Annotated in this window: 53 protein-coding genes (1 of these 53 running past the window's edge); 29 read left to right on the forward strand and 24 right to left on the reverse strand. The window is 70.4% G+C overall.

Translation table 11 applies throughout. From position 1 onward, the window contains the following. The first annotated feature begins 176 nt into the window (after window positions 1-176). Both ABH926_RS22790 and ABH926_RS22795 read left to right on the forward strand, forming a co-directional pair. Window positions 177-2,312: a WD40 repeat domain-containing serine/threonine protein kinase gene (locus ABH926_RS22790; protein ID WP_370367742.1), complete on the forward strand. Its 2,136-nt coding sequence runs from the start codon at window positions 177-179 to the stop codon at window positions 2,310-2,312. Window positions 2,313-2,402: 90 nt separating this feature from the next. Beyond that, the gene (locus ABH926_RS22795; RefSeq protein WP_370367743.1) at window positions 2,403-3,137 is read left to right on the forward strand and encodes a DUF4232 domain-containing protein; all 735 of its coding nucleotides are present in this window, start codon (window positions 2,403-2,405) and stop codon (window positions 3,135-3,137) included. A 162-nt stretch (window positions 3,138-3,299) separates the two neighbouring features. On the opposite strand, the gene typA is transcribed toward ABH926_RS22795, so the two are convergent. Next, on the reverse strand, window positions 3,300-5,198 hold the full coding sequence (gene typA, locus ABH926_RS22800; protein WP_370367744.1) for a translational GTPase TypA: 1,899 nt from the start codon (window positions 5,196-5,198) through the stop codon (window positions 3,300-3,302). Window positions 5,199-5,363: 165 nt separating this feature from the next. Beyond that, window positions 5,364-7,991: a PQQ-binding-like beta-propeller repeat protein gene (locus ABH926_RS22805; RefSeq protein ID WP_370367745.1), complete on the reverse strand. Its 2,628-nt coding sequence runs from the start codon at window positions 7,989-7,991 to the stop codon at window positions 5,364-5,366. A 319-nt stretch (window positions 7,992-8,310) separates the two neighbouring features. On the opposite strand from ABH926_RS22805, the gene ABH926_RS22810 reads away from it, so the two are divergent. The 4 genes from ABH926_RS22810 to ABH926_RS22825 all read left to right on the forward strand — a co-directional run bounded on the left by ABH926_RS22810 (window position 8,311) and on the right by ABH926_RS22825 (window position 13,060). Next, a complete protein-coding gene (locus tag ABH926_RS22810; protein ID WP_370367746.1) occupies window positions 8,311-9,135 on the forward strand; it encodes a hypothetical protein in 825 nt (274 codons plus the stop codon). 17 nt (window positions 9,136-9,152) lie between these two features. Further along, window positions 9,153-11,372: a fumarate reductase/succinate dehydrogenase flavoprotein subunit gene (locus ABH926_RS22815; protein ID WP_370367747.1), complete on the forward strand. Its 2,220-nt coding sequence runs from the start codon at window positions 9,153-9,155 to the stop codon at window positions 11,370-11,372. A 1-nt stretch (window position 11,373) separates the two neighbouring features. After that, complete coding sequence (locus ABH926_RS22820) at window positions 11,374-12,135, forward strand: succinate dehydrogenase/fumarate reductase iron-sulfur subunit (RefSeq protein WP_370367748.1); 762 nt, start codon at window positions 11,374-11,376, stop codon at window positions 12,133-12,135. 88 nt (window positions 12,136-12,223) lie between these two features. Then, a complete protein-coding gene (locus tag ABH926_RS22825; protein ID WP_370367749.1) occupies window positions 12,224-13,060 on the forward strand; it encodes an arylamine N-acetyltransferase in 837 nt (278 codons plus the stop codon). Between the two features lie 105 nt (window positions 13,061-13,165). Here the strand turns inward: ABH926_RS22825 and ABH926_RS22830 are convergent, their stop codons facing one another. From ABH926_RS22830 to ABH926_RS22840, 3 genes are all read right to left on the reverse strand, one after another. After that, window positions 13,166-13,798: a LysE family translocator gene (locus ABH926_RS22830; protein ID WP_370367750.1), complete on the reverse strand. Its 633-nt coding sequence runs from the start codon at window positions 13,796-13,798 to the stop codon at window positions 13,166-13,168. Between the two features lie 176 nt (window positions 13,799-13,974). Beyond that, window positions 13,975-16,452 carry a SpoIIE family protein phosphatase gene (locus ABH926_RS22835; RefSeq protein WP_370367751.1) on the reverse strand — a complete coding sequence of 826 codons (2,478 nt, stop codon included), beginning with the start codon at window positions 16,450-16,452 and terminating at the stop codon, window positions 13,975-13,977. 217 nt (window positions 16,453-16,669) lie between these two features. Beyond that, window positions 16,670-17,074, reverse strand: a complete 405-nt coding sequence (locus ABH926_RS22840; RefSeq protein ID WP_370367752.1) for a (deoxy)nucleoside triphosphate pyrophosphohydrolase — start codon at window positions 17,072-17,074, stop codon at window positions 16,670-16,672. 83 nt (window positions 17,075-17,157) lie between these two features. Between ABH926_RS22840 and ABH926_RS22845 the strand changes: the two genes are divergently transcribed. After that, window positions 17,158-17,451: a 4a-hydroxytetrahydrobiopterin dehydratase gene (locus ABH926_RS22845; RefSeq protein WP_370367754.1), complete on the forward strand. Its 294-nt coding sequence runs from the start codon at window positions 17,158-17,160 to the stop codon at window positions 17,449-17,451. 51 nt (window positions 17,452-17,502) lie between these two features. On the opposite strand, the gene ABH926_RS22850 is transcribed toward ABH926_RS22845, so the two are convergent. Both ABH926_RS22850 and ABH926_RS22855 read right to left on the reverse strand, forming a co-directional pair. Next, entirely contained in the window at window positions 17,503-18,513 is a 1,011-nt protein-coding gene (locus ABH926_RS22850; protein WP_370367755.1) for an anion permease, read from the reverse strand. 3 nt (window positions 18,514-18,516) lie between these two features. After that, window positions 18,517-19,149 carry a DUF47 domain-containing protein gene (locus ABH926_RS22855; protein ID WP_370367756.1) on the reverse strand — a complete coding sequence of 211 codons (633 nt, stop codon included), beginning with the start codon at window positions 19,147-19,149 and terminating at the stop codon, window positions 18,517-18,519. A 149-nt stretch (window positions 19,150-19,298) separates the two neighbouring features. Here ABH926_RS22855 and ABH926_RS22860 point away from each other — a divergent pair, with 149 nt between their 5' ends. Then, complete coding sequence (locus tag ABH926_RS22860; RefSeq protein WP_370367757.1) at window positions 19,299-19,460, forward strand: hypothetical protein; 162 nt, start codon at window positions 19,299-19,301, stop codon at window positions 19,458-19,460. 223 nt (window positions 19,461-19,683) lie between these two features. Here the strand turns inward: ABH926_RS22860 and ABH926_RS22865 are convergent, their stop codons facing one another. From ABH926_RS22865 to ABH926_RS22880, 4 genes are all read right to left on the reverse strand, one after another. Further along, entirely contained in the window at window positions 19,684-19,899 is a 216-nt protein-coding gene (locus ABH926_RS22865) for a hypothetical protein (RefSeq protein WP_370336942.1), read from the reverse strand. Between the two features lie 89 nt (window positions 19,900-19,988). Continuing rightward, on the reverse strand, window positions 19,989-20,966 hold the full coding sequence (locus ABH926_RS22870) for a hypothetical protein (RefSeq protein ID WP_370367758.1): 978 nt from the start codon (window positions 20,964-20,966) through the stop codon (window positions 19,989-19,991). 126 nt (window positions 20,967-21,092) lie between these two features. After that, window positions 21,093-21,854, reverse strand: a complete 762-nt coding sequence (locus tag ABH926_RS22875; protein WP_370368010.1) for a helix-turn-helix domain-containing protein — start codon at window positions 21,852-21,854, stop codon at window positions 21,093-21,095. 229 nt (window positions 21,855-22,083) lie between these two features. After that, the gene (locus ABH926_RS22880) at window positions 22,084-22,746 is read right to left on the reverse strand and encodes a hemolysin III family protein (protein WP_370367759.1); all 663 of its coding nucleotides are present in this window, start codon (window positions 22,744-22,746) and stop codon (window positions 22,084-22,086) included. Window positions 22,747-22,984: 238 nt separating this feature from the next. Between ABH926_RS22880 and ABH926_RS22885 the strand changes: the two genes are divergently transcribed. The 6 genes from ABH926_RS22885 to ABH926_RS22910 all read left to right on the forward strand — a co-directional run bounded on the left by ABH926_RS22885 (window position 22,985) and on the right by ABH926_RS22910 (window position 31,331). Continuing rightward, on the forward strand, window positions 22,985-24,838 hold the full coding sequence (locus tag ABH926_RS22885; RefSeq protein WP_370367760.1) for a phosphoenolpyruvate carboxykinase (GTP): 1,854 nt from the start codon (window positions 22,985-22,987) through the stop codon (window positions 24,836-24,838). A 256-nt stretch (window positions 24,839-25,094) separates the two neighbouring features. Beyond that, window positions 25,095-25,874, forward strand: a complete 780-nt coding sequence (locus ABH926_RS22890) for an isoprenyl transferase (protein ID WP_370367761.1) — start codon at window positions 25,095-25,097, stop codon at window positions 25,872-25,874. 208 nt (window positions 25,875-26,082) lie between these two features. After that, on the forward strand, window positions 26,083-27,417 hold the full coding sequence (locus ABH926_RS22895) for a PhoH family protein (protein ID WP_370367762.1): 1,335 nt from the start codon (window positions 26,083-26,085) through the stop codon (window positions 27,415-27,417). A gap of 325 nt (window positions 27,418-27,742) precedes the next feature. Then, window positions 27,743-28,639 carry a transglycosylase SLT domain-containing protein gene (locus ABH926_RS22900; protein WP_370367763.1) on the forward strand — a complete coding sequence of 299 codons (897 nt, stop codon included), beginning with the start codon at window positions 27,743-27,745 and terminating at the stop codon, window positions 28,637-28,639. Between the two features lie 350 nt (window positions 28,640-28,989). Further along, window positions 28,990-29,895, forward strand: coding sequence for a lytic transglycosylase domain-containing protein (locus ABH926_RS22905; RefSeq protein WP_370367764.1), 906 nt, complete (start codon window positions 28,990-28,992; stop codon window positions 29,893-29,895). Window positions 29,896-30,113: 218 nt separating this feature from the next. Further along, on the forward strand, window positions 30,114-31,331 hold the full coding sequence (locus ABH926_RS22910; RefSeq protein WP_370367765.1) for a low temperature requirement protein A: 1,218 nt from the start codon (window positions 30,114-30,116) through the stop codon (window positions 31,329-31,331). Here ABH926_RS22910 and ABH926_RS22915 read toward each other — a convergent pair. Next, the gene (locus ABH926_RS22915) at window positions 31,328-31,858 is read right to left on the reverse strand and encodes a carboxymuconolactone decarboxylase family protein (RefSeq protein ID WP_370367766.1); all 531 of its coding nucleotides are present in this window, start codon (window positions 31,856-31,858) and stop codon (window positions 31,328-31,330) included. The two genes, ABH926_RS22910 and ABH926_RS22915, sit on opposite strands and share 4 nt — an antisense overlap. Beyond that, a complete protein-coding gene (locus ABH926_RS22920) occupies window positions 31,858-32,424 on the reverse strand; it encodes a peroxiredoxin (RefSeq protein WP_370367767.1) in 567 nt (188 codons plus the stop codon). The genes ABH926_RS22915 and ABH926_RS22920 overlap by 1 nt, the downstream gene beginning before the upstream one ends. A 478-nt stretch (window positions 32,425-32,902) precedes the next feature. Between ABH926_RS22920 and ABH926_RS22925 the strand changes: the two genes are divergently transcribed. Continuing rightward, entirely contained in the window at window positions 32,903-34,378 is a 1,476-nt protein-coding gene (locus tag ABH926_RS22925; protein ID WP_370367768.1) for a cell wall-binding repeat-containing protein, read from the forward strand. Between the two features lie 84 nt (window positions 34,379-34,462). On the opposite strand, the gene ABH926_RS22930 is transcribed toward ABH926_RS22925, so the two are convergent. Both ABH926_RS22930 and ABH926_RS22935 read right to left on the reverse strand, forming a co-directional pair. After that, on the reverse strand, window positions 34,463-34,804 hold the full coding sequence (locus tag ABH926_RS22930; protein ID WP_370367769.1) for a hypothetical protein: 342 nt from the start codon (window positions 34,802-34,804) through the stop codon (window positions 34,463-34,465). Window positions 34,805-35,023: 219 nt separating this feature from the next. Continuing rightward, window positions 35,024-35,170, reverse strand: a complete 147-nt coding sequence (locus ABH926_RS22935) for a hypothetical protein (protein WP_370367770.1) — start codon at window positions 35,168-35,170, stop codon at window positions 35,024-35,026. Window positions 35,171-35,499: 329 nt separating this feature from the next. On the opposite strand from ABH926_RS22935, the gene ABH926_RS22940 reads away from it, so the two are divergent. Further along, the gene (locus ABH926_RS22940) at window positions 35,500-37,197 is read left to right on the forward strand and encodes a serine/threonine-protein kinase (protein ID WP_370367771.1); all 1,698 of its coding nucleotides are present in this window, start codon (window positions 35,500-35,502) and stop codon (window positions 37,195-37,197) included. A 139-nt stretch (window positions 37,198-37,336) separates the two neighbouring features. Here ABH926_RS22940 and ABH926_RS22945 read toward each other — a convergent pair whose 3' ends face one another. From ABH926_RS22945 to ABH926_RS22965, 5 genes are all read right to left on the reverse strand, one after another. Continuing rightward, entirely contained in the window at window positions 37,337-37,993 is a 657-nt protein-coding gene (locus ABH926_RS22945) for an SDR family oxidoreductase (RefSeq protein WP_370367772.1), read from the reverse strand. A gap of 27 nt (window positions 37,994-38,020) precedes the next feature. Then, the gene (locus ABH926_RS22950) at window positions 38,021-39,223 is read right to left on the reverse strand and encodes an alpha/beta hydrolase family protein (protein ID WP_370367773.1); all 1,203 of its coding nucleotides are present in this window, start codon (window positions 39,221-39,223) and stop codon (window positions 38,021-38,023) included. A gap of 137 nt (window positions 39,224-39,360) precedes the next feature. After that, entirely contained in the window at window positions 39,361-39,771 is a 411-nt protein-coding gene (locus ABH926_RS22955) for a RidA family protein (RefSeq protein ID WP_370367774.1), read from the reverse strand. Between the two features lie 70 nt (window positions 39,772-39,841). Next, complete coding sequence (locus ABH926_RS22960; RefSeq protein ID WP_370367775.1) at window positions 39,842-40,582, reverse strand: IclR family transcriptional regulator; 741 nt, start codon at window positions 40,580-40,582, stop codon at window positions 39,842-39,844. 7 nt (window positions 40,583-40,589) lie between these two features. Next, window positions 40,590-41,714 carry a sugar kinase gene (locus ABH926_RS22965; RefSeq protein WP_370367776.1) on the reverse strand — a complete coding sequence of 375 codons (1,125 nt, stop codon included), beginning with the start codon at window positions 41,712-41,714 and terminating at the stop codon, window positions 40,590-40,592. A gap of 154 nt (window positions 41,715-41,868) precedes the next feature. Here ABH926_RS22965 and ABH926_RS22970 point away from each other — a divergent pair, with 154 nt between their 5' ends. The 7 genes from ABH926_RS22970 (at window position 41,869) to ABH926_RS23000 (ending at window position 48,607) form a co-directional block, all read left to right on the forward strand. Continuing rightward, on the forward strand, window positions 41,869-43,203 hold the full coding sequence (locus tag ABH926_RS22970; RefSeq protein WP_370367777.1) for an alanine racemase: 1,335 nt from the start codon (window positions 41,869-41,871) through the stop codon (window positions 43,201-43,203). Beyond that, window positions 43,203-44,813 (forward strand): amidohydrolase family protein, encoded by a 1,611-nt coding sequence (locus ABH926_RS22975; protein WP_370367778.1) that lies wholly within the window; start codon window positions 43,203-43,205, stop codon window positions 44,811-44,813. The genes ABH926_RS22970 and ABH926_RS22975 overlap by 1 nt, the downstream gene beginning before the upstream one ends. Continuing rightward, entirely contained in the window at window positions 44,810-45,454 is a 645-nt protein-coding gene (locus tag ABH926_RS22980) for a bifunctional 4-hydroxy-2-oxoglutarate aldolase/2-dehydro-3-deoxy-phosphogluconate aldolase (RefSeq protein WP_370367779.1), read from the forward strand. Before ABH926_RS22975 ends, ABH926_RS22980 begins: the two co-directional genes overlap by 4 nt. A gap of 97 nt (window positions 45,455-45,551) precedes the next feature. Beyond that, window positions 45,552-46,130, forward strand: a complete 579-nt coding sequence (locus ABH926_RS22985; protein WP_370367780.1) for a phosphonate degradation HD-domain oxygenase — start codon at window positions 45,552-45,554, stop codon at window positions 46,128-46,130. Between the two features lie 95 nt (window positions 46,131-46,225). Continuing rightward, the gene (locus tag ABH926_RS22990) at window positions 46,226-47,185 is read left to right on the forward strand and encodes a LysR substrate-binding domain-containing protein (RefSeq protein WP_370368011.1); all 960 of its coding nucleotides are present in this window, start codon (window positions 46,226-46,228) and stop codon (window positions 47,183-47,185) included. 200 nt (window positions 47,186-47,385) lie between these two features. After that, window positions 47,386-48,114 (forward strand): hypothetical protein, encoded by a 729-nt coding sequence (locus ABH926_RS22995; RefSeq protein ID WP_370367781.1) that lies wholly within the window; start codon window positions 47,386-47,388, stop codon window positions 48,112-48,114. An 82-nt stretch (window positions 48,115-48,196) separates the two neighbouring features. Next, the gene (locus tag ABH926_RS23000) at window positions 48,197-48,607 is read left to right on the forward strand and encodes a hypothetical protein (RefSeq protein ID WP_370367782.1); all 411 of its coding nucleotides are present in this window, start codon (window positions 48,197-48,199) and stop codon (window positions 48,605-48,607) included. A gap of 75 nt (window positions 48,608-48,682) precedes the next feature. Here the strand turns inward: ABH926_RS23000 and ABH926_RS23005 are convergent, their stop codons facing one another. Beyond that, a complete protein-coding gene (locus ABH926_RS23005) occupies window positions 48,683-48,868 on the reverse strand; it encodes a hypothetical protein (protein ID WP_370367783.1) in 186 nt (61 codons plus the stop codon). A gap of 19 nt (window positions 48,869-48,887) precedes the next feature. Here ABH926_RS23005 and ABH926_RS23010 point away from each other — a divergent pair, with 19 nt between their 5' ends. The 3 genes from ABH926_RS23010 (at window position 48,888) to ABH926_RS23020 (ending at window position 51,012) form a co-directional block, all read left to right on the forward strand. After that, window positions 48,888-50,243: a hypothetical protein gene (locus ABH926_RS23010; protein WP_370367784.1), complete on the forward strand. Its 1,356-nt coding sequence runs from the start codon at window positions 48,888-48,890 to the stop codon at window positions 50,241-50,243. A 91-nt stretch (window positions 50,244-50,334) separates the two neighbouring features. Next, the gene (locus ABH926_RS23015) at window positions 50,335-50,562 is read left to right on the forward strand and encodes a hypothetical protein (protein WP_370367785.1); all 228 of its coding nucleotides are present in this window, start codon (window positions 50,335-50,337) and stop codon (window positions 50,560-50,562) included. Window positions 50,563-50,604: 42 nt separating this feature from the next. After that, window positions 50,605-51,012 carry a hypothetical protein gene (locus tag ABH926_RS23020; RefSeq protein WP_370367786.1) on the forward strand — a complete coding sequence of 136 codons (408 nt, stop codon included), beginning with the start codon at window positions 50,605-50,607 and terminating at the stop codon, window positions 51,010-51,012. Window positions 51,013-51,073: 61 nt separating this feature from the next. Here the strand turns inward: ABH926_RS23020 and ABH926_RS23025 are convergent, their stop codons facing one another. Then, on the reverse strand, window positions 51,074-52,726 hold the full coding sequence (locus ABH926_RS23025) for a fumarate hydratase (protein ID WP_370367787.1): 1,653 nt from the start codon (window positions 52,724-52,726) through the stop codon (window positions 51,074-51,076). Window positions 52,727-52,839: 113 nt separating this feature from the next. Here ABH926_RS23025 and ABH926_RS23030 point away from each other — a divergent pair, with 113 nt between their 5' ends. From ABH926_RS23030 to ABH926_RS23040, 3 genes are read left to right on the forward strand one after another with little or no spacing between them, the layout of a single operon-like run. Continuing rightward, a complete protein-coding gene (locus ABH926_RS23030; RefSeq protein ID WP_370367788.1) occupies window positions 52,840-54,309 on the forward strand; it encodes a CynX/NimT family MFS transporter in 1,470 nt (489 codons plus the stop codon). A 13-nt stretch (window positions 54,310-54,322) separates the two neighbouring features. After that, entirely contained in the window at window positions 54,323-55,027 is a 705-nt protein-coding gene (locus ABH926_RS23035) for a FadR/GntR family transcriptional regulator (protein WP_370367789.1), read from the forward strand. Between the two features lie 46 nt (window positions 55,028-55,073). Then, window positions 55,074-55,742: a DUF1707 domain-containing protein gene (locus ABH926_RS23040; RefSeq protein WP_370367790.1), complete on the forward strand. Its 669-nt coding sequence runs from the start codon at window positions 55,074-55,076 to the stop codon at window positions 55,740-55,742. Window positions 55,743-55,761: 19 nt separating this feature from the next. Here the strand turns inward: ABH926_RS23040 and ABH926_RS23045 are convergent, their stop codons facing one another. Then, complete coding sequence (locus tag ABH926_RS23045; protein ID WP_370367791.1) at window positions 55,762-56,136, reverse strand: YbjQ family protein; 375 nt, start codon at window positions 56,134-56,136, stop codon at window positions 55,762-55,764. A gap of 119 nt (window positions 56,137-56,255) precedes the next feature. Continuing rightward, window positions 56,256-56,726, reverse strand: the 3' portion of a protein-coding gene (locus ABH926_RS23050; RefSeq protein WP_370367792.1) for a hypothetical protein. Its footprint extends 75 nt past the window's final position; 471 of the gene's 546 nt are visible here — the last part of the coding sequence; its start codon lies off the right edge, out of view; the stop codon is at window positions 56,256-56,258.

The following is a 56,726-nucleotide window of genomic DNA, read 5'->3' on the forward strand; positions in this document are numbered from 1 at the left end:
GCGGAGAACCTGTGGTTGCTGCTGTTCGACTTCATCACGGGGTCCCTGGGTTTGTCCGTTGGGGGAAACCCCCCCCGCGCCCCCCCGCACCCACACCGGCGGGGGCGCCGCGCCCACGCCCTCGATACTCTGGCCGCCACACTGTTCGGGCAGGTGAACCAGGGGGCTGGCAGGCGATGGCGGAAGTGTTACTCGACGGCCGGTACCGGCTGGTCCGGCTGCTCGGCCGAGGCGGCATGGGCGAGGTCTGGCAGGCCCACGACGCCCGCATCGGCCGCGAGGTCGCGGTGAAGATCGTGACCGCCGGCGGCCTGAGCGGCGAGGCGCTGGCCCGCTTCGACCGCGAGGCCCGCATCATCGGCGGCCTGTCCGGACCGTCCATCGTGACGGTGCACGACTACGGGCACGACGACTACGCCGGCGAGAACGTGCCCTACCTGGTCATGGAACTCGTCGCCGGCCGCACCATCGCCGACCGGGTCCGCACCGACGGCCCGGTGGCCCCGCGGGCCGCGCTGGAGTGGGCGGTCCAGATCTGCGAGGCGCTGACCGTGGCCCACGCGGCGAACGTGGTGCACCGGGACATCAAGCCGAGCAATGTGATGGTGAGCGACGCCGGCGTGGTGAAGGTCCTGGACTTCGGCATCGCCCGCTTCGTCGAGGGCGAGCAGACGCTGACCGACCTGACCGCGACCGGCATGGTCATCGGCAGCGCCGAGTACATGTCCCCGGAACAGGCGCAGGGCGGTCACCTCGACGCCCGCTCCGACCTGTACTCGCTGGGCTGCCTGCTCTACTTCGCCCTGACCGGCCGCGGCCCGTTCGAGGCCGACACCCCGCTGAGTGTGGCGCTGCTCCATGTGTCGCGGACACCGGAGGCGCCGAGCCGTTATCGGCAGGGCATTCCGGCCGCGGTGGACCAGTTGGTGCTGACGCTGTTGGCGAAGGATCCGCAGGACCGGCCGGGGGGCGCGCTGACGGTCGGACAGTGGATCAGGAACCTGCTTTTGCGGGAGGAGGACCCGGCGACCGTCAAGCTCGCCAACGAGACGCCGGGCACCACAAAGCCGCTGCCGGAGTCGGAGCGGATCACCGCGCCGATCGCGGCCGTCCCGCTGCCCGCGCCCACCCCGCAGATCGCGTTCACGCCGCCGCCCACGTCCCCGAAAGAGAACCACTCCCGCCGCTGGTTCCTCTCGGGCGCAGCCGCCGTCGCCGCGGGCGGTGCGGCCGTCGGCACCTGGCTGGCGATCGGCCACAGCTCGGGTACCTCCTCCGGTCACGGCGCCGCACCGAAGACCGGTACCGGTGCCGGTGCGGGTACAGCCACCACGAGCTCGTCGGCGTTCGGCACCGAGAAATCCGCCGCCGCGCTCACCGATCCGACCCAGGTCGCCAGACTGACCGGCCAGAAGGCTCCGGTGAACCACGTCGCCTTCAGCCCGGACAGCAAGATCCTCGTCGGCGCCGCGCAGGACAACACGGCCCGCCTGTACGACGTGTCCGATCCGACGCGGCCCTCATCGCTCGGCGTCTGCGCCCGCCACACCGCGATGGTCTTCGACACCGCGGTCAGCCCCGACGGCAGGACGCTGGCCACCAGCTCGCACGACCAGTCCCTCGGGCTGTGGGACATCGGGGATCCGAGCTCGCCGCGCCTGCTGAACCAGGTGCGGCTCGGCGAGCAGCTGGCCGGGGTGCGGTTCAGCCCGGACGGCACGGTCGTGGCGGTCGGGACGTGGAGCGGCAAGGTCTTCCTGCTCGACGTGCGGCGGCCGACCGGGACGGTGCAGCAGTGGACGCTCGCCGCGCACAGCGACATCGCTTACGGCGTGGCGTTCAGCCCGGACGGCAAGACCCTGGCGACGGGATCGTTCGACAAGACCGCCAAGCTGTGGGACGTCCGCGACCCCGGCGCGGCGCGGCTGCTCGGCACCGCCGCCGGCCACACCGACCGGGTCTTCGACATCGCCTACCACCCGAACGGCGACCTGCTCGCCACCGGATCGGGGGACCATTCGCTGATCCTGTTCGACGTGTCGAACCCCGCCGCCCCCACGATCCTGACCCGCGTCGCCGAACCCGACGAGGCGACCGGGGTGGCGTTCAGCCCGGACGGCCGGATGGTCGCCAACGGCGGCGGCGCGAGCACGGTGGTCCGGCTGTACGACCTCGCCACCCCGGCCGCGCCGCGAGCCCTGCCCCCGCTCACCGGCCACACCGGCTACGCCCTCGGCGTCGCCTTCAGCCCGGACGGCAGACTCCTGGCATCCGCCGATCAGGACAACAGCATCCTGGTATGGCGCTTCTGAAGCGCCTGTCCCCCATTCACACCGGAACAGGCAACCTGTCCGGGCGACTCGACGTCTAATGGCCGTAGTCACCCGGAAAGGTTGGGTTCCATGAACCGTATTTCCGTTCTGTTCGCAGCGGGGGCGCTCGGAGCCGCCGCCCTGACAGCAGGATGCTCGGGCAGCACCGCCAAGAGCGCGGGCGCCGCCGGCGCATCGACGCCGGGCACCCCGAGCTCGGTGGCGAGCACATCCTCGCCGGCCTCGGGCCAGAACCCCGACGCCGGCACCGGATCGACATCCGCCTCGTCACCGGCCGCCGGCACCAGCTCGTCCCCGAACCCCGGCACCACTTCCTCGGCGCCCCCCTCGGCCCCCACCCACGCCGCCGGCACGGCCTGCACCACGACCGAGATGCCCTCGGGCACCTGGCGCACCGTCCCGGACAGCCAGGGCGCGGGCCACGTCGCCGCCGACATCGCCTTCCAGAACACCTCCAGCCACACCTGCACGGTCGCGGGCTTCCCCGGCATCTCCCTGCTCGCCTCCAACGACCACTCGCTCCCGACGAACGTCCTGAAGGACAACTCGGTCGCCGTCACCACCATCAGCGTGGCCCCCGGAGCCTGGGTCCACGCCGAGATGCGCTACTCGCCGAACATCCCCGGCCCGGGCGAGCCGCAGAACGGGCAGTGCGAGCCGATGACGGTGCACGCGGTGGCGCAGCTGCCGGGGGACTCGGCGTGGTCACGCGTCACGCTGGACAACCCGACGACGGTGTGCGAGAAGGGCGAGTTGCAGGTGAAGCCCTTTGTGAGCGGGCAGTCGAGTCCTGACGGGGGCTGAGGGGCCGACCTGAGGTAGCCACACCGCCGAAAACACTGAGCAGACAACGAAAACGGCCGCTGCCGGGATCACTCCCGCAGCGGCCGTCCGCGTCAGATCAGCCCTGATCAGCCCTGATCAGCCCTGATCAGCCCTGATCAGCTCCGATCAGCCAAGCTCAGCTCAGCCCTGCTTCGCCTTCGCCGCGTTCCCGCGCGAGCGCCCACGCACCTGCGCGTTCAGCTCCACCTTGCGGATCCGCACGGTGTCCGGGGTGACCTCGACGCACTCGTCCTCGCGGATGAACTCCAGCGCCTGCTCCAGCGACAGCTGGCGCGGCGGGATCAGCGTCTCGGTGACGTCGGACGTCGACGAGCGCATGTTCGTGAGCTTCTTCTCCTTGGTGATGTTCACGTCCATGTCGTCGGAGCGCGAGTTCTCACCGATGATCATGCCTTCGTAGACCTCGGTGGTGGGCTGCACGAACATCGTGCCGCGCTCCTGGAGGTTCATCATCGCGAACGGGGTCGCGGCGCCCGCGCGGTCGGCCACCAGGGAGCCGGAGGTGCGGGTGCGCAGCTCGCCGTACCAGGGCTCGTAGCCCTCGAACACCGCGTGCGCGATGCCGGTGCCGCGGGTCAGGGTCAGGAACTCGGTGCGGAAGCCGATCAGGCCGCGGGAGGGGACCACGAACTCCATGCGGACCCAGCCGGTGCCGTGGTTCGTCATGGTCTCCATGCGGCCCTTGCGGTTGCCCTGGATCAGCTGGGTCACCGCGCCCAGGAACTCCTCGGGGCAGTCGATGGTCAGGCGCTCGACCGGCTCGTTCAGCTTGCCGTCGATGTTCTTGGTGACCACCTGCGGCTTGCCGACGGTGAGCTCGAAGCCCTCCCGGCGCATGGTCTCCACCAGGATGGCCAGCGCCAGCTCGCCGCGGCCCTGCACCTCCCAGGCGTCGGGGCGCTCGGTGGGCAGCACGCGCAGCGAGACGTTGCCGACCAGTTCGCGGTCCAGGCGGTCCTTCACCAGGCGCGCGGTGATCTTGGTGCCCTTGGTCGGGCCGCGGCCCACCAGCGGGGAGGTGTTGGTGCCGATGGTCATCGAGATCGCCGGCTCGTCGACGGTGATCAGCGGCAGCGGACGCGGGTCCTCCGGGTCGGCCAGGGTGTCGCCGATCATGATCTCCGGGATGCCGGCGATGGCGATGATGTCGCCGGGGCCGGCGGACTCGGCCGGCTTGCGCTCCAGCGCCTCGGTCATCAGCAGCTCGGTGATCTTGACCCGCTCGATCGTGCCGTCGTGGCGGCACCAGGCCACCTGCTGGCCCTTGCGGATCTCGCCCTGGTGCACCCGGCACAGCGCGATGCGGCCCAGGAAGTTGGAGGCGTCCAGGTTGGTGACGTGCGCCTGCAGCGGCGCGCCCTCGGTGAAGGAGGGGGCCGGGATGGTCTCCAGGATGGTCTTGAACAGCGGCAGCAGGTTCTCCGAGTCCAGCTCCCCGCCCTGGCCGTTGCCGGACGAGCCGGGCACCGGCTTGGTCAGCGTGGCCTTGCCGTCGCGGGCGATGGCGTAGACGATCGGGAACTCGATCTGCTCCTCGGTGGCGTCCAGGTCCATGAACAGCTCGTAGGTCTCGTCGATGACCTCGTCGACCCGGGAGTCCGGGCGGTCCACCTTGTTGATCAGCAGGATCACCGGCATCTTCGCGGCCAGCGCCTTGCGCAGCACGAAGCGGGTCTGCGGCAGCGGGCCCTCGGAGGCGTCGACCAGCAGCACGACGCCGTCCACCATGGACAGGCCGCGCTCCACCTCGCCGCCGAAGTCGGCGTGCCCGGGGGTGTCGATGATGTTGATCACCACGTCCTCGCCATCGGGACCGCGGTAGTGCACCGCGGTGTTCTTGGCGAGGATGGTGATCCCCTTTTCGCGCTCCAGGTCGTTGGAGTCCATGGCGCGCTCGTCGACGTGCTGGTGTTCGCCGAACGCGCCGGACTGCCACAGCATCGCGTCGACCAGCGTCGTCTTTCCGTGGTCGACGTGCGCGACGATCGCCACGTTCCTGATGTTGTCGCGTGTGGGCATGCCTGAGCGCTCCTTGGCAGAAGGGGATACCTACCCATCGTACGGGGTCCGGAATCCCCCCGCTTACCGTCAGTGCCCAGCCGCACGGCGTGAGGGTTAACTCCGGGCTACGCCATGGCGGCGGACACCGGGAGTGATATGGCGACCGTCACATCGTCGGGCCGGTCACCCGTTGGCGGCGATCATGACCAGCGCCCGGCCGTCGGCCACGACCACCCCGCCGGGCACGGCCGTCCACACCGGGTCCACCCCCGGGACGAACCCCGCGACCGTGTACTTCCAGCGGGTCCGCCCGCCGGCCAGGTCCACGGACCACCAGCTGCCCTGGTCGTCGCAGACGTACACGTTGCCGTCCGCGAGCTGCGGCGCACCGGCGTCGGAGGCGATGGTGAAGGAACCGGGACCCTGCGAGTGCCACAGCACGTTGCCGGACTTCGCGTCGACGGCGTAGACACCGTGGCGGGACAAGGCGACGACGGAGTTCGCGTCGGGCGAACGGGCGATCAGCGAGAGCGAACCGGTGTCCCCGGCCGGCTCCGGCAGCACCGTGCTCCACGTGGGCTGACCGCTCGCCACGGACCCGCCGACCAGGGTGTCGCCGTTCGGCGCCCCGGTGAACAGGAGCACGTACTGGTCGCCGACGTACGCGGCCTTGCTGAGCGACACCTGGCTGTAGTCCGCCGCGGTCTTCAGCGGATGGGTCCACACCTGTTGACCGGCGCTGTTCCAGGCCATGTAGGTCCCGGAGGTGTTCGGGGCCGAGGCACCGGCGGTCAGGACCTGGGTGCCGTCGGCCGGCACCGCGAGCGTGGCGAACTCCACACCGCTCTTCTGCCAGACGGGCCTACCGGAGGCGGCGTCCAGGGCCCAGAGGAAGGGGTCGGGCCCGGCCAGCCCGACCACGAACACCATGCCGTTCAGCGCGCCGCCGATCCGCACGCCTGCCGAACCCTGAGGTATCGGCGTCCGCCACCGCTGCGCACCGGTCTCGACGTCCAGCGCGAGCACGTCGCCGCCGGCCGCGCCGGCGTCGGACGCGACGATCAGACAGACGACACCGCCGACGACCACGCCGTTGCCAGACCCCGGGACGCCGGCGGCCCGCACCGGTCCCCACTTCGCATTGGAGCCGAGGTCGTAGCCGGAGACCCCGTTCGCGGCAGCCACGACGAGCACGCCGCCGCCGGCGGCCAGCGACGTGACCGTGCCGACATCGGGCAGCTGCCAGAAGGGCGCCGCGTCGGGTCCCTGCAGGGTGCCGGCCGCGCCTACCGGCGGCGAGAGCGGGCCGCCCGGCGGAAGCGGACGCCGCCCGGCGGACGACGCGGTGTCGGAGGCGCTGGGGGGCGCCATGCCCGGCTCGGGGGCGGAGGACTTGGTGACGGACGGCACGGCGCCTACGGAACCCGCAGAAGGCTGCGCGTCGGCGGCGGTCGTGGTGCCGGAGCTGCCGCCGAGCCCGAGGGCCACAGCGGTGCCGCCGCCCACGACGACGGCCGCGCCGCCGAGGGCGAGCAGAAGGTTGCGGCGGCTGGGGGCGGGATTGCCGGCCGGCTGCTGCGGGCCGGTAGGGGCCGCGCCGTAACCGGAGGGCGCTGGGCCGAAGTCGGGTATCTGGCCGCCGGGTGCGGACGCTGGTGCGGGTGCGAAGGCCGCGCCTCCATCAGCCTGCTGCGGTATCGCGGGCATCGGGCCAGTCGCCGGACCACCGGGTGCGGGCCCGAACGCCGCGCTCCCATCAGCCTGCTGCGGCACCGCCGCCATCGAACCGGTCGCGGCCGCCGCGAAACCCGGCGCCTGGCCACCGGCCACCGGCGCGACCGGCACAACCGGCACAACCGGAGCCACCACGATCGTCGCGTTGGCGTCCTCCCCCGCCGCCGCCCCGCCCCCGCCGCCGCCGAACCCCTCCGCGACCGCCGCCCGCACATCCGCGGCCACCGCCGCCGGCAGCCATCCGCTCCCCAGCGGAATCGGCGCCCGCCGCCGCACGTACTCCAGCACCTGCTGCGGCTGCGCGCGGCTGTTCGCGTCCTTCTGGAAGCACCCGCGGATCAGCTCCGACAGCGCCGCCGGCAGCTTGCCCAGCACCGGCGAGGACTTCGCGACCCGCTTCTTCACCTCCTCGGCCCGCCCCTCGCCGAACGGCGCGCGGCCGGTCGTGGCGAAGAACAGCGTCGAGCCCAGCGCGAACATGTCCGCCGACGGGGTCACCGTCCGGCCCAGTGCCTGCTCCGGCGCCAGGAAGCCGGCCATGCCGATCTCGGCCGCGCCGTCGAACGCGCGCGCCAGCGCGAAGTCCACGACGCGCGGCCCCTCGGGCGTCAGCAGCACCGTGCCGGGGCGCAGGTCGCCGTGCATCACGCCGGCGGCGTGCAGGGCCGCGAGCGCCTCGGCCAGGCCCGCGGCCAGGGTCAGCAGCGCCGGCTCGGGCAGCGGCCCGTGGTCGGCCACCGCCTTGGCCAGCGCGACCCCCGCGACGTACTCCGACGCCAGCCACGGCGCCGGCGACTCCAGGTCCGCCGCCAGCACCGGCGCGACGTACGGCCCCGCGACCGTGCGCGCCGCCGCGATGTCGGCCGCGAGCCGGGCCTTGACGGTCTGGTCGGCCAGCAGATCAGGACGCAGCGTCCGGACCGCGACGGCCCGGCCGTCGTCCGAGCGCGCCCCGTACAGCGGACCGAGCTCACCGACGCCGAGCCGGCCGATCGTCGTGTAGGGGCCGACCCTGCGCGGGTCCCCCTCGATCAACGGCCCCATCACCGATCCGGGCGCCCCGGGCGCTCCGACCATCGCGACCACTCCTTGATCACGGCCGCTTCGCGCGCGCCGTTTCCCGTTTCCCCGTCGCGCCGTCGGCGCGTTGAGCGTCGTGCCGAGGAGCATGATGCCAAACCCTTGTCGGTCCCCCCGCCGTCCGGGCCCTGATCAGCGGTCGGTAGGATGTGACGTAGATCACGTTTCCACTACTCCGGGTGACGCGTTCTATGGAATCTGACGCGATGTCCATTAGAGTTCGCGCAGCTCCTCAGAGCCCTGCCTAATCCGAAGCGACACGCCCAAGTGCAAGACATCAGTGTAAGAACATTGCCCGTCTGGGAGACACAAGTCGATGGCGACTGACACCATCGCGCCCGGCCCCGAGGCACCCGCCCCGCTGAGCCCGGCGCGCGCACAGATCGAACAGAAGACGCTGCGCACAGACAGGTGGTGGCTCAGTCCGCTCCTGACGATGCTCGTGCTAGTCGCCTTCATCTTCTACGCGACGTTCCGCGCGTTCCAGAACGCCGACTACTACGCGGACGGCCTGATCTCGCCGTTCTACAGCCCGTGCATCTCCACCAACTGTGTGCCGGACTCGCCCCTGGGCGGCTTCACGTTCATCGGCTCGTGGTGGAAGCTCTCGCCGGCGCTGCTCATCCTGATCTTCCCGCTGGGATTCCGGATGACCTGCTACTACTACCGCAAGGCCTACTACCGGGCCTTCTGGCAGTCGCCGCCGGCCTGCGCCGTCGCCGAGCCGCACGGCAAGTACACCGGCGAGGGCCGCTTCCCGCTGATCCTGAACAACGCGCACCGGTACTTCTTCTACGCGGGTCTGATCTTCAACGTCATCCTCACCTGGGACGCGATCCTGGCCTTCCGCAACGCCGACGGCGCCTGGGGCCACATGAGCCTGGGCACGCTGGTGCTGCTGGCCAACGCCAGCCTGCTGTGGCTGTACTCGGCGTCGTGCCACTCCTGCCGCCACATCATGGGCGGCAAGCTCAAGCACTTCTCCAAGCACCCCCTGCGCTACAAGGGGTGGACGCTGGTGTCGAAGCTGAACCACAGGCACATGCTCTTCGCGTGGATTTCGCTGTTCGGCGTGGCGCTGACGGACGCTTATGTCGCCCTGGTGGCCAACGGCACGTTCAGCAACCCGACGTTCTTCTAAAGGATCAGTGCGCAATCATGACTGACAACACCGAGAACGCAGAGAACATCGAGCGCCACTCCTACGACGTGGTGGTGATCGGGGCCGGCGGCGCCGGACTGCGGGCCGCGATCGAGGCCCGGCACGCGGGCAAGCGCGTGGCGATCATCAGCAAGTCGCTGTTCGGCAAGGCGCACACCGTGATGGCCGAGGGCGGCGCGGCCGCGGCCATGGGCAACGTGAACCCGAAGGACAACTGGCAGGTCCACTTCCGCGACACGATGCGCGGCGGCAAGTTCCTGAACCACTTCCGGATGGCCGAGCTGCACGCCAAGGAGGCCCCGGAGCGCATCTGGGAGCTGGAGGCCTGGGGCGCGCTGTTCGACCGCACCAAGGACGGCAAGATCAGCCAGCGCAACTTCGGCGGGCACGAGTACCCGCGGCTGGCGCACGTCGGCGACCGCACCGGACTGGAGCTGATCCGGACCCTGCAGCAGCGCGTGGTCGCGTTGCAGCAGGAGGACAAGGCTTCCACCGGCGAGTACGAGGGCAGCCTGCGCGTCTTCGCCGAGACCACGATCGTCCGGCTGCTCAAGGACGAGCAGGGCCGGATCGCCGGCGCCATCGGGTACTACCGCGAGACCGGCCAGTTCGTGCTCTTCGAGGCCCCGGCGGTGATCATGGCCACCGGCGGCATCGGCCGCAGCTACACCGTCACCAGCAACAGCTGGGAGTACACCGGCGACGGCCACGCGCTGGCCCTGCTCGCCGGCGCGGCGCTGGTGAACATGGAGTTCATCCAGTTCCACCCGACCGGCATGGTCTGGCCGCCCTCGGTGAAGGGCATCCTGGTCACCGAGTCGGTCCGCGGCGACGGCGGCGTGCTCCGCAACAGCGAGGGCAAGCGCTTCATGTTCGACTACGTGCCGGACGTCTTCCGCAAGCAGTACGCGGAGACCGAGGAGGAAGCCGACCGCTGGTACACCGACCAGGAGAACAACCGGCGTCCCCCGGAGCTGCTGCCCCGCGACGAGGTGGCGCGCTCGATCAACTCCGAGGTGAAGGCCGGCCGCGGCACCCCGAACGGCGGCGTGTACCTGGACGTGTCCACGCGGCTGCCGGCCGAGGAGATCCGCCGCCGGCTGCCGTCGATGTACCACCAGTTCAAGGAGCTGGCCGACGTCGACATCACGGCGCAGCCGATGGAGGTCGGCCCGACGTGCCACTACGTCATGGGCGGCATCGAGGTCGACCCGGACACCCAGGGCACGAACGTCCCGGGCCTGTACGCGGCCGGCGAGTGCTCCGGCGGCATGCACGGCTCCAACCGCCTGGGCGGCAACTCGCTGTCCGACCTGCTGGTCTTCGGCCGCCGCGCGGGCCTGCACGCCGCGGAGTACGTGGACGGACTCGGCACGGCCGCCAAGCCCGCGGTGGTCGAGGCCGACGTGGACGCCGCGGTCGAGGAGGCGCTGGCCCCGCTGGGCAACCCGGACGGCGAGAACCCGTACACGCTGCACCACGACCTGCAGGTCTCGATGAACACGCTGGTCGGCATCATCCGCAAGCCCGAAGAGGTGAGCGAGGCGCTGGTCAAGCTGGAGGACTTCAAGCCCCGGCACAAGAAGGTCGGCTCGGTCGGCGGGCGCCGCTTCAACCCCGGCTGGCACGTCGCGCTGGACCTGCGCAACATGCTGATCGTCAGCGAGTGCGTGGCCAAAGCGGCGCTGGAGCGCGAGGAGTCCCGCGGCGGGCACACCCGCGACGACTTCCCGGCGATGTCCTCGAAGTGGCGGCAGGTCAACCTGATCTGCACGCTGAAGGAGGACGGCTCCGGCGTGGACCTCAAGCACCAGCCGATCCCGACGATCCGTCCGGACCTGTTGGGTCTGTTCGAGATCTCGGAGCTGACGAAGTACTTCACGGACGAGGAGCTGGCGGTTCTCGGGAATCAGGCCGAGCCGGGGGCCGAGGCTGACGCGGCGCCGGAAGCGAAGGCTGACGCGCTGCCGGAAGCCGCTGCCAAGCCCGATGAGGCCGAGACCGAGGCTGAGGCCGCGACCGACCCCAAGGCTGAGACCGAGGCTGAGGCTGAGACCGAGGCTGAGGCCGCGGCCGAGCCCAAGGCCGAGACCGAACCCGCCGCGATCCCCGGTCAGAACAACGGCGACGCCGAGGCCGAGAAGCAGACCGCCGCCGCCGAGGCCGAGGCCCAGACGGACGACGCCAAGTCCGAGACCGCCGCCGAGGAGAAGTGACATGGGCTACAAAGGCAAGTTCAAGGTCTGGCGCGGCGACGCGTCCGGCGGCGACCTGAAAGACTTCGAGGTCGAGATCAACGAGGGCGAGGTCGTCCTCGACATCATCCACCGGCTGCAGGCGACGCAGGCCCCGGACATGGCGTGCCGCTGGAACTGCAAGGCCGGCAAGTGCGGCTCCTGCTCGGCGGAGATCAACGGCAAGCCCCGTCTGATGTGCATGACCCGCATGTCGACGTTCGAGCAGGACGAGACCGTCACCGTCACCCCGCTGCGCACCTTCCCGGTGATCAAGGACCTGGTGACGGACGTCGGCTTCAACTACACCAAGGCCCGCGAGGTGAAGTCCTTCACCCCGCCCAAGGACCTGAAGCCCGGCGAGTACCGCATGCAGCAGATCGACGTGGAGCGCTCGCAGGAGTTCCGCAAGTGCATCGAGTGCTACCTGTGCCAGAACACCTGCCACGCGGTGCGCGATCACGAGGAGAACAAGGAGAACTTCGCGGGCCCGCGCTACCTGATGCGCGTCGCGGAGCTCGACATGCACCCCCTGGACACCGCCGACCGCAAGAAGGCGGCCCAGGAGGAGCACGGCCTCGGCTTCTGCAACATCACGAAGTGCTGCACCGAGGTCTGCCCGGAGCACATCCACATCACGGACAACGCGCTGATCCCGCTGAAGGAGCGCGTGGTCGACAAGAAGTACGACCCGCTGGTGTGGCTGGGTAACAAGATCCGGCGGCGGACGTCGTCCGACGCCTGAGGGAGCGAGCGGTGAGCAAGGGCCTGGGGCCGCGGTCTTAGGACCGCGGCCCCAGGCGCATCCGCGCAGGATCTGCGATAAAGGATCCATGGCTCCCACGCACGCCCTGAACCACGAGCAGGTCGCCGCTTACCTCGGCCGCATCGGTATCGGCACCGGCACCGGCATCGACACCGGCACCGGCACGGCCGGGCAGCCGGTCGCGCCCGACGCCGACACCCTCCGCCGCCTGCACAGCGCACACCTGCACACCGTCCCGTTCGAGAACCTGAGCATCCACCTCGACGAACCGGTCCCGCTGGACGGCACCGCGCTGTTCGAGAAGATCGTCGGGCACCGCCGGGGCGGCTTCTGCTACGAGCTGAACGGACTGTTCGCCCTGCTCCTGGAGGCACTCGGGTACCGCGTGCACCGCCTGTCGGCCCGCACCTTCAGCACCGCGCACGGCTACAGCCCGCCGCTGGACCACCTGGCGCTGCAGGTCGTCGACGGCTCCGGCGGCACCTGGCTGGCGGACGTCGGCTTCGGCCGCCACACCGAGTTCCCGCTCCGCTTCGAGGACCGCGCCGACCAGAAGGACCCCGGCGGCCTCTTCCGCATCGTGGAGAACGACGACGCGGAGTTCACCGTCCTGCGCGACGGCGAGGTCCAGTACCGCGTCGACCCGAAGCCGCTGGCGCTGGCGGACTTCACGCAGGCGTGCTGGTGGCAGTGCACGTCGCCGGAGTCGCACTTCACGCAGAACGTGATCTGCTCGCGGCTCACCGAGGACGGCCGGGTGACGCTGACCGGCGACCAGCTGATCACGACGGACGGCACCGGGCGGCGGGTCCAGGAGGTCGCCTCGGACGAGGAGCTGCTGGACCTGCTGCGGGAGCGGTTCGGGATCGAGCTGGCGCGGGCGCCGCGGCGGAAGCAGGCTTAGCGGCGCGGGGCGCCGCGGCATTCGCAGCCGGCTCAGCGGCGCGTCCAGGGCGGGGTCGGCATCGGCATCCCGCCCGAGCGGCCCTGACGGCCGATCCGAGCAGCCTCACCCCCGCAGCGCCAACTCCACACCGAACCCGACCAGCACCGCCCCGGTCACCGCGTCCATAGCCCGCTTGACCCGCCGCTTCGCGAACCACCCGCGCGCCCGGTGCGCACCCAGGATCAGCACGGTGAACCACACCATCGCCTCGAGATCGTGCGCACCGGCCAGCATCAGCCCCATGGCCAGATGCGACACGTGCGCCGGCATGAACTGCGGGAAGATCGCGATGTAGAACGCCCCGACCTTGGGATTCAGCAGATTGGTCCACGCACCCCGCAAGAACGCGCGCCCCAGCCCGGCATCGGGCACCCGCACCACCGCGTCATGAAGCTCCCCGCGCCGCGCGGCCCGCAGCATCCCGAAGCCCATCCACAGCAGGTACACCGCCCCGACGACCCGCAGCGCGGTGTACGCATCGTGCGACGCGGTCAGCAGCATCGACACCCCGGTCGCCGCCGCGGCCCCCCACACCAGCGCACCGACGTTGATCCCGAACGCGGTCGCGAACGCCTGCCGCCGCCCCAGGACCAGCGCCGACCGCAGCACCACGGCGGTGTCCAGGCCGGGGATGATCGTGATGAGGCCGGCGACGAGGGCGAAGGAGAGCAGCGCGTGGAAGACCGAACCAGTCATGGAACGGGAGTATCCCAGGGGCGCCGCGCCGCCGTTTTCCGCTGGTTGACAGCGCTAGTCGACAGGCAGATCAGCGCTGCCCGGCCGCCGCTCGATGCCACCACCCAGCTGCCCGCACCGCCGGTCAGCCTCGTCCCACGCCCGGCCACTCCCACCGCCGACCGGGCGCTCCCCCGCTACCGTGGTCCCAACCCGGTGTCCCCCAAGGCCAGCTCGAACCACACGATCTTCCCGTTCCCGGTGGTCCGCGTCCCCCACCGGGTCGCCAGCTGGTTCACCAACTGCAGCCCGCGGCCGCCCTCGTCCGTCTCCTGCGCCCGCCGCACCTGCGGCACCACGTCCAGCGCGTCCCCCACCTCCACCAGCAGCCGGTCCGTCTTCAGCATTTCCAGCGACACCGGCGAGCGCCCGTAGCGCTGCGCGTTCGTCACCAGCTCGCTCACCAGCAGCTCCGCCGTGTCCGACAGGCTGGTCATGTTCCAGTCCCGGAGCTTCGCGCGGACCTTGCGGCGGGCCTCGGACACCGCCGAGGGGTGCGCGTCCAGCTGCCAGTGCGCCTTGCGGTCCGGCGGGATGGACTGGACCTGGGCCAGCAGCAGGGTCGCGTCGTCCGAGGTGTCGCCGGTGATGCCGAGGACGTCCGTCACCGCGTCGCAGCACTCTTCCAACGAGTCGGGAGGGCAGTTCGCCAACAACGCCGCCATCACCCCGATCCCCTCATCGATGTCGCGCCCTTTGTCCTCGACCATCCCGTCCGTGTAGAACGCCAGGCGGGAGCGGTCGGGGATGTCGAACTCCTTCGTCTCGAACACCCAGCTGCGGTACGCCCCTCCGCCGACGCCCAGCGGCGGCGAGGGCGGCACGTCCAGGCCGCCGACCGTGCCGTCCGGCGCCAGCAGCAGCGGCGGCGGATGCCCGGCCCGGGACACCGCGAGCTTGCCGGTCGCCGGGTCGTAGACCGCGTAGATGCAGGTCGCCAAATGGTTCTCCGACAGCGACGCACCGAGTTCGTCCAGCTGGTGCAGCACCTGCGCCGGCGACAGGTCCAGCCCGGCGAGGGTCCGGGCCGCGGTCCGGAACTGGCCCATGATCCCGGCCGCCCGCACGCCGACGCCCATGACGTCCCCGACCACCAGCGCCACCCGCGCCCCCGACAGCTGGATCACGTCGAACCAGTCGCCGCCGACCTCCGCGCCGACCGAGCCGGGCAGGTACCGGTACGCCACCTGCACCCCCGGCAGGCTCGGTATCCGCTGCGGCAGCAGCGCGCGCTGCAACATCAGCGCCGTGGTGCGCTCGCGGAAGTACAGCCGGCCGTTGTCCATCGACACCGCGGCCCGGGTGGTGATCTCCTCGGCGACCTCGATGTCCTCCGACTCGAACGGCGGGCTCTCCGGGTGCCGGTGGAAGTGCACCACGCCCAGCAGCGCCTCGCGGGCCCACAGCGGCACCAGGATCGAGTCGCCGCCGGTGGGCTGCCACAGCAGCGTGCCGTCGACCGCGCGGATCGGCTCCTTGGCGACCGCGCTGATCCCGGCCGAGGAGTGCCAGGCCGCGCCGTCGAGCATGCGGTCGCTGATGTCGGAGTCGGTGGACCAGGCGCTGAAGCCCTCGGCCCGCACCGGGTCCGGCACAGCGCCGAAGCCCTGGTGCACCAGCACCCGGCGGCGGCGCACCGGGGCCAGCCACACCGGCCCGACCGGGCCGATCCGCTCGTCGAAGACCTCTTCCTTGATCTCGATGACGATCGCGTCGGCGAAGTCCGGCACCGCCACGTCGGCCAGTTCCCGGGCCGTGCGCTCGACGTCCAGCGCGGTGCCCATCCGCGAGCCGGCCTTGTTCACCAGCGCCAGACGCCGGCGGGCCCCGGCCGCGGCGGCCGCGGCGCGATGCCGGTCGGTGACGTCCAGGATCAGCCCGGACAGCCCGATGACCTCGCCGTCCGGACCGTGGAGCCGGTTGTAGCTGACCGACCAGACCCGCTCCTCGTCGGAGGCCGGGGTGAAACCGCCGTACTGCTCGTCGACCACCGGGATGCCGGTGCGCAGCACCTCGTCGGGGATCTCCTCCAGCCGCGGGTCCACGCCCGGCAGCACCTCGCGGACCCGCTTGCCGATGTGCTCGGAGACCGGCAGGCCGTTGATACGCTCCAGCGCGCGGTTCAGCCGGACGTAGCGTCCCTGCTCGTCGTAGACCACGATGCCGACCGGGAACTGCTCGAACAGCGAGTCCAGGACGGCGCGGTCCCGCGTGAACCGGATCAGGTCGTCGGCGGAGTTGGCGTAGCCGAACACCACCACGTGCCCCTCGCCGTCGCGCAGGCCCATGAGATGCGCGTCGACCGGCACGCTCGCCCCGGACGGGGTGACCGCGTCCAGCGCCCCGCGCGCGTCGTCACCGGAGCGCACCGCCGCGACCATCCGGTCGGCCGCCTCGCGGTCCGCGGGCCGGAACATCTCGTGGAACGGCTTGCCGATCATCTCCGTGCGCTGCCATCCCAGCAGTTCCTCGGCGTTGAGCCGGAACTCGCGGATGATCCCCTCGCCGTCGAGCATGAAGGTCGCCGAGCGTACCCGCTCGATCACTCCGGCCATCCGCCCCAGCTGACGCTGCGCGTCGCCCTCGGAGCCCTGACCGAAGACGGAGGTCGTCATGGCCCATCCCCGGCCGCGCCAGCCGGGGTTGTCCTGCCGCTCCCTGTGGGGCTGCTGCTCTTGCGGCGAGTCGGGCATGGAGAGGGCTTCGATTCTGTGCGGTCGGGAACCCCGTGTTGCGGATCCGGGTCTCCTGTGATCCTTCCCGGAATGCCGCGCCCTCAAGCAATTGATCTGACTTTCACACTATGAGAGCAGTCAAGGCGTTCCCCAGGTTTCACCAGACCGAACGCGCCAACTCCTCGACGATCGGCACGTCGGGCGTCAGCCAGTCCAGATCCAGCAATTCCCCGCGCGGGACCCACGCCAAACAGTCGTGGTCTTCCAGCGGCCGCGGCTCCGGCTGCCCGGGCTCCAGGCGCGCCAGGAAGACCCGCAACGTGAAGCGCTCGTCGATCCGGGCGTCCGCACCGATCTTCGCCCCGACGGTCACCGCCACGCCGAGTTCCTCGCGGCACTCGCGCACGACCGCCTCGGCGTCGTCCTCTCCGGGTTCGACCTTGCCGCCGGGGAACTCCCACTTCCCGGCCAGACGCGCCGGCGCCGACCGGCGCGCGCACAGCACGCTCTGGTCCCGAACGATGGCCGCGCCGACGACGATGACGGGGGTCTGGGTGGTCATTCCAGGCAGTCTAGGGCGCGCCGCCGACTACGTTCCGTAACTGACTGTTGGCCCCCTCTTGGCATCGGGTCGACAATGGGTACATGCGCCTTCTCCAGCAAGAGGAGATCTCCCCGTTGTTGGCCGACCATCCCGAGTGGACGGGCGGCGCGGAGCATCTCTCGCGCGTGTTCACCGCCGCGGACTTCCCCGCGGCCATCACCGTGGTCGACAAGGTGGCGGTCATCGCCGAGGAGATGAACCACCATCCCGACATCGACATCCGGTGGAAGACCCTGCGGTTCCGGCTCTCGACGCACTCCGCGGGCGGCGTCACCGAGCTGGACCTGGAATTGGCCCGGCGGATCGAGACCCTGCTCGCCTCGGAGTCCGGTTAGCGACCGGAGCCGGCCTGAGCCGGGCCGAGCCGGACCGAGCCGCCGTCCCCGCTACCCGAACAGCGCGTTCGTGATCCACCAGACGAAGGCCGCGCACAGCCCGGCGCACGGCAGCGTGAAGACCCACGCCCCGACGATGTTCCGCGCCACGCCCCAGCGCACCGCGCTCTTCCGCTTCGTCGCGCCGACGCCCATGATCGAGCCGGTGATGATGTGCGTGGTGGACACCGGCGCCTTCCACACGAACGCGGTGAAGTACAGCACCGCCGAGGCCACGGTCTCGGCGGCGAACCCGCGCGGCGGGTCCAGCTCGATGACCTTGCGGCCCAGCGTGCGCATGATGCGCCAGCCGCCGGCGTAGGTGCCCAGCGAGATCGCCAGCGCCGAGGACAGCAGCACCCAGTTCGGCACCGCCGACTTGGACGTCGCGTGCCCGCCGGCGATCAGCGCCAGCATGATCACGCCGATGGTCTTCTGCGCGTCCTGGATCCCGTGCCCCAGCGCCATCGCGGCGGCCGAGATGGTCTGCGAGAAGCGGAAACCGCGGGAGACCCGGCCCGGGTGCGCTTTGCGGAAGGCCCAGAGGATGCCGACCATCAGGAAGAACGCCAGGATGAACCCGACGACCGGGGAGGACACCATCGGCAGGATGACCTTCTCCCACACGCCCTTCCACTCGACCGTGGCGCCGGCGGCCAGCCCGGCGCCGATCATGCCGCCGATCAGCGCGTGGGAGGACGAGGACGGCAGACCGAAGTACCAGGTCAGCACGTTCCACACGATCGCGCCGACCAGAAGTGAGAACACGATCCACAAGCCGGCGTCGCCCGCGGGGACCTTGATGATGCCGCTGGTGATCGTCGAGGCGACTCCGCCGCCGAGCCGCAGGCCGATGTAGGAGCCGAGCAGGTTCATCACCGCGGCCATCAGCAGCGCGGCACGCGGTGTGAGCGCGCGGGTGGACACCGAGGTGGCGATGGCGTTCGCCGAGTCGTGGAAGCCGTTGGTGTAACTGAACCCCAGGGCGACGGCCACCACCGTGATCAGGCCGAGCCAGTGCACGCCTCAGGACTCCTTGACCACGATGGACTCGACCGTGTTGGCCACGTGCTCGAAGGCGTCGGCGGCCGCCTCCAGCGCGTCCACGACCTCCTTGAGCTTCATCACCGTCAGCGCGTCGTACTCCCCGGAGAACAGGTGCGCCAGCAGCTTGCGGTAGGACTGGTCGCCGGCGTTCTCCAGCCGGTTGACCTCGATCCAGTAGTCCGACAGGTCCTTCATCCCGCGCAGCTTGCGCATCGCCTCGGCGGTCAGCTCCGCGGCCCGCACCAGCGTGTCCACCTGATCGGCGACCCCGGACGGCAGCGTCTGGATGCCGTAGAGGTTGACCAGGTCGACGGCCTCTTCCATCTCGTCCATGACGTCGTCGAGCTTGGAGGCCAGCGCGTAGATGTCCTCGCGGTCGAACGGGGTGATGAAGGAGGAGTTCAGGGTGTTGTAGATCTTGTGCGTGGTCTCGTCCGCGGCGTGCTCGGCGGCCCGCATCCGCTCGGCGATCTTGGCGCGCTCGGCCCCGGCGCCGGGCCCGGTGGCGCCGAGCAGTTCGGTGAGGATGCCGGCACCGATGACGAGATGGTCAGCCTGCTCGGCGAACAGGTCGTAGAAGCTGGTCTCCCTGGGGGTCAGACGCAGTTTCACTGGAAGTCTCCGGGTCTTCAGTTGCCGTTAATCCGGGCAGAGGCTGATTGTTCTGGCTTGTTCGCCGTAAGGATGCTAGGTGCTCAACCTACCCAGCGCACAACCGAGCCACTACCGTGGCCGCTGCGGCCGAGCCTGTGTCCCGTTCTATGACGATCTTCGCGCCCGCCGATGTGATTTTCGCCATCCTCGCCGGCCCCCGGCAGCACGTCCTGATAGACGGCTCGGGAACGGTGAAGGGAACGCTGTCGGCCCCGGACCGCCTGAGTCCGGGCGCGAAGTTCGGGATGCGCATGCAGATAAGGGCCTAGCCGGTCCGGGCACCGGACGACGCCGACCCGCGCCCCCGGACCCTGGTCACCGAGACCTTCGACCCGCGAACCGCCTTCGCCCCCTGGGATTCCCCCGCCGCGACGCCCGGTCGATCGAGCAGACCCTGGAGCGGTTGCGGGCCGAGTCGCGGGTCGGAGACTGACCGGCGCGGGGCTCCGCCCGCGAGAAGCCAGTTCCGGAAGAAGCCAGTTCCGGAAGAAGCTAGTTCCGGTCCCGCTTCGGATCGGCCGGCATCAGCCCGAGCGCCCGGTCGATGACCGCCCAGTCCAGGCGCTTCTCGCTGGCCGGGTGCTCGGCCACGACCTGGAGCAGGTCGCCGTACAGCCGGATCTCGTCGAGCGCCGAGTTGTCGTACACCGAGGGCAGCGCACCGTAGCGGCCGTACGCCGAACCAGAATCCTGCTGGTAGAGCGTCATGGCTGAATCACCGCCCGTCCTCACGACCCCTTGGTCCCCGACGGTCGAGCCTATTGGGTACCGGGGCCTGCGGGTATGGCCCAACAGGACTATTTGTGGGCGCGGGTGGGGCTAGTCGGATGAGCCGAGGGGGTGGTGGCGCGGCGGCCGCGCGTGCTCGGCGCCCCGGACGGCGCGGCGGCCGGTGCGGCGGCGGGCACCACGACCGTGACCGGGGTGCCGAAGCCGAACAGCTCGGTGGCCGAGGTGGCCTGGGTGAGGACCTTGGCACCGGGGACCGCCGCGTAGGAGAAGCTCGCGACGAAGCGGCGCAGCCGACCCTCGGCGTCCAGGTACGCGTCGAACGGGATCTTGCCCTTGAAGACCTGGGCGGCGTTCTCGAGCGCCTCCTTCTCGGCTGCGGCGTTCGCCGCGGGGCCGCCGCCGTTCGCGACCGTGGCCGCCGCGGTCAGCGCGGTAGCGGCCTGGGCCAGGTCCAGCGTCCCCTGGTAGTGCGCCACCGGGACACCGCGGACGACCTCGTGGCCGACGTATTTCGCGCCCGGCTGGACACCGCCGAGCATGGCCAGGACCAACGCCGGGTCAGTGGCGCCGCCGGAGATCATCTCGCCGTCGGAGGCCTTGGCGGTGGCGCCGCGCGACCAGGCCGAAGCCGGGACCGCGGCGGCCGTCGCGGTCGCCGCCACCGCGCTTCGGCGCGCGTACAGCGCGGAGGGCGTGACCACCTCGTTCAAGGCCGCCGTGGGAGCCGTCAGGTCGATGGCGCCGACCTGCTTGCCGAAGTCGAACAGGCCCGAGCCGTGCAGGGTCAGCGTCTGCGCGGGACTCGCGGGGGTCTTGCCCTGCGCGGGGACCGCCGGAGTGTCGACGGTGACCATGGTGTCGACCTGCGCCGTCCCGGCCAGCGCGGTAGCCCCGGCCGCCCCGGTGATCGCCGCGACCGGGGCCGCGTGCAGATCCACGGCGCTGGCGGAGGTGCCGGAGCCGACCATGCTCATCGCGCCGGCGGCGACGACGGCCAGGCCGCTGACCGAGGAGACCCCGATGGCGATACGGCGACGGTTCACGGCGACCCCCTGTGGGTTCGGACGGCGGGTTGTCCCGCTGCCAACGAGCCACACCGAGCGTGGTTACGTGATGACGCGTCGATACCACCGGATCGGACGATGGCGTGCTAATGCACGCCCCGGCGATCAGACGCGCGCCGCATACTCCCGCAGCGCCTCGCCGGTCGCCTCGTCCGCCGGGAAGAACGTCTCCAGCTGCATGTCCGCGAGCGTCAGGTCGGCCGCGGAGCCGAACACCGCGGTGCAGCTGAAGAAGGTCAGCACCTGTCCGTCCCGCCGGAAGCGGAACGGCAGCACCACGCCGGCGTACAGATCCGGCTCGGGCTCGGGATCCGGATGCGGGTAGGCCACGCATTCCTTGAGCAGCGCGGTCAGCTCCGGATCGCCGGAGGCCGCCGCGCGCCGGCTCAGCGCGCGCAGCAGCCGGTCGCGGGCCTCGCCGTGGTTGACCAGGTGCGGTGCGAGCCCTTCGGGATGCAGCGTGATCCGCACCGTGTTGCCGCCGTCGGCCAGCAGGTGCGGCGCGACCAGATCGGTGAAGATCCCGACGGTCTTGTTCGCCTCGATGATGTTGGAGTGCTGGTCGTGCATCAGCGCCGGGTACGGCAGGTGCCCGGTGAGGACCACGTCGATGGCCCGGCGCACCGCGGCCATCTCCGGGCTGGCCAGCGGCCGGGCCTTGAACTCCGGCGCGTAGCCGGCCGCGACGAGCAGCTTGTTCCGCTCCCGCAGCGGCACCTCGAGCTCGTCGGCCAGCCGCAGCACCATGTCCCGGCTGGGCTTGGCGCGGCCGGTCTCCATGAAGCTCAGGTGCCGGGTGGACACCCCGCTGGCCGAGGACAGGTCGAGCTGGCTGATGTTGCGGGTGCGGCGCCAGGCCCGCAGCATGGCGCCGAAGTCGGCGGTGGTGGCCGGAGGCTGCTTCTTGAGCTGGGCCGCGGTCGGGTCGGTCGTGACGGTGGTCCGGGGCGCGGCGATCGTCGCGGTGCTCATGGCCTCACGATACGAAAGGCGGCCCGACTGTTCGACCGGAAAAGACCGGGCGGCCCGTCCGCCGCCGGCCGGCCGACTGAAAGCGTGTCCTTATATAAGGACACGACGGCAGTTCCGCGCCGGGCTACATCGCCGCCATCGACACCCCGATGAAGTGCAGCGAGAACGCCGCGATGGTCAGCGTGTGGAACACCTCGTGGAAGCCGAACCAGCGCGGCGAGAGGTCCGGGCGCTTCGTGCCGTAGACCAGCGCGCCCACCGAGTAGAGCACCCCGCCGACCACCATCATGAGCAGGATCGCCACGCCGCCGGAGTGCAGGAACTGGGGCAGGAAGAACACCGCGGCCCAGCCCAGCGCCACGTAGCACGGGGTGTAGATCCAGCGCGGCGCCCCGAGCCAGAAGATCCGGAAGGCGATGCCCACCAGGGCGCCGATCCAGACGGTGTACAGCAGCGCGCGCTCGGCGCTCCCGTGCAGCAGGAGCACCGTGAACGGGGTGTAGGTGCCGGCGATGATCAGGAAGATGTTGGCGTGGTCCAGGCGGCGCAGGATCGCCTCGCCGCGCGGGCCCCAGGTGCGCCGGTGGTACAGCGCCGAGGTGCCGAACAGCATGACGGCGGAGAAGGCGAACACGGTGGAGGCGACCCGCGCCCGACCGTTGTCCGCCAGTGCGATCAGCACGATCCCGCCCGCCAGGGCCAGGGGCGCGGCGCACAGGTGCAGCCAGCCGCGCAGCTTGGGCTTCATCGGGGTGACGGCGGTCGATACGGCATCCACAAGCGGCATAACCGGAGGGTAACTTACGGAAGCGTAACTTCGATAGGGCCGGTAGCCCTACAGCGCCGAAACAGTCGGGAAACCGTCAAAAGCGGGACACCATGTCGAACCGACTGTGACGAACTAGCCATCGCCGACTATCCACCATGTGGACTGCGCTGGGTACACTCCGAAATACCCTCATACATCGACCGGGGCCGCCCACCAGTGCGGATGGGAAGCGACCTCGGTGCCTTAGGAGCGCGCCATGACTGACGTGTCCACAAAAACCGTGCCCGCGAACAGCCCCGCGGCCATACCGGGGCTGGACGACGCCCCGACGGGCCACGCGGCCCTGAAGGCCTGGGTCGCCGAGATCGCGCAGCTCACCCAGCCCGACCGGGTCGTGTGGTGCGACGGCTCGGACGCCGAGTGGGACCGCCTGACCTCCCTGCTGGTCGAGCAGGGCACCTTCACCCGGCTGAACGAGGCCAAGCGCCCGAACAGCTTCTACGCCAAGTCCGACCCGAGCGACGTCGCCCGCGTGGAGGGCCGGACCTTCATCTGCTCCGAGAACGAGTCGGACGCCGGCCCCACCAACAACTGGATGGCCCCGGCCGAGATGAAGGGCATCCTCGGCGGGCTGTTCGCCGGCAGCATGCGCGGCCGCACGATGTACGTCGTGCCGTTCTCGATGGGCCCGATCGGCTCGCCGCTGTCGGCGATCGGCGTGGAGCTGACCGACTCCCCGTACGTGGTGGTCTCGATGCGCGTGATGACCCGGATGGGTCAGAAGGTGCTGGAGGAACTCGGCACGGACGGCGAGTTCGTCAGGGCCGCGCACACCGTCGGCGCCCCGCTGGAGGCCGGCCAGGCCGACGTGCCGTGGCCGTGCAACGCCACGAAGTACATCACCCACTTCCCGGAGACCCGCGAGATCTGGTCCTACGGGTCGGGCTACGGCGGCAACGCGCTGCTGGGCAAGAAGTGCTACGCGCTGCGCATCGCCTCGGTGATGGCCCGCGACGAGGGCTGGCTGGCCGAGCACATGCTGATCCTGAAGCTGACCCCGCCCAGCGGCGAGGCGAAGTACGTGGCCGCGGCGTTCCCGAGCGCCTGCGGCAAGACCAACCTGGCGATGCTCACGCCGACCATCCCGGGCTGGAAGGTCGAGACCGTCGGCGACGACATCGCCTGGATGCGCTTCGGCCAGGACGGCCGGCTGTACGCCATCAACCCGGAGGCCGGCTTCTTCGGCGTCGCCCCGGGCACCGGCCGCGAGACCAACGCCAACGCCATCGACACCCTCTACGCGAACTCGGTGTTCACCAACGTCGCGCTCACCGACGACGGCGACGTGTGGTGGGAGGGCATGACCGAGGAGAAGCCGGCGCACCTGACCGACTGGAAGGGCCGCGACTGGACCCCGGACAGCGACGAGCCGGCCGCGCACCCGAACGCCCGGTTCTGCGTCCCGGCCGCGCAGTGCCCGACCATCGCCGAGGAGTGGGAGGACACCAAGGGCGTCCCGATCTCGGCGATCCTGTTCGGCGGCCGCCGCGCGACCGCGGTCCCGCTGGTCACCGAGTCGTTCTCCTGGCAGCACGGCGTCTTCCTGGGCGCGAACGTGGCCAGCGAGAAGACCGCGGCGGCCGAGGGCACGGCCGGCGAGCTGCGCCACGACCCGTTCGCCATGCTGCCGTTCTGCGGCTACAACATGGGCGACTACTTCGGCCACTGGCTGCGCATCGGCGAGAAGACCGAGGCCGACAAGCTGCCGAAGATCTACTACGTCAACTGGTTCCGCAAGGGCGAGGGCGGCAAGTTCCTGTGGCCGGGCTTCGGCGAGAACTCGCGCGTCCTGAAGTGGATCGTGGACCGTCTGGACGGCGCGGCCGAGGGCGTCCAGACGCCGATCGGCGTGCTGCCGACCAAGGACGCGCTGGACCTGGACGGCCTGGAGCTGTCCGAGGCGGACCTGGACGTGCTGCTGAGCGTCGACAAGGACGTCTGGAAGCGCGAGGCGGCGCAGATCCCGGCGCACTTCGACCGGTTCGGCGACCACCTGCCGGCCGAGCTGACCGCCGAGTACGAGGCCCTGCTCTCCCGGCTCGACAGCTAGGCGCGCCCGGCGCCGTCCGCGCGCCGTGTGACCTCGATCACCACCGTCAGGCCCGTTCCCGCACTGGGGACGGGCCTGACGGCCGTCAAGGCGCCCCCGGCGTTCTTCACGAAACCCGCACCCCAAGGTTTGCTGAAGGCCGTGTCGAGACCCCGTGGGACTCCGATAGCCTCGATGGGTCCTCCCTTGACGCCCCTGTCCCCCGGTCGCTTCACCGAACCGAGGATTTCCAGAAGCACCAGAAAGGCGCCGTGCTGTGAGCCTGCGTGACCTCGCCTACAGCCTGTACGAACGGCGCTTGGCGGCTCGCCTGCACAGCGACGTCCAGCGCGGCAAGAAGACCTTCCCGCGCCACATCGGCGTCATCATGGACGGCAACCGCCGCTGGGCCAAGCAGATGGGCGAGCAGATCGCCACCGGCCACCAGCGCGGGGCGGACAAGATCCACGAGGTCCTGGCCTGGGCCGAGGAGGCCGGCGTCGAGACCGTCACGCTGTGGCTGTTCTCCACCGACAACTTCAACCGGCCGCCCGAGGAGCTCACCGACCTGCTGCGGATCATCGAGGGCTCGGTGCGCTCGCTGGCTGACACCGGCCGCTGGCGGGTCCACCCGCTGGGCGCGCTGGACCTGCTGCCGGCCGACTTCGCCCGGCACCTGAAGGAGATCGAGGAGCAGACCCGGGACAACCCGGGGATCCAGGTGAACGTCGCCATCGGCTACGGCGGCCGCCGCGAGATCGCCGACGCGGTGCGCTCGCTGCTGGCCGACGCTGCGGCCCGCGGCACCTCCATCGAGGACCTGGTGCAGATGCTCGATGTGGAGCACATCACGGAGCACCTGTACACACAGGGGCAGCAGGACCCGGACCTGATCATAAGGACGTCCGGGGAGCAGCGGCTCAGCGGTTTCATGTTGTGGCAGAGCGCGCACAGCGAGTTCTACTTCTGCGAGGCCTACTGGCCGGCGTTCCGCAAGGTCGACTTCCTGCGGGCATTGCGCGACTACGCCAACCGCCACCGCCGTTACGGCACATAGTCTTCCGCCCTCTGGCGCAGGCCCGCGCGCATTCTGTTACGTTCTGTTATCACTACAGGTCAGAACCGTGACAAGACCCGGGTCCGCGTTTAGCCCCAACAGGTGACGGGAACTTTCCAGACGTGCCGGTGGAGCAAGGTCGACTCACACAGATGGCTGTGACGGGTCTGCTCCCCGGCATTTGTCGCTTCTGGGGAGACAGACAACAGTGGCAGCTACCCCTCGCCGCCGCGCCTCCAGCAAGGCCCGGCGCCGCACCTACGTCCTCGACACCAGCGTCCTGCTCGCCGACCCGTCGGCGCTGACCAGGTTCGCCGAACACGAGGTCGTCGTCCCGATCGTGGTCGTGACTGAGCTGGAGGGCAAACGGCACCACCCCGAGCTCGGCTACTTCGCCCGCAACGCGTTGCGGATCCTGGACGAGATGCGGGTCGTCCACGGGCGTCTCGACGCCCCGATCCCCGTCGGCGAGACCGGCGGAACCCTGCGTGTGGAGCTCAACCACACCGATCCCGAAGGTCTGCCGCCGGGCTTCCGCCTCGGCGACAACGACTCGCGCATCCTGGCCGTGGCCTGCAACCTGCGGGCCGAGGGCCAGGACGTGACGCTGGTCAGCAAGGACCTGCCGATGCGGGTCAAGGCCAGCGCCGTGGGGCTGCCCGCGGAGGAGTACCGCGCGGAGATCGCCCTGGAGGCCGCGTCCGGCTGGACCGGCATGACCGAGGTCGAGATCGCCGCGGACTCCGTGGACGAGCTGTTCTCCTCGGGCTCGGTCGACGTCCCCGAGGCCGCGGGACTGCCCTGCCACACCGGGCTGGTGCTGCTCTCCGAGCGCGGCAAGGCCCTCGGGCGCGTCACCGCGGACAAGAAGGTCCGCCTGGTGCGCGGCGACCGTGACGTCTTCGGACTGCACGGCCGCTCGGCCGAACAGCGCGTGGCGCTGGATCTGCTGCTGGATCCGGACATCGGCATCGTCTCCTTGGGCGGGCGGGCCGGCACCGGCAAGTCCGCGCTGGCGCTGTGCGCCGGCCTGGAATCGGTGATGGAGCGCCGTCTGCACCGCAAGGTCGTGGTGTTCCGGCCGTTATACGCGGTCGGCGGCCAGGAACTCGGCTATCTGCCCGGTACCGAGAACGAGAAGATGTCGCCCTGGGGCCAGGCGGTGTTCGACACCCTGTCGGCCCTGACCTCACAGGCCGTCATCGACGAGGTGGTGGACCGGGGAATGCTGGAAGTGCTCCCGCTCACCCACATCCGCGGCCGTTCCCTGCACGACTCATTCGTCATCGTCGACGAAGCGCAATCGCTCGAGCGCAATGTGCTACTGACCGTTCTGTCCCGAATCGGGACCGGTTCGCGCGTTGTTCTCACCCACGACGTCGCGCAGCGTGACAATCTGCGTGTGGGGCGTTACGACGGCATCGTCTCCGTGGTGGAAAAGCTGAAGGGACACCCCCTTTTCGCCCATGTAACTCTCAGCAGGAGCGAAAGATCCCCTATCGCCGCTTTGGTGACAGAGTTGCTGGAGGAACTGGCGGTTTAACTGCGGACCCCCCTCGTGCAGGGGATATCACGCTGCGTTCACTGTGACGCAGGACACGCACTATTGAGTTGAAAAGGGACCAAAGGCCCTGCATCGTCGAATGCGTAAGACCCCGCGTCTGGCAATCGCATTCGACGATCCAGGGCCTAACGGCCGCCGGCGCCGAAAGTGAGAACAGGGAGTTTTCCCGGCTCGACTTTCGCTCTCGACTGCAATGAGTTATTGCATCGTCGCTGCCTGTGAACAGGCAGTGAGTCGAGCCGCAGCGGGGTGAACCCACTTCGGAAGGCTCCCTTTGTTCTCCGTGCGGAATTCTGTGTCCGGTATGCGTATTTCCCGGACGAAGGCCCTGGCCATCACCGGCGCCCTGGCCGTCACCGGCGCGTTCGTCGCCACCGGTGTGGCCGCCCACGCCTCGTCCGTCAAGTCCGACAAGGCCGCCGTGGCCGACGCCGCCGCGGTCTCCACGATGAAGTCCAACCAGGCCAAGAGCGCCGCAGACATCGTCGCGCAGCGCGCCGCCGCGGCCGACGCCGCCAACCGCAGCGCCCAGCGCGCAGCCCTGCCGGCCACCTCCCCGGCCGCCGACACCGCGGCCGCCCAGGCCGCCGCCCAGAAGGCGGCCACCGACAAGGCCGCCGCCGACGCCGCGGCGAAGGCCGCCGCCGACAAGGCCGCCGCTGACGCCGCCGCCAAGGCTTCGGCTGAGAAGGCCGCCGCTGACAAGGCCGCTGCCGACAAGGCTGCCGCGGACAAGGCCGCCGCGGACCGTGCCGCCGCCGCGCAGGCCGCTCAGGCCGCTCAGGCGCAGGCCCAGGCCGCCGCCGCGGCGAAGGCCAAGGCTGCTGCCGCCGCCGCTGCCGCGACCCCGACCTACACGAACAACCTGGACGGCTGGATCAAGCAGGCCGTCTCGATCCTGAACTCCACCGGCACCCCGACCTCCTACAACGCCGTCTACCAGGCCGCGATGCACGAGTCCGCGGGCAACCCGAGCGCCGTCAACGGCTGGGACTCCAACGCCGCCAAGGGCACCCCGTCCATCGGTCTGCTCCAGGTGATCCAGCCCACGTTCAACGCGTACCACCTGGCCGGCCACAACAACATCTACAACCCGGTCGACAACATCATCGCCGGCGCCCGCTACGCCGCGGCGACCTACGGTTCGCTGGACAACGTCGTCGCCGCGCGGTGCGGTGGCTCCTGCTGGTTCGGCTACTAAGCCGCCAGTAACAACTGAAAAAAACCTCCGAACGGCCACTGTCTCCGACAGTGGCCGTTCGCTTACTCAGTGCACTGTGATTTTTCCGACCCCGTTCCGGCTTGAGTTCGATCTCTGTTCCGGGAGAGGCTCGATTTTCGGAAGACCCCGCGCTCGGGCCCGCGGGACCAAGGTCCTTAGAGGACGTTGATCCACCAGGGGGTGGATGGGGCGGCGAAGATGCCGCCTATCCGTTCGCCCATGCGCCGCTCCATGAGGGAGCCGGTCATCACTTCCCACACGCCGCGGATCAATCCGGGCTGTGCGAAGACGGCCGTCGAAAAGGGGTGAGGCACTGCGGAAGGCAACTCTTGTCCAGCCATAGGCGCACTGAGCACGACGAGCACAACCAGCAGCAAGACCCCACCTCGCAGGACCCGAAGTCCGGGATCGCGGGCGCCGCGTCCAACGCGGCGGGCAAGACCCTCTCGTTCATGACCGCCAAGCTCCCCACCAAGACCTCCCGAATAGCCGCGGTGGCAGCGGCCGGAACCCTGGTCCTGGCAGGCACGGGCAGCGCGTACGCGGTCCACGCGAACGACGTTTCCAACCACGACAAGCAGGTGGCCGCCGCACAGTTCGCGGCGGAGCAGAAGGCTGCCTCCGACAAGGCGCAGGCCGATGCCGCCGCCACGGCTGCCGCCGAGAAGGCCGCGGAGCAGAAGGCTGAAGCGGACGCGGCTGCCAAGGCCGCAGCCGACAAGGCGGCTGCGGACAAGGCCGCAGCTGACAAGGCCGCTGCGGACAAGGCGGCGGCCGACAAGGCGGCCGCGGACAAGGCCGCGGCCGACCAGCGTGCCGCGGCGGCCGCCGCCGCGAACCGCGACCAGCAGCGCCAGCCGCTGCCGAGCGCGTCGTCGTCCCCCACGTCCACGCCGACGCCGACTGCCACTCCGACGCAGAAGCCGACGACACCCAGCGGCGGTTCCTACGGCTCGGCGTACGCGATCGCCCAGTCGATCGTGCCGTCCGGCCAGTTCGCGTGCTTCGCGAACATCATCGAGCGCGAGTCCGGCTGGAACGTGCACGCGACCAACCCCTCGTCCGGCGCCTACGGGCTCGGACAGGCGCTGCCGGGCAGCAAGATGGCCTCGGCCGGGTCGGACTGGGAGAACAACCCGACCACCCAGATCAAGTGGACGCTGTCGTACATGGACTCGCGGTACGGCTCGCCGTGCGGCGCCTGGTCCTTCTGGCAGTCCCACAACTGGTACTGATACCAGCGATCCCCGATGGAACCAGCGCTGTCGAAGCGCTGGTCCGGCATGCCCTGATTGGCTTTCGAAGCTGAGTTCCGGCGACGGAAGGTGAGTTCCGGCGGCGGTTTCCCCTGAGCGCCGCCTGACAACGGGCCCCGCCGTCATCGGCGCCGACGCCCCGTCCGTTCGCGACTGCCTTGCGACCGGACGGGGCGCCGGTGTTCTTTAATGCGGTTATGCCGTCCACTCCCACGGTCCTGATCCGGCCGATCCTGCTGCGCGACCCCCACGAGGAGGGCCGCACCTCCACCACGCTGGAGCTGTTCTTCGACCTGGTCTTCGTGGTCACGATCAGCGCGATCGCCCAGGAGTGGCACCACGCGGTGATCACCGGGCACCTGCTGCACGGCGTCATCTCCCTGGTCGAGATGGTGTTCGGGGTCTGGTGGGCGTGGATGGGTTTCACCTGGTTCGCGAATTTCTTCGACCCCGACGACGTGCCCTACCGCCTGATGGTGCTGGTGCAGCTGCTGGCCTCGCTCGGAATCGCCTCCGGCATCCCGTACGTGTTCCAGGACGACGACTTCCGCATCGTCGTGGGCTGCTACGTCGTGATCCGCCTGGTGATGGCCGCGCAGTGGCTGCGCGCCGGCCACGCCAACCCGGCCCTGCGCTCGTTCTGCAACCGCTGGGCCTACGGCATCCTGGCGGTCCAGGTCGGCTGGGTGCTGTTCGGCTTCGGCCTGCGCCACCTGACCCCGCTGCAGACCCTCCCGTTCTTCGCCGTCGGCGTGATCGTCGAACTGTCGGTCCCGGCCTGGGCCCAGCACGCCGAGGCGGCGCCCCTGCCGCACTCCGAACACGTCGAGGAACGCTACGGCCTGTTCACGATCATCATCCTCGGCGAGATTGTCCTGGTCGCCTCGACCGCCTTCAACACGGCCCTGACGGACCACAAGCACCTGGCGACCCTGATGATCGGCGCGATCAGCGCGGGAATCCTCGCGTTCTCCCTGTGGTGGCTGTATTTCGGCTTCCTGGGCGAGTACGACCTGACCCGCATCCGCACGGCCTTCATCTGGGGATACGGCCACTACTTCGTCTACGGCACCCTGACCGCGATCGGCGGAACCCTCGCCGCGCTCCTGGAGCAGGTCGCCCAGGACGACGGAGTACTGGGCCGCACGGCCATGGCCCTGACGCTGACCGTCCCGGTGGCCGGATTCCTGGCCGCCATCGCCCTGCTCCGCAAGGTCAGCGAATGGGCCACCTACTCGCGCTGGCTGATGGCGGCGGCAGCGGTGTTCGTCATCGGCACCGCCGCGGGCGCCGCGGGGGGCGCCATGTGGACGTTGTTGTCCGTATGCGTCGCGACCGCCGCCTTCCTGGCTTCGGAGATCGTCACGAAGTGGAAAGCGGCGGTCAGACGCCGGCAAAACCAGGGTGCTGCTTAAGCCAGCGAGTCTTCCGCCTCCAGCGTCACGGAGACACTGTTGACGATGGCAGCAATCTTAACCGCTTCCTGCACCGTCTCGCGGGAGGCACCGGCCTTCACAAGAACTTGCTCATGCGACTCCAAGCACCGCTGGCACCCGTTGATCGCCGAAACCGCCAGCGACCACAGCTCGAAGTCGAGCTTGTCCACCCCGTGGTTGGCCATGAAGTTCATCCGCAGGCCGGCCCGCAGATTCTGGTACTCGGGGTCGCCCAGCAGGTGCATACCCCGGTAGTACACGTTGTTCATGGCCATGACCGCCGCGGCACCCTTTGCCGCGACATACGCCACATCCGACAGATGCGTCTTGGCCTCGGCCGACAACTCCGCGATGACCTTCGCATTCCGCGAGGCGATGGCAGTCCCGAGAATCGCACCCCACAACTGCTGCTCAGTGAGCTTCGAGGTGTTGACCATCGAGCTGAGATTCAGCTTGATGTCCTTGGCGTACTCGGGCAGCGCCTCCTTGAGGACCTCGTACCCCATCAGGCGTTCAACAGCTCACGCACGACCAGCGTCTCATCGCCGGACTTCCAGTTGCACGGGCACAGCTCATCGGTCTGCAGCGCGTCCAGCACCCGCAGCACCTCGTCGACGTTCCGCCCGACCGACCCGGCGGTCACCATGACGAACTGGATCTCGTTGTTCGGGTCCACGATGAAGGTGGCCCGGTCGGCGACGCCGTCCTTGTTCAGCACACCACAGGCGGCGGTCAGCTCCCGCTTGACGTCCGCCATCATCGGGAACGGCAGTTCCCGCAGGTCCTTGTGGTCCAGCCGCCAAGCCCGGTGCACGAACTCGTTGTCGACGGAGACCCCGAGCACCTGCGTGTCCCGGTCCTGGAACTCCTCGTTGAGCTTGCCGAACGCCGCGATCTCCGTCGGACACACGAAGGTGAAGTCCTTGGGCCAGAAAAACACAATCTTCCACTTGCCCGCATAGGACTCATCCGTGATCTGCACGAACGCGTCCTCCGGGTTCGCCTGGTCGATGTCGACGACCGAGGTCAGGTTGAACTTGGGGAACTGGTCGCCGATGGTCAGCGTGGCCACGGTTGATCTCCTAGCGATGAGGGTTGCCTTGAACCGCGCTCAAGCGGGCCTCAGGGCCGGCGAACGCGACATGACCAGGCTGTCAGACCAGGATTGATCAGTGAAATAGGCGCGAGGGGCGAGTTGCGATAGGGAGATCCGATCAATCGCTCGGGCCGGCTCATGGCCTGACCCTCAGCGCTCGCGGCTTCCTTAGCAGTGTCGCTCGGAGTCCGGCACGTGACGAATCGGTTCACTGGCTGAGACGGAGTTCGCTCTGCCACGCATGTGACTCTCAGCTGGCAGGCGCGCGGCGCAAGCGCATCACTTCTGACGATCCGTGCCATTTCAGGCCAGCCTTATACGCTCCTCGAAATGATGAGACCGCCTCCGCCCGTTGACGGATCCGCCGACCTCCCCCCGAGCGCATGCTGATCGAGCATCAGCGCACTCAATCACGGAGGACACAGTGAGTCGGATCAGGCTTTCAGTACTAGCGGTGGCATCCGCCTCCGCCGTAGTGGGCACCGGTATCGCGGCGGGTTCGGCCTCGGCCGCCACGCCGCCGGCGCCGGTGGCGCCCACGGCCACCGACTCCTTGTCCGCGCCCGGGGCGACGGTCGATGCCCAGGGCAACCTCAGTGCCGCCCCCGATGTGCGGGCGACCGTCGCCTACAACGTCGCGCCGGGGATCACGACCGCCGGCGCCCCCGGCAGCCAGTTGAGCGCCGCGACGATCGACTGCGGGAACAAGCTCCAGGGCACGCTCAGTCTTCTTCCCTCGTCGCCTTCGGGGGCGGTCAGCGGGAGCGTCGTCTGCACCTACCCCAGCGTCGGCACCTACACCGTCAAGCTCACCGCGACGGACAATCAGACCCCCGGTGCGACGACGGTGGTCACGCACACCGTCACCGTCGCGTACCCGGCCAAGGTCGCCGTGGACCGCTATGACGGCGCCACCCGCTACGGGACCGGCGTCGCGCTGTCGCAGGCGGAGTTCCCGACGGCCGGGTCGGCCGGGGCCGTGGTCCTCGCCCGCGGCGACGTGTTCGCCGACGCGCTCGCGGGCATCCCGCTGGCCAAGTACAAGAACGCGCCCCTGCTCCTGACCCCTGGCGGCCCGACGGCCACCACGCTCGACAAGAACGTCGAGTCCGAGATCCTGCGGGTCCTACCCAAGGACAAGAGCCACACCGTGTTCATCCTGGGCGGCACCAGCGCCATCCCCCAGGCGGTCGCCGACCACATCAGCAGCCTGGGATACAACGTGGTCCGCCTGTCCGGGGACAGCCGCTACGGCACCGCCCTGGCCATCGCCCAGGACCCGCGCGCCCTCAACAACCCGGCCACCATCGTCGTGGCGCGCGGCGACGACTTCGCCGACGCGCTCGCGGCCGGCCCCTACGCCTCGAACATCGCCGCCGACCACGGCGTCCCGGCCGCCATCGTGCTGTCGGACGGGCCCTCCACCACGGCGACGCTGGACCCGGCGACCAAGGCCTACGTCATCGACAAGCTGGCCTCCTACCAGCCGGCGAACCTCATACCCACCGTGACGGCCATCGGCGGCGGCGCCGACACAGCCGTGGACAATCTGCAAGGCGTCAACAAGGCCGGACTCAACGCGATCGAGGGCAACGACCGCTACGAGACCGCCGCCGACGTCGCCGCGCGCGGCTGGGGCAACGGCTCCATCATCTGGTCCACCACCGACGGCCTGGCCTCCGGCTCGTCCTTCCCCGACGCCCTGACCGGCGGCGCCTTCATGGCGATGAAGAACGGACCGCTGCTACTCACCAACCCGGCCACCACACTGTCCGGCTTCAGCGCGAGCGTCCTCCACAACCGCCCCCTGCTCGCCGAAATCTCGATCTTCGGCGGGACCTCGGTGCTCCAGCCCTCGCTCGTCACCGCGGTCGGCCAGGCGGTGCAGCCGAAGCCGGTCGTCTACACCGACCACCACCTGATGTACTGACCCACCCCGCGCTCGACCCGCCTGTGCCCTGCGACCCCGTGAGGGAATCGCAGGGTACAGACATATATGCGCGCGACGCGGCGATCAGCCCAACTGCGGCCCGTCGGAAAGCGCGCCGACTTCCTGCTCGGACAGCGGACGCGGCGTGGTCACTTTCAGGTTGAGGCGCTCGGCGGTGACGTTGCCGTTGATGCGGTACTTGACGTTGTCGGCGACGAGGTAGCTCTCGCCGTTCGCGTTGCCGATGTAGCCGTCCTGGATGGCGCCGCCGTCCTGCAGGTCGTCGATGTTGACCTCGGAGATGCCTTCCCAGTCGTTGAAGATGTTCAGGTACGACGACTCGTTCAGGGCCCGCCGCTTCCCCTCGAGGATGACGTAGACCATGGGGTTGTCGGCCGCCTTGACGCGGGTGCCGTTGTCAGCCATGTGCCGGTTCCTTCCGCATGGACGTGCTAACTCTGACTCCCCCCTTTTCGGATGCTATGCACGCATACCTCAACACTCGCGCAGGCGTAGGCCGATGGGATGATCCGACGACGAGCGGGCGCACCAGCCAGATATCGCTCACCCATTCGGCGCACTTCAGGCTGCGGGGCGCCGCGGAGTCGCCGACCATGGGGCCGTCAGCGGTTGGCCGCCGTGTATTCAAGCCGGCAGGCACAGCTGCTGGTGGAAGAGCTCCTGGCCGATGCCAGCAAGCCACTCATCGATCGCCCCCGGAGCGGCACGACACAGCGCGTCCATCGGCACGTAGAAGTCCAGCCAGTCAGAACCCTGACCATTGCCTCGCATGACCACCACCCCGCGCGCCACACGACTGTCAGCGCACGTTCGAGCTGATCGTCGCCACCGTCAGCCAATTCGATGGCCAGCTCACAGAACCCGCCGACCCGATTCCCCGAGTCAGTCAGGTCCGCCGCCCCGGCAAAGCCCGTCCACGCCGGAGGCCGCATGCGCCGGATGAAGCGCGCCTCGCTCGCCCCGAACCGCTGATAGTCACGCTGACACTCGATCAACGACCCCTTATTCGCCCACCACCACACCCCACCACATGATCCACCACTCCCCTGTCAAGGGACCCCTCCTGAGTAACGAAGCCCCCAAGCGGGGAAGGGCCCGTCGTGGCGGAGACTACGGGACCGGGGGCACCAGGGCTGGGGCGGTCTGTCGGCGGGCGGTATCGCCTGCTCGCGAAGTTGGGTGAGGGCGGATTCGGGGAGGTGTGGCGGGCGCGGGACCAGTCGCTGGACATCGATGTCGCGGTCAAGCAAGTGCGGCTGCCGCTGAACGCGCCGCAGTCGCAGCAGGCGGCGCAGACCGAGCGCGCGCTGCGTGAGGCGCGGCATGCCGCCAAGCTGCGGGACCACCCGAATGTGGTGGCGGTGCATGATGTCGTGGACGACGGCGGCCCGTGGATCGTCATGCAGCTCGTCGAGGGCCAGACCCTGGCGACCCGGATCAAGGACGGCGGCCCGCTCTCCGAGCCCGATGCCGTGTACCTCGCCGCGTCGTTGCTCCAGGCGCTGCGCGCGGCGCAGGCCGTGAAGGTCGTGCACCGGGACATCAAGCCGGCCAACGTCATGCTCACCGAGGACGGCGACGTGCTGCTCACCGACTTCGGCATCGCGGTGAACGACGCCGACCCCTCCATCACCACCGCCGGCGTCATCCTCGGCTCGGCCGAATACATGGCGCCCGAGCGGGCTCGCGGGCACGAGGCGACGTACGCCAGCGACCTGTTCTCGCTCGGCGTGACCCTCTATCACGCGGTCGAAGGCATCTCGCCGTTCCACCGCGACACCCCCACCGGATCGCTCACGGCGGTCCTCCTCGAAGATCCGCCGGAACCGCAACGTGCCGGCGCCCTCAAGCCACTCCTCGGCGCGCTCCTTCATAAGGACGCTGTGAACCGTCCCGAACTCGCCGACGCGCTGAATATGGTGCAGCAGTCGGCGGAACAGCTCGGCGACGGCGCCGCCTCGACCTTCGGATCGACCCGCGCCTACACGCGCCCCTTCAAGCCGTTCGACGCCACCGCCAAGAACAGCGGCGGCGCGAAGGAGGTCGCCGGGCTGCTGGCCAAGGCGCTCCGCAAGAACGCCGCCGCCGCGGTCCTGCACGCCGAGGACCGGATCCAGGCGGCGCAGCAGAACCGCCGCAACCGATCAGCCCAGTCGGCGCAGGCGGCGCAGTCAGGCCAGTCAGGCCAGTCAGGCCAGTCAGGCCAATCAGGCCAAGGTCAGACACCGCAGTCGGGCGCGTCGACCTTCACCACAACCACCAACAAGACCAAGACCAAGCAGAAGACCAAGAACCCTGCGAAGCCCCGCTCGCCCTGGCAGGCCAAGGCGATCCTCCTCCTCATGCTCGCCCTCCTCGGCCTGGCCGCCTACGCCCTCAAGCACGCCGAGATCACCGCCGCTTGGCACCCGGTCACCAGCGACCAGGACGCCCGCGTCATCGCCCAGGACCGGATCGACCCGACGAAGAACGCCTACTCCCCCGGCTGGTGGCTCATCGCGCCGACCGGATACATCATCCTGACCGCCGCGACGCTCTGGACCATCGCAGCCGTGAAAGCGATCCCGAACGCCGCAGGCGCCACCGTCCAGGTGGTCGCCGGCGTCTTCGTGTTCGCCGCGGGCGCCGGCGCCGCGTTCTGTGCGGAGGCCGCGGGTGCCGGGATCTACAAGACCTGGCTGCCGCCGATCGGCGCACTGTGGGCGTCGGCCGGAACCCTGGCGGGCATCCTGACGATCGCGATCGGCTGGGCCGTCGAGGCCGACACGAAACGGAAGGCCGCACAGAAGACGCCCTGAACAGCGCCCACCGCCGCCGCGCCGACCACCAGCCCGCGCCACCTCAACCGCCAAGCCACCTAAGCCGCCTCAAACATCTCAACCACCTCAACCACCTGAGCCACCTGAGCCACCCTCAGCCACCCTCAGCCACCACACATCAGCTGTCGGGCGTCAGCGCCGCGAACTCCACAGACCAGTCCGGCGCGGCATCGCCCTCGTCATAGATCTCAAAGGTCTTCCTCACAGCGCCGGCCGAAGTCAGCGCCGCCACCGAAGCCGCGGCCACCGAGGCCCGGCTGATCCGGCCGTCCCCCTTGTCCCCCTGCTCCAACCGGATCCCGGCCGCGGGCCCCGCCGTGAGCCACCCCGGCCGCACGATCGTGTACGCGGCGCCGCTCGCCCGCAGCGCCTCCTCGCCCCGTGCGCGGGCCGTGATGATCCCGGCCATGTCCGGGTGCTCGTGGGCTCGCGTGATGTAGATCTGCGACACCAGCACCACGTGCGCCCCGCTCCGGGCGGCGGCCTCGCCGACCGCCGCCACGCCCCGGTGCATCACCGCCTCCGCGCCGCGGTCGTCGGTCGGCGGCTCGACCGACACGACCACGCCGTCGTACCCGTCGAGCAGCGCGGCGTCGAAGCCGGCCGCAAGGTCCACCACGGCGGTGTCGGCGCCGGCCACGCCGCGCGGTCGCCGGCCGGCGACCGTCACCCGCGCACCGCGCTCCAGCAGCAGCGACGTCACGAGCGAGCCGGTCCGGCCGGAGCCGCCGAGCACCAGGTACCTGCCATCGACCACGGAATCACGTACTGTCATGGCGCCATTCTCCGGTCATCGGCCCGTCTACGGCTGCGCCGCCACTTCGGGGTAGGCCGGCGAGTCGCCGTCCATCAGCGGCGAGGGGATCCCCTTCAGGGTCTTGTCGAAGAACGCTGCGACGTAGTCCCGGGTGATCTGGACGCTGCGGAACCCGTCCACACTCTGCCCCGGCACCGGCATCGAAGCCTCCTCGGCCAGCACCGCGATGTCGGTGAAGGACGCGTGCGCCTCCCCGTCCACCGCGAACCAGCGCTTGTAGCCGGTCAGGTCGGCCCAGGTCTGGTCCCAGTCGGGCGCGTCGCCGGCGGCGTGGTCGCTCTGCTTGCCGAACATCATGAACGCCCGGCCGCCGAGACCGCCGGCCGGCACGGCGGGGAAGAAGGTGCCGTCCAGGTTCACGCCGGCCCGGATCCGCGGATCGGCCTCCATCGCCGCGGCCGCCGCGGCGCCGCCGACCGAGTGGCCGGCCATGCCGATGCTGCACTTGTCGATCAGGTGGCCCAGGTTCCAGGCGTGGCCCGCGGTGAGCTGGTCCACGACGAACTTCACGTCCACCGCGCGGCTGCTCACCAGCTGCTCGTTGCTCGCCGGGTCGGGCCCGCTCTGGCTGCACCACAGGCACGGCGCGATGCTGCCGTCCGCCAACTGCTCACCGCTGTCCTCGTACGGGTGGCCGACGAGCGCCACGACATACCCGCGGCTCGCCAGGTCGGTCGCCAGCGAGGTCAGAGTCGCCCGCGGGTTCTCCAGTCCGGGAGAGAGCACGATCAGCGGGAACTTGCCGGGAGCGGCCTTGGCGCCGGTGAACGCGTGGGTCTGCATAGCGGCGACGGGGTCGGCGGTGATCCCGAAGCCCGGCGGCACCCGCAGCGACACGAAGCCCTGGGCCTCGCCGGCGCTCATGTAGGGCGCGGGCTGACCGGTGCCCTGGCGAGCGGGGTAGAACATCGAGACGGTCAGTTGGCGATAGCCCGCCGAGGGATTCCAGGGGTCCAGGCGGCCGGTGTCGGTCAGGTGCAAGACGTCCTCGCCGGCCTCGTAGTGGCCGGTCGGCGCGGGCAGCGAGAACTTCGCGGAGGCCGGAGCGGTCGCCGACACGGCCGAGGAATACCCGGAAGCCGCGTGGGGAGCTGCGGCGGAAGCGGCGCCTGACCCGACAAGGGTGAGCGCGGAAACGGACAGAGCGACGATCGCGGAGGCCGCCAGGCGGCGTCGGTTGGTAACCATGGGTTGAAGGTACGAGCGGCGCGTCTCATCGCGGATCACCCCACGGATGGCACCTTCAGAGCCGGTAATCCCCCGGGTCCAGGGGCCTCATCCCGCAGGATGAGACCCCTGTTATGAGGTCGCTAACGCCGGCCGGTTCAGGCGACGACCGCCAGCGCGTCGATCTCCACCAGCATCGACTCCTTCGGCAGCTCCACGAAGACCGTCGTCCGGCTGGGCTTCACACCGTCCGCGCCGAGGTTCGCCGCGATGAACTCCGCGTACGCCTCGTTCATCGCCGCGAAGTGGTCGCGGGTGGTGAGGTAGACGCGGAACATCACGATGTCGTCGACGGTGCCGCCGCCGGCCTCGACGATCGCCTTCACGTTCTCCAGCGTGCGCGCGGTCTGCGCCTTCACGTCGCCGGGAGCCACGTACTGGCCGGTCGCCGGATCCTCGCCGCCCTGCCCGGACACCTGCAGGATCGGGCCCTTGCGGACACCCTGGGAGAACACCGGCATCGGGGCCGGTGCGCCGTCGGTGCGGATCTCGGTCTTCGCGGAAGTCATCGGGAGGGCTCGCTTTCTTTCGGGATGGTTCTTGTTCTTTCGGGATGCTTCTTGGACAGCGGAGGCAAAGTCAGGGGGCGCCGGCGTCCGCGGAGATGGCGCGGACCGTCTCGAGCAGCTGCGGCAGCAGTTCCAGCACCTGTTCGTAGGGGAGCACGACGTCCGGCACCGAGATCGACACCGCCGCGACGGCCCGCCCGGACGCGTCCCGGACCGGCGCGCCGATGCAGTTGATGAACGTCTCGTGCTCGGCATGGTCCTGGGCCCAACCCTGCGCGGCCACCGTCTCCAGCTCCGCGAGCAGCTGCGGCGCCGACGCGATGGTGTTCGGCGTGTGCGGCACGAACTCGATCCCCGCCACCACCCGGCGCCGCTCGGCCGCCGGCAGATCCGCCAGCAGGACCTTCGCCACCGCGGTGTTGTGCAGCCCGGCCCGCAGCCCGACGCGGGAGTACATACGGACCCTGTGACGCGAGTCGTACTTGTCGATGTAGACGACCTCGCCGCCCTCGTACGCGGCCAGGTGCACGGTCTGCCCGGTCGCCGCGTTCAGCGCCGCCAGATGCGGAGCCGCGATCGGCCGGATGCCGCGCTGCTCCATCGCCAAGCCGGCCAGCGCGAACAGCCCGGCGCCTAGGTGGTAGCGGTACTCGGCGTCGCGGTAGACGAACCGGTCGGCCTCCAGCGACTGGAGCAGCCGCAGCACCGTGGTCTTGTGGACGCCGATCACCTCGGCCAGCTGGTCCAGCGAGCGCTCGCCCTCGCCGAGCTCGGTGAGCAGGCGCAGGGCGCGGGTGACGGTCTGGCTCATGGGACCATCACCTTCTCGCGGAACGGCCGGCCGCGCGACTCGGGCGGACATCGCCGCCCATCGCGCTGCCGCCGAAAGCGATGCCCTCAGCCGAGATCCGGGTCGCGCGCCACTGCTCCTCCGAGGCGTCCAGCAGCGCGGCGACCGTGGCTGCCGACCACTGTCCATCGTGCTCGGCGGGGTCGACATCCACGAGGCGGCTCAAATCACCCAACTCGCCCACATCGCCCTGCGCCACCAACGCCGAAGCCGCAGCCAGATGCCCCAGCCGCAATCGCCGCCGCTCATCGAACCCGTGCAGCGTCCCGGCCAGATACCCGGCGGCGAACGCGTCCCCGGCCCCGGTCGGCTCGACCACGTCCACCGCCAGCGCCGGCTCCGACACGGCGCCGTCGGCTGTCAGCGCGGTCACCACGCGCTCGGCGTCCTTCACCACGATCGTCGCGGGCCCGGGAAACAGAGCCCTGAGTTCGGCCGGATCCCCGGTGCCGAAAGCGACTTCCGCCTCGTCCGCGCCGAGCAGCGCGACATCGGCCGCGTCCACGAACTCCCGCAGCACACCCGGGTCGCGGTCCCGCCACAGCACCGGGCGCCAGTTCAGGTCGAAGCTGACGAGCCGCCGCCCGCGCGGTGCGTCCAGCAAAGCGCGCACCATCTCCAGGCAGGTCCGCGACAACGCCGGTGTGATCCCCGTCAGGTGCAGCAGCCGCGCGCCATCCATCAGGCGCGACACCTCGGGCTCGCGCAGAGTCGCCGCCGACATCGCCGACGCCGCGGACCCCGCGCGGTAGTAATGCAGCTTGCTGCGACCCGCGCCGAGGTCCCCTTCACACTCCGATCCGCCGGTCTCCTTCAGGTACAGCCCGGTCGGGCGCAGTGGGTCGACCGCCACTGCCGAGGTGTCCACGCCCCGCCGTGCCACCTCGCCGACCAGCCGCCGGCCGAACCCGTCGTCGCCGACCCGGCTGACCCAAGCGCTGGGCACCCCCAGCGCGCGCAGCGCGCACGCCACGTTCGACTCCGCGCCGCCGGCCGACACCGCGAACGACTCGACCGCGTCCAGCGGACCCGGCACGTCCGGCAGCAAGGCCGCCATCGACTCGCCGACGCACACCGCCCAAGCCGTCACCACTCGGCCTCCCCAGTCGTCGCGTCCCCAGGCATCGCATCCCCAGTCATTGCACCCACAGCGTTGACCGCCCTTCGCCTGGAATGCTAGAACCGGAGGACATCATATGCAACGAGCGTTGCATATATTGCAATCCCACAGGCAGCGGAGGCGACGCATGGTCCACCAGACGTTCGGCAGCCGTACCGCGACCGCCGGCATCGACCGGACCGCCGTCGCCGCCCTCGGCGACGAGCACCTGGACTGGCGGTTCAAAGCCCTGCCGCCGCAGGCCTGGGGACGCACGGCGCACGCCTACGTCGCCACCGGCCCCCGCCTGTCCGACCTCGGCACCCCGCTCCTCACCCTCGACGCCGACGCGCTGGACCACAACCTGCGCACCATGGCCGCGTGGTGCCGCCAGGCCGGCGTCTCCCTGGCCCCGCACGGCAAGACGACGATGGCCCCCGCGCTCTGGCAGGCCCAGCTCGACGCCGGGGCGGTCGGCATCACGCTGGCCAACCTCCCGCAGCTCCGCGTGGCCCGCGCCTTCGGTGTCCAGCGGCTCATGCTCGCCAACGCCCTGGTCGATCCGGCGGGCCTGGCCTGGATCGCGACCGAGCTGGCCGCCGATCCGGACTTCGCCTTCGCCTGCTGGGCCGACTCGGTGGAGACCGTGGCCCAGATGGACGCCGCCCTGCGCGCCGCCGGCGTCGGCAGCGGCCCCGATCCCGAGACGGACCGCCCGATCGAAGTCCTCGTCGAGCTCGGCGGCGCCGGCGGACGAACCGGAGCGCGCGGTATCGCTGAGGCCGAAGACGTCGCCCGCGCCATCGAGGCGGCGCCGACACTGCGACTCGCCGGTGTCGCCGGATACGAGGGCGCGCTGGCGCACGACGCCTCACCTCAAGGGCTCGGCACCGTCCGGTCCTACCTCCGCGACCTCGCCGAACTGCACCGCCGGCTCGCCGCCGCCTACCAGACCGGCCATCCCGTCATCACGGCAGGCGGCAGTGCGTACTTCGACACCGTCGCCGAGATCCTGGTGCCGGCGGCGGCTGAATCAGGGGCCGAAGTCGTTGTGCGCTCCGGCGCGTACGTCATTCACGACGACGGCTTCTACCGCGGCATCTCCCCACTCTCGCGGGAGGCCGAGGCCACGGCCTCGTCGTCGTTCCGGGCGGCGATGCACGGCTGGGCCCGCGTCGTCTCGCACCCCGAGCCGCAGCTCTCCCTGCTCGACGCGGGCAAGCGCGACCTCCCCTTCGACGAGGGCCTGCCGATCCCGCAGCTCGTCCGAGGTGTCGGACCGGCCTCCGGTGTCATCACCGCGCTCAACGACCAGCACGCCTTCCTCCGCGACGCCGGCGACACCGCCCCGGTCGGCGCCGTCATCCGCCTCGGCCTCTCCCATCCGTGCACCGCGCTCGACAAGTGGACGCTGATCCCCGTCCTCGACGACGCCGACAGCCCCGACCCACAAGTCGTCGACCTGGTGAGGACGTTCTTCTGATGGCCGAGCTGGTCTTCCGCGGCGCCACCGTCATCGACGGCACGGGAGCCGACCGCTGCCGCGCCGACGTCGCCGTCACGAACGGCGTCATCGCCGCCGTCGACACCAGCTTGAAGTCCGCGGACGCCGCGCGCGTGGTCGACGCCGACGGCCTGGTCCTGGCTCCCGGCTTCATCGACATGCACGCGCACTCCGACCTGCGCACCCTCGTCGAACGCGACCACCCCTCGCGGGTCACGCAGGGCGTCACCTGTGAAGTCCTCGGCCAGGACGGCCTGTCCTACGCCCCGGTCGACGACACGACGCTGCCCGCCCTGCGCCGCCAGATCGCCGGCTGGAACGGCGATCCCGAGGACTTCGACTGGAGTTGGCGGACCGTCGGCGAATACCTGGACCGGCTGGATCAGGGTATTGCCGTCAACGCCTGCTACCTCGTCCCCCACGGTTCCGTCCGCATGCTCGCGATGGGCTGGGAGAACCGCGAACCGACCCGCGCCGAGCTGAAACGCATGCGCGAACTGGTCGCGCAGGGCATGCGCGAGGGCGCGGTCGGCCTGTCCAGCGGCCTGTCCTACACCCCGGGCATGTACGCGGGCACCGACGAGCTGATCGAACTCTGCGAAGTCGTCGCCGCCCACGGCGGATACCACTCGCCGCATCAGCGTTCCTACGGCGCCGGGGCGCTCGGCGGCTACGCCGAGATGATCGAGATCTCGCGCCGCTCCGGCTGTCCGCTGCATCTGGCCCACGCCACCATGAACTTCGGGGTCAACGCCGGCCGGGCCGCCGAGTTCCTGGAGCTGATCGACGCGGCCCTGACAGAGGGCTGCGACATCAGCCTCGACACGTATCCCTACCTGCCGGGCTCCACGACGCTCGCCGCGCTCCTGCCGAGCTGGTCGGCCGAGGGCGGTCCGGACGCCACGCTGGCGCGGCTGGCCGATCCGGTGTCCCGGGAACGGATCCGGCGCGACGTCGAGGAGCGCGGCAGCGACGGCAACCACGGCATGGTCGTGGACTGGCGCACCATCCAGATCTCGGGAGTGCGGGACACCGCGCTGTCCGGCGTCGTCGGGCAGAACGTCGCCGAGCTCGCCGCCGCGCGCGCCGTGACCGGCACCGAGGTGTTCTTCGACCTGCTCGCCGCCGACCGGCTCGGCACGACGATCCTGCACCACGTCGGCAACGAGGAGAACGTGCGCGCCATCATGCGGCACCGCGCGCACACCGCCGGGAGCGACGGCCTGCTGGTCGGGGCCCGTCCGCATCCGCGCGCCTGGGGCACGTTCCCGCGCTACCTCGGCCATTACAGCCGCGACCTCGGCGTCCTGACGCTGGAGGAGACGGTCGCGCGGATGACCGGCCGGCCGGCCCGGCGCCTGCGGCTCGACCGGCGCGGGCTGATCCGCGTCGGCCACCACGCGGATCTGGTGCTGTTCGATCCACGGACCGTGCGCGACACCGCGACCTTCGAACAGCCGCGCCTGGCCGCCGAGGGGATGGTCGAGGTACTGGTCAACGGCGTGTCGGTCCTGACAGACGGCAAGCCCACCGGGGCGCTCCCGGGCCGGGCACTGCGACGCACAGAGCAGGGGGTATCAGCCTTATGATTTCCGACCTTCCACATCCGGACTTCCGGGCCGCGCTGGCCGCCGAACCGGTGATAGCCGTGGTCCGGGCACCGTCGATCCCCGATTCGGCCGCGCTGTGCGCGGCGCTGGCCGGCGGCGGCATCACCTGCACCGAGCTCACCTTCAGCACCCCCGACGTGGTGCCGCACCTGCGGGCGGCCGTCGCCGCCGGACACCGGGTCGGCGCCGGGACCGTCCTGACCGCCGCGCAGGCCGAGGAGGCGATCGACGCCGGGGTCTCGTTCCTGGTGACGCCCGGGCTGCGGCCCGAGGTCGCGAGAGTGGCGCACGAGGCCGGGGTGCCGGTCGTGCTGGGCGCGCTGACGCCGACCGAGGTCGCGCAGGCCCTCGATCTCGGCACGGCGGCCGTGAAGATCTTCCCGGCCAAGGCTTTCGGCCCCGGCTACTTCAAAGACCTGCGCGGGCCGTATCCGGGGCTGCCGCTGGTCGCTTCCGGAGGCGTCAACGCCGGCAACGCCGCGGATTTCCTGGCGGCGGGCGCGCTGGCGGTATGTGCGGGTACTGATGTGGTGCCGCCGGATGTGGTGGCCGCTGGAGACTGGCCCGAGATCGCGCGGCGGGCCCGGGCGTTCATGGCGGCTGTGCGACGGCCGGCTTGACCGCCGGCTTGACCGCCGGTTTGTTCACCAGGCTGATAGCCGCCATAAGCCGATCATTACTTACATCCCGCGCCACCGCCTGGCTACCGTTCGGAGCGTGAGCACCCCCGAAACGGTCGTGGACCAGATCGCCGCCCTGTTCGCCGGGGAGGGCGGCGCCGAATACCTCGGCGAGCCGGTCACCCAGGCCGAGCACATGCTGCAGGCGGCGGCGCTGGCCGAGCGCGACGGCGCGGCGCCGTCGCTCGTCGCGGCCGCGCTGCTGCACGACGTCGGCCACTTCACCGGCGCGGTGCACGGCCGCGATCTGATGGCCGGCCGCGACAACCGGCACAGCCACCAGGGCGCGGACTGGCTGGCGACGTGGTTCGGGCCGAAGGTCACCGAACCGGTGCGGTTGCACGTCGCCGCCAAGCGTTACCTGTGTGCGGTCGAGCCTGACTACTTCGGCAAACTGTCCGAGGCTTCGGTGTACACGCTGTCAGTACAGGGCGGCCCGATGTCAGCGCAGGAGGTCGCGGCGTTCGAGGCCGATCCGCACGCCGGCGACGCGGTGCGGCTGCGGCGCTGGGACGAGGCCGCGAAGGAGCCGGATGCCGGCGACCCCGGATTCGAGCACTACCGCGCGCTGCTCGCGGGACTGGTCCGGGCCGGCGCGGCGGCGCCGAGAGATTGATCACCCCGCTGGATTGATCACCTCGCACCAGGCATTGCGCATACCGCGATAAACTGGATCTATCAATCGCGAGCGCACATGCCGGGAGCACCACCATCGCCACGCCCCTCCGTACCCCGACCATCGCGCAGCTCAAGGCGTTCACGACGGTCGCGGAGCATCTGCACTTCCGGGACTCGGCCGCGGTGCTCGGGATGAGCCAGCCGGCGCTGTCCGGCGCGATCGCCGCGCTCGAGGAGAACCTCGGGACGCGGCTCGTCGAGCGCACCACGCGCAAGGTCCTGCTGACATCGTCCGGCGAGCGGGTCGCCCGGCACGCGCAGCGGGTCCTGGCCGCGATGGACGACCTGGTCGAGGAAGCCGCCGCGGCGCGCCGTCCGTACACCGGGACGGTGAAGGTCGGCGTGATCCCGACCTTGGCTCCGTATCTGCTGCCGGCACTGCTGCGTCCGCTGAAAAAGCGTTTCCCGGACTTGGATCTGTTCGTCCACGAGGAGCAGACGGCTGTGCTCCTGGAGGGCATCTCCTCAGGGCGCCTGGATCTGGGACTGCTCGCGCTGCCGACCGGGGCGACTGGCGTTGAGGAGCTGGCGCTCTACGACGAGGACTTCCTGGTCGTCGCACCCGAGCACACGCTGCCGGCCGGGGACGGCCCGGTGTCGCGGGAAGTGTTGAAGGACCACCAGATCCTGCTGCTGGAAGAAGGCCACTGCCTGCGGGACCAGGCGCTGGACGTGTGCGCCGATGTGGGCGTCGCCGATTCCGGGGCGACACGCGCGGCATCACTGTCGACACTGGTGCAGCTGGTCGCCGGCGGGATAGGCATGACACTGCTGCCGGAGACGGCGGTCGCGGTCGACGCGCGCGCCGGATCGGGCCTGGAGGCGCGCAGATTCACCGCTCCCGCGCCGTCGCGGCGGATCGGGCTGGTGTACCGGTCGTCGTCAGCGCGGGCCGAGGAGTTCGGCGGACTGGCGGCGGCGATGCGGGACGCGGTGACGGCGGCACGGCTGCCGGTGCGGCTGGCGGTCCCGGAGACGGACAGGCGGAGCTGACACTTCATCTGTCCCCGCCGCAGGTGAAGCGCCAGCTCCGGCTCACCAGCAAATAATGCTGAGAACTGAGTGAAATGCCAAGGGTTGTTGCCGATCGGTTATCAACCTTTGCGCGAGCATGACCGTTTCGTGATGCTACCGCCACGTACCGCACAGTTGATCATCCTCCACAGTGCCACCGCCGGTGCTTCAATAGCGCCATGACGCCTCGCGAAGCTCCCGTGCCGCCCGCGATAGCCGCCCTGCCGCACGACCCGCGCGGCTACCCGATCCCGGCGATCACCCCGCGCGGCGTCGACGGGAGCCCGACGTTCGCCATCACCGGCGCGGCCCGGACGCTGATCTGCGCGATCGAGCGCCGCTGCTCGATCTGCGGCACCCCGATGGCCCCGGGGCCGGTGTACCGGGTGATCGCGGCGGCCGAGACCGAGGCGCTGGCGGCGGCGCACGCCGCCGGCCGGACCGACGCCACGAACAAGGCGCCCTCCCCCGAGCCCCCGGGCCACCGCGCCTGCATGCTCTTCGCCGCCTTCACCTGCCCCTTCCTGGCCCGCCCGAACGCCCGCCGGGGCCAGGACGCGGAGGTCATGGGCGCCTCCCTGGCCCGGGGCACGGCCCGCGGCAGCTCGACGGAGACCGGCAGCGCCGTCGGCGGCGCGGTCGCGGGTTTCGCAGACTACGAATTCAGCTACACGCCGGGCTCGAACCAGGTGGCGTTCCTGTTCACCGGCCTGACCGAACTGCGCACGCACCAGTTGGGCGCCGACCAGATCCCGGAGCTCGTGGCCGCACTGGCCGATGCCGAGCCGCCGACCGAGTCCTGCCCGCCGTACCTGCTCGACGACGAGACGGCGGCCGGGGAGTACGCGCGGGTGTTGCTGGAGGCCGCGATGGCGCGGAGCCGGGCCGCGGGCGTTACCGAAGCGTGATCTGATTCGGCCGGTCCGCTAGCAAACCGAGGAGCTGAACGCACGTCTAAAGGGCGACATCGTTTCGGGGAAAGGACCCCTCGTGAGCCGCTCTTCTTCGCGCCGCCTGCTGGTCACCGCCGCTGCCGCAACGTCGGTCGCGCTGCTGGCTTCGGCCTGCGGCAAGTCGGCGGCGCAGCCGGGCACGGCACCGGTCGCCGCCGCCACGCACACGTCGGCGGCCGTCCCCGGATCGCCCGCGTCGCCCGCAACGTCCGCGTCGTCTACGAGCCCTGCGTCGCCGGCCCCGCAGTACGCCGCCGGGGCGCCGCTGATCTCCGACGGCACGGCCACGGTGACCGTCGCCGGGACGCCGGTGACGTTCCCGACGACGGTGTCCGAGGCGTCCTGGTCGCCGGACGGCAGCCGGATCGCGTTCATCGACGGGTCCGGGAACGTGGCCACCGCGCGGCCGGACGGCAGCGCGTGCTGGTGCTGGTGCTGGTGCTGGTGAAGCAGGATCAGGGGTCGAAGTTGTCCGGGCCGTCGGCCAGAACGACCACTCCAGCAGCGAGACGTCCACCCTGAATCAGGGCTCGAGCAGCTGGGCGGCCGTCGCCGACTCCTCGAACCCCACGAGCACGCAGACCAGCGACCTGTTCGGGACCTCCTCGACCCTGGTCTTCCAGGCGCACAGCGCCAAGGGCCAGGAGCTGTGGATCCACGAGGAGGACAGCAACTCGCGCGGCGGTGCGAACTCCGCCGAGCAGCTCATCGAGGGCAGCTGGCCGGCCTTGAGCGCCGGCGGGGCTCTGGCGTTCGTCGGCAAGGGCGGCGGGATCGAGGTGGTGGCCGCCGCCGCGATGGCCAAGGGCTACACCACGTCACCGCAGGCCACGATGGTCGAGGACAACGCCGCCGGCGCCACGCACCTGACCTGGACCCCGGACGGCAAGCAGATCGCCTACTCGACGCCGGCCGGCATCATGGAGGTCGCCGCCGGAAAGCCCCGCGCCGCCCCGACTCAGCTCTCTGCGAAGCCCGGCGTCGTCTCCTTCCTGCCGGCCGCCACGGACCAGGTCGTCACCCTGTCCGGAACCTCACCGACCGACCTGGCCGGCGCCTCGGTCTCGGTGTCCCGGCACCGCTGGCTGACCCAGACCGGCACCACCCCCGAGCCGGCCGGCGCCGGCCCGCACGGCCCGTACGCGATGTCGGTGACCATCATCGCGGCCGACGACCCGGCGACCGCCCAGAAGGAACTCAACTGGGGCGGCCTGTACGGCCCGACCCTGCTGAGCACCGGCCACGGCACCCTCGACCCGCGCCTGACCGCCGAGATCAAGCGGGTGCTGGGCGCCCCGAACACCCAGGACCCGTTCCCGGGCCTGGACACCGTCACCCTGGTCGGCGCCCCCGGCGCGTTCCCCTCCGGCGCCGACGCGGCCATCACCGCACTCGGTTACAAGGTGGCGCACGTCAGCACGGCCCCGAAGCCCGGCTCGTCCAACAGCCCGACCCCGCCGCCGGCCCCGATCGCCGTCGTCGACCCCTCCGACACGGCGGCTCTGAACGAGGCCAAGGCCGAAGGCGCGCGCGTGTTCCAGCTCAGCGGCGGCAAGATCGCGGCCGCGGACCTCAGCTACCTGAAGGGCCTGGACAGCACCTGGGACAACTCCGTGCCGCAGATCATCGCCTTCGGCGACAAGGCATTCACCGCCGCCACGGCCGTCAAGCTCCAACGCTTCGCGACCCCCGCCGAAGCCCTCGGCACCACCCACGCCGACTTCCTCGCGGCCCTGGCGATGAACTCAATGGCCACGAACGTGACCGTGGCCCCGTCCGGCTCCCCCGCCGACATCCTGCTCGCCGAACTCAGCACCCCGCAGTACGGCTACCAGCTGTACAGCACCTCGGTGGTGACGGTGGACCCCGCGCAGGGCATCTCGCCCACGCTCAAGGCGCTGCTGGACACCCGCTCCGCGAACATCGACGAGGCGGACGTCATCGACACCACCGGCAAGCTCCCGGCGGACCTGGCCAAGCAGCTCGGGACGCTGATCGGCGGCCCGCTCGGGGCCGCGGCGGTCGCGAATCAGACGGCTGATGATGTGGCCAAGGCTGAGGGCGGGCTCACTCAGACGCGATGACCGGCGGCGCGGAACGCTGTCGGTGGACTCGCGATCAACCCCGCTGGCTAGCGCATTGCCGAGCCGGACGGCGCCCCGCATACTGACCGCTATGCGCGACTGGACGACCTCCCTGCGGCCCCTGCCGCTCATCCTGGCCATCGGGTCGTGCGCCACCACCGGCGTGGTGGGAGGCGGGCTCGTCTATCACTGGTTCGCCGGCGGGCCGATCAACATCGTCTCGATGGTCGGCGCCAGCCTCTCGGTGACAATCGGGGCATCCATCGGCACCCTCCGACGCCGGCGCCGGGAGGCACGCAGGCCCGCTCAGCAACCGTGAAGCCCCGGCACGCCCTGAGCGATCTCCGTGCGAGGATTCTCCGTGGAACAGGACAGAACGCTCTGGCTGACCGGCCTGGAGTACGACGTGCAGATCTGCGCGATGGAAACCTCGGGCATCCTGCCCTACCTCGTCGAGCACAGGCGTCCAGACGGCGAATGGCCCTCGAACGCGGAAGTGATCGCCGCGGTGCAATCGGCGGTCGACCGCGGCTGGGTCAAGGTCCACCGCCTGGAGCCGTGGACCTTTCCGGACGGCCGCGAAGGCTTACACTGCAGCGACCCGATCGACGATGCCGAGTTGCCATCGATTCTCGCCGATCCCGACACCTGGGACGACCCCCCGGGCACGGACTGGATCGGCGAGGTGGCCCTGTCCCCGACGCCGAAATGGGAGTTGTTCCTAGCCGGCCGCCGCTACGCTCCGCTGGCCACGTGGACGAGGCGCTGACTACGGCAAGCAAAGCCCCGGCGCGCCTTATCCATGCCGGGGCTGCCACAGAAACCCACAGCTACTGCGTCGGCGGCTTGCTCCCGATCCGCAACGTCGGCCCCGTCGTGTCCTGGAAGAAGTCGTTCCCCTTGTCATCGACCACGATGAAAGCCGGGAAGTCCTCGACCTCGATCCGCCACACGGCCTCCATCCCCAGCTCGGCGTACTCCAGCACCTCGACCTTCTTGATGCAGTCCTGCGCCAGGCGGGCCGCGGGGCCGCCGATCGAGCCGAGGTAGAACCCGCCGTGCTCCGCGCACGCGTCGGTGACCTGCTTGGAGCGGTTGCCCTTCGCCAGCATCACCATGGAGCCGCCGGCGGCCTGGAACTGGGCCACGTAGGAGTCCATGCGGCCGGCGGTCGTGGGGCCGAAGGAGCCTGAGGCGTAGCCCTCGGGGGTCTTGGCCGGGCCGGCGTAGTAGACCGGGTGGTCCTTCATGTACTGCGGCATCGGCTCGCCGGCGTCGAGGCGCTCCTTGATCTTCGCGTGGGCGATGTCGCGGGCCACGACCAGGGTGCCGGTCAGGGCCAGGCGGGTCTTCACCGGGTACTTCGACAGCTCCGAGCGGATCTCGGACATCGGGCGGGTCAGGTCGACGCGGACCACGTCGTCGTCCAGGTGTTCGTCCGTGGTCTCCGGGAGGAAGTGGCCGGGCTCGAACTCCAGCTGCTCCAGGAAGACGCCGTCGCGGGTGATCTTGCCCAGCGCCTGGCGGTCGGCCGAGCAGGAGACGGCCATCGCCACCGGGAGCGAGGCGCCGTGCCGGGGCAGGCGGATGACCCGCACGTCGTGGCAGAAGTACTTGCCGCCGAACTGGGCGCCGATGCCGATGCGACGGGTCAGCTCCAGCACCTCGGCCTCCAGCTCCAGGTCGCGGAAGCCGTGGGCGGTGATCGAGCCCTGCTTCGGCATCGTGTCCAGGTAGCGCGCGGAGGCGTACTTGGCGGTCTTCAGCGCGAACTCCGCCGAGGTGCCGCCGATCACGATCGCCAGGTGGTACGGCGGGCAGGCCGCGGTCCCCAGGGAGCGGATCTTCTCCTCCAGGAACTTCAGCATCGCCTTGGGGTTCAGGATCGCCTTCGTCTCCTGATACAGGTACGACTTGTTCGCCGAGCCGCCGCCCTTGGCCATGAACAGGAACTTGTACGCGTCGCCGTCGGTGGCGTACAGCTCCACCTGCGCCGGCAGGTTCGAGCCGGTGTTCTTCTCGTCCCACATCGTCAGCGGCGCCATCTGCGAGTAGCGCAGGTTCAGCTTGGTGTACGCGTCGTACACGCCGCGCGCGATGTGCGCCTCGTCGCCGCCGGCGGTCAGCACCTGCTGGCCGCGCTTGCCCATGACGATCGCGGTGCCGGTGTCCTGGCACATCGGCAGGATGCCGCCGGCCGAGATGTTGACGTTCTTCAGCAGGTCCAGGGCCACGAACCGGTCGTTCGGCGAGGCCTCCGGGTCGTCCAGGATGTTGCGCAGCTGCTGCAGGTGCCCGGGACGCAGGTAGTGCGCGATGTCGTGCATCGCGGTCTCGGTGAGCAGCCGCAGCGCCTCCGGCTCGACCTGCAGGAACGTGCGCCCTCCGGCCTCGACGGTGCTGACGCCCTCGGCGGTGAGCAGGCGGTACGGGGTCTCGTCCGGCCCCGTGGGGAGGAGGTCGGCGTACTCGAAGTCAGGCATGTCGCCAGCGTACTCGCGAGGTGAGGAGCCCTTCCCCGCGCCATTTGTGCGGTGCGCCACAGCGCTGTGCGCGAAGTTGCACCACAAACATCATACGTCTTACCATCGGACGCATGACGATATCGCTCGACCGGCCCGGGACCCGGGGCAAGCACCGCCGCACCGCCCCGGAGGGGCCCGTCGAGCAGCTCGAGACGCTCGAGCAGCACGGGACGCTGGAGAGGCTCGAGACGCTGGAGAGACTGGCGACGCTGGAGGAACTCGAGAAGCTCGAGCGCTTCGGCGAGCCGACCACCCCGACCACCCCGGCCGACCCCGAGGCCCGCGACCAGCAGAAGCTCGCCGGCGGCGCGCTGATCCTGGCCGGCATCGTCCTCGTCGCGGCGAACCTGCGCCTGGGCGTGTCCTCCACCGGCCCGCTGCTGGACCAGCTCCGCGACCGCCTCCACCTCGGCGCCGGCGTGGTCACCCTGCTCCCCACGCTCTGGGTCCTCATCTTCGCCTTCGCCGGCCCCGCCGGCTCCTGGCTGGCCCGCCGCCACGGCGCCGGCTCCGTGCTCGCCGCGAGCCTGGCCGTGCTGGTCGCCGGCTCCGCGGTGCGCGGCATCCCGGACGTCCCGGGCCTGCTGGCCGGCTCGGTCCTGGCCGGCGTCGGCATCGCGCTGGGCAACGTCCTGCTGCCGGTCGTGGTGCGCACCTACTTCCCGCACCGCATCGGCGCCATCACCGGCCTGTACTCCACGATGATCGCCCTGGGCTCCACCGTGGCCGCGGGCATCGCGGTCCCGCTGTCCGACAAGCTCGGCGGCCCCTCCGGCGGCCTGGAGTTCTGGACCTTCCCGGCGCTGGCGGGCCTGGCGCTGTGGATGGCCAGCCACCCGCACCGCCGCCGCCACGACCGCACGGTCGCCGCGTCGGCCACCGCGCGGCAGGCGCACATCCCGCTGAAGTCGCTGGCCAAGTCCAAGCTGGCCTGGGCCATGACCGTCGCCTTCGGCCTGCAGAGCATGTCCGGGTACGTGGTCATGGGCTGGATCCCGACCGTGCTGTCCGACCACGGCATGTCCCACGCCGCCGCCGGCACCGTCCTGAGCGTGACCTTCGCGGTCAACGCCCCGCTGTCCTTCGTCGTCCCGCTGACCGCCGCGCGGCTGCGCAGCCAGCGCCCGCTGGCCCTGGCCCTCGGCGCGGTCTTCGCGCTCGGCTTCCTGACCCTGATCATCGCGCCGGCCTCGCTGGCCTACCTGGCCGCGGTCCTGATCGGTGTCGGCATGGCCGCCTTCCCGCTGGTCCTGACGATGATCGGACTCCGGGGCGGCACTCCGGAGGGCACCGCGGCGCTGTCCGCGTTCTCCCAGTCGGCCGGCTACCTGATCGCGGCGCTGGGCCCGATCATGTTCGGCATCCTCGGACACGCCCTGCACAGCTGGACGGTTCCGCTGGCCGTCATGGTGGTCGTGGTCCTCGCTCAGGGCGCGGTGGCGGCCTACGTGGGCTCTCCCAAGCGCGGCACGCTGGTCGGCGACTCCGGCGACTCCAGCGACTCCAGGGACTCCGGCTCGATGAGCCCGGCCGCGAACTGAAAGACTGCCATCTGTGGCGAACGGACTCACAGGCATCCAGCGCGGCTCACTGGTCGACGAAGTCATCGACAAGCTCCGCGAACAGATCAGCAGCGGCGCCTGGCCGGTCGACGCCCGCATCCCCACCGAGCCGGAGCTGGTCGAGGCCCTGAACGTGGGCCGCGGCACGGTCCGCGAGGCGGTGCGGGCGCTGGCGCACGCCGGCCTTCTGGAGGTGCGACGCGGCGACGGCACGTACGTCCGGGCCCGGAGCGAGCTCTCCGGCGCGCTGCGCCGCGAGATCCAGGCGACCACGCACGACCACGTCCAGGAAGTCCGCCGCGCCATCGAGGTGGAAGCCGCACGCCTGGCCGCACGCCGCGCGAACCCCGCGGACCTCGAAGCGTGCGCCGATGCCCTCGCGGCCCGCGACATCGCGGCGCGCAAAGTCGAGAAGGCGGAGTCGAACGACACCTCCTGGGTCGACGAGTGGGTCGAGGCCGACGCCAACTTCCACACCGCCATGGTCGCCGCCGCCGGCAACCCGCTTCTGCTCGACCTCTACCTGGAGATCGGCAGCGCGCTGCGCACAGTGCTGACCGAACGCGCCCTGCGCACCGACTTCGACCGGTTCCTCGTCGCCGGGCACAGCACCCTGCTCGACGCGGTCCGCTCCGGCGATCCGGAAGCGGCGGTGCGGGAGGCCTCGCTGAACGTCGAGACCAGCGCGGAAGAGTGAATCCGAGTAAATCCCTTCGACGATCGCCGCGCGTATAGTGCAGAAGGTGAGCGTGCCCGCAGCTTTTCCGGCCAACGATCCGCACAGCACCATGCGCGCCTCCGATGCCGACCGGGACCGCGTCGCGGAAGCCCTCCGGGAGGCCTACGCCGAGGGCCGCCTGGACGTCGAGGAACACAACGAGCGCGTCGACCTCGCTTACCGGGCCAAGACCCTCGGCGAGCTGTCGCCGCTGTTGTCGGACCTGCCCCAGCGCCACATGGGGACCGTCACCGGCCCGGCCACCCCGATCCCGGAGATGCCCGCGAACTACGCGCCGGGATCGACGGGTTATGGGAAGACACAGATCACCGCGGTCTTCGCCGAGCAGAAGCGCGGCGGCCGCTGGCTGGTGCCGGCGCAGACGATCGCCGCGGCGGTCTTCGGCTCGGTCACCATCGACCTGCGCGAGGCGGTGCTGACCCAGCGCGAGGTGGTCATCGTCGCGAACGCGGTGTTCGGCTCCGTGGAGATCAAGGTGCCGCACGGCGTCGTGGTGCGCGACGAGGGCACCGCGGTGTTCGGCTCGCGCAGCGGCTCGGACCGCAACGCCATGGGCGACGTGCCGATCACCCCGGATTCGCCGGTCGTGGTGCTGCGCGGGATGGCGCTGTTCGGCGAGGTGTCGGTGCGCTATCCCAAGCCGAAGAAGTTCGGCAAGCTCCTCGGGCGCTGAACGGCGGCCGACTTCAGCCTCAGTCCTGCGCCTGGCCCAGCGGCGTCGCCACACAAGCGGTGCCGTAAGCACAGATCTCGGTGCCCAGCTCACCCGGCGAGGTCTCGAACCGCATCGCCAGCACGGCGTTCCCGCCCCGGCGCGTGGCCTCCTCGGTCAGCCGGCTCATCGCCTCCATCCGGCTGTCGACGAGCATCTTCGTCTGCCCCTTCAGCTCGCCGCCCTTCAGCGACTTCATCGCCGACCCGAACGAGCTGCCGACGTTGCGCGAACGGACCGTCAGCCCGAAGCACTCGCCCAACACGCGTTCGATGCGGAAGCCCGGGAGGTCGTTCATCGTGCTGACCATCACGGTGTTCGCAGGGTCCTGGCCGCCGCTGTAGTCGCTGCTCATACCAACAGCTTGAGCAACGGCCCTGCGATCGGCGCGCCGGACGAGCGAACGGGTTAGCGCAAAGCGGCGCCGCACCCCATGCGGCGCCGCCTTTCCACGAACCGTGACGTGCTGAGGCGCTACGCCTCGGCAGCGCCGCCGTCACGGTCCGGCCCGGCTTCCCGGACCTCCTCCACCTTGCGCATCGCGTCCCGGAGGTCGCCGACCCAGTCGCCGGCGTGCTTCTCCACCAGGCGCACGCACCAGGCCAGCGCCTCGCTCCTGCTGCGGGCGACGCCGCCGTCCACCAGGGTGTCCAGCAGCGCGCGCTCGGGCTGCTTGAGCCGGGTCATCACCGGCACGGACAGGTGCGTGAACAGACGCCCCTGGTCCCCGCACCGCACTCCCCAGGAGACCTTGCGCCCGAACTTGTGCTCCGCGTCCCGGGCCACCGCCATCCGCGCCTCGCGCGTGCGCTCCCGGAACTCCTTCATCTTGCCCTCGACGGTGGCGGCCTTCTCGGCCTCCGAGGCGCCGTCGGCATATGCCGGCTCCGGTATCCGCCCGACCACCGTGATCTCCTCACGGTCGACCGTGACCTCCGGCGCACC

The sequence above is a fragment of the Catenulispora sp. GP43 genome, assembly GCF_041260665.1.
GTDB lineage: Bacteria > Actinomycetota > Actinomycetes > Streptomycetales > Catenulisporaceae > Catenulispora.

What these genes read in the sequence shown, in the direction of transcription:
- ABH926_RS22790 (WP_370367742.1), top strand. Translation starts at nt 177, where the DNA reads ATGGCGGAAGTGTTACTCGACGGCCGGTACCGGCTGGTCCGGCTGCTC.
- ABH926_RS22795 (WP_370367743.1), top strand. Translation starts at nt 2,403, where the DNA reads ATGAACCGTATTTCCGTTCTGTTCGCAGCGGGGGCGCTCGGAGCCGCC.
- typA (WP_370367744.1), bottom strand. Translation starts at nt 5,198, where the DNA reads ATGCCCACACGCGACAACATCAGGAACGTGGCGATCGTCGCGCACGTC.
- ABH926_RS22805 (WP_370367745.1), bottom strand. Translation starts at nt 7,991, where the DNA reads ATGGTCGGAGCGCCCGGGGCGCCCGGATCGGTGATGGGGCCGTTGATC.
- ABH926_RS22810 (WP_370367746.1), top strand. Translation starts at nt 8,311, where the DNA reads ATGGCGACTGACACCATCGCGCCCGGCCCCGAGGCACCCGCCCCGCTG.
- ABH926_RS22815 (WP_370367747.1), top strand. Translation starts at nt 9,153, where the DNA reads ATGACTGACAACACCGAGAACGCAGAGAACATCGAGCGCCACTCCTAC.
- ABH926_RS22820 (WP_370367748.1), top strand. Translation starts at nt 11,374, where the DNA reads ATGGGCTACAAAGGCAAGTTCAAGGTCTGGCGCGGCGACGCGTCCGGC.
- ABH926_RS22825 (WP_370367749.1), top strand. Translation starts at nt 12,224, where the DNA reads ATGGCTCCCACGCACGCCCTGAACCACGAGCAGGTCGCCGCTTACCTC.
- ABH926_RS22830 (WP_370367750.1), bottom strand. Translation starts at nt 13,798, where the DNA reads ATGACTGGTTCGGTCTTCCACGCGCTGCTCTCCTTCGCCCTCGTCGCC.
- ABH926_RS22835 (WP_370367751.1), bottom strand. Translation starts at nt 16,452, where the DNA reads ATGACGACCTCCGTCTTCGGTCAGGGCTCCGAGGGCGACGCGCAGCGT.
- ABH926_RS22840 (WP_370367752.1), bottom strand. Translation starts at nt 17,074, where the DNA reads ATGACCACCCAGACCCCCGTCATCGTCGTCGGCGCGGCCATCGTTCGG.
- ABH926_RS22845 (WP_370367754.1), top strand. Translation starts at nt 17,158, where the DNA reads ATGCGCCTTCTCCAGCAAGAGGAGATCTCCCCGTTGTTGGCCGACCAT.
- ABH926_RS22860 (WP_370367757.1), top strand. Translation starts at nt 19,299, where the DNA reads ATGACGATCTTCGCGCCCGCCGATGTGATTTTCGCCATCCTCGCCGGC.
- ABH926_RS22865 (WP_370336942.1), bottom strand. Translation starts at nt 19,899, where the DNA reads ATGACGCTCTACCAGCAGGATTCTGGTTCGGCGTACGGCCGCTACGGT.
- ABH926_RS22875 (WP_370368010.1), bottom strand. Translation starts at nt 21,854, where the DNA reads ATGCTGCGGGCCTGGCGCCGCACCCGCAACATCAGCCAGCTCGACCTG.
- ABH926_RS22880 (WP_370367759.1), bottom strand. Translation starts at nt 22,746, where the DNA reads ATGCCGCTTGTGGATGCCGTATCGACCGCCGTCACCCCGATGAAGCCC.
- ABH926_RS22885 (WP_370367760.1), top strand. Translation starts at nt 22,985, where the DNA reads ATGACTGACGTGTCCACAAAAACCGTGCCCGCGAACAGCCCCGCGGCC.
- ABH926_RS22900 (WP_370367763.1), top strand. Translation starts at nt 27,743, where the DNA reads ATGCGTATTTCCCGGACGAAGGCCCTGGCCATCACCGGCGCCCTGGCC.
- ABH926_RS22910 (WP_370367765.1), top strand. Translation starts at nt 30,114, where the DNA reads ATGCCGTCCACTCCCACGGTCCTGATCCGGCCGATCCTGCTGCGCGAC.
- ABH926_RS22915 (WP_370367766.1), bottom strand. Translation starts at nt 31,858, where the DNA reads ATGGGGTACGAGGTCCTCAAGGAGGCGCTGCCCGAGTACGCCAAGGAC.
- ABH926_RS22930 (WP_370367769.1), bottom strand. Translation starts at nt 34,804, where the DNA reads ATGGCTGACAACGGCACCCGCGTCAAGGCGGCCGACAACCCCATGGTC.
- ABH926_RS22935 (WP_370367770.1), bottom strand. Translation starts at nt 35,170, where the DNA reads ATGCGAGGCAATGGTCAGGGTTCTGACTGGCTGGACTTCTACGTGCCG.
- ABH926_RS22945 (WP_370367772.1), bottom strand. Translation starts at nt 37,993, where the DNA reads ATGACAGTACGTGATTCCGTGGTCGATGGCAGGTACCTGGTGCTCGGC.
- ABH926_RS22950 (WP_370367773.1), bottom strand. Translation starts at nt 39,223, where the DNA reads ATGGTTACCAACCGACGCCGCCTGGCGGCCTCCGCGATCGTCGCTCTG.
- ABH926_RS22955 (WP_370367774.1), bottom strand. Translation starts at nt 39,771, where the DNA reads ATGACTTCCGCGAAGACCGAGATCCGCACCGACGGCGCACCGGCCCCG.
- ABH926_RS22960 (WP_370367775.1), bottom strand. Translation starts at nt 40,582, where the DNA reads ATGAGCCAGACCGTCACCCGCGCCCTGCGCCTGCTCACCGAGCTCGGC.
- ABH926_RS22970 (WP_370367777.1), top strand. Translation starts at nt 41,869, where the DNA reads ATGGTCCACCAGACGTTCGGCAGCCGTACCGCGACCGCCGGCATCGAC.
- ABH926_RS22975 (WP_370367778.1), top strand. Translation starts at nt 43,203, where the DNA reads ATGGCCGAGCTGGTCTTCCGCGGCGCCACCGTCATCGACGGCACGGGA.
- ABH926_RS22980 (WP_370367779.1), top strand. Translation starts at nt 44,810, where the DNA reads ATGATTTCCGACCTTCCACATCCGGACTTCCGGGCCGCGCTGGCCGCC.
- ABH926_RS22995 (WP_370367781.1), top strand. Translation starts at nt 47,386, where the DNA reads ATGACGCCTCGCGAAGCTCCCGTGCCGCCCGCGATAGCCGCCCTGCCG.
- ABH926_RS23005 (WP_370367783.1), bottom strand. Translation starts at nt 48,868, where the DNA reads ATGAGCTGCTCGGCGGAGTTCGCACCGCCGCGCGAGTTGCTGTCCTCC.
- ABH926_RS23015 (WP_370367785.1), top strand. Translation starts at nt 50,335, where the DNA reads ATGCGCGACTGGACGACCTCCCTGCGGCCCCTGCCGCTCATCCTGGCC.
- ABH926_RS23025 (WP_370367787.1), bottom strand. Translation starts at nt 52,726, where the DNA reads ATGCCTGACTTCGAGTACGCCGACCTCCTCCCCACGGGGCCGGACGAG.
- ABH926_RS23030 (WP_370367788.1), top strand. Translation starts at nt 52,840, where the DNA reads ATGACGATATCGCTCGACCGGCCCGGGACCCGGGGCAAGCACCGCCGC.
- ABH926_RS23045 (WP_370367791.1), bottom strand. Translation starts at nt 56,136, where the DNA reads ATGAGCAGCGACTACAGCGGCGGCCAGGACCCTGCGAACACCGTGATG.